Annotated in this window: 50 protein-coding genes (1 of these 50 running past the window's edge); 28 read left to right on the top strand and 22 right to left on the bottom strand. The window is 67.9% G+C overall.

Annotated elements, in window-relative coordinates; genetic code table 11:
- Nucleotides 1-512 carry the 3' portion of an asparagine synthase-related protein gene (locus ASC70_RS21150; protein ID WP_056054244.1) on the top strand. It extends 1,210 nt beyond the left edge of the window, so the window shows 512 of its 1,722 coding nt (coding positions 1,211-1,722); the start codon falls outside the window, past its left edge; it ends in the stop codon at nt 510-512.
- Here the strand turns inward: ASC70_RS21150 and ASC70_RS21145 are convergent.
- The 6 genes from ASC70_RS21145 to ASC70_RS21120 form a co-directional block, all read right to left on the bottom strand.
- Nucleotides 509-2,536 (bottom strand): Atxe2 family lasso peptide isopeptidase, encoded by a 2,028-nt coding sequence (locus ASC70_RS21145; protein WP_056054241.1) that lies wholly within the window; start codon nt 2,534-2,536, stop codon nt 509-511. The two genes, ASC70_RS21150 and ASC70_RS21145, sit on opposite strands and share 4 nt — an antisense overlap.
- The gene (locus ASC70_RS21140; RefSeq protein WP_056054239.1) at nt 2,530-5,496 is read right to left on the bottom strand and encodes a TonB-dependent receptor; all 2,967 of its coding nucleotides are present in this window, start codon (nt 5,494-5,496) and stop codon (nt 2,530-2,532) included. The genes ASC70_RS21145 and ASC70_RS21140 overlap by 7 nt, the downstream gene beginning before the upstream one ends.
- A 110-nt stretch (nt 5,497-5,606) precedes the next feature.
- Nucleotides 5,607-6,587, bottom strand: a complete 981-nt coding sequence (locus tag ASC70_RS21135; protein ID WP_056054234.1) for a FecR domain-containing protein — start codon at nt 6,585-6,587, stop codon at nt 5,607-5,609.
- A 9-nt stretch (nt 6,588-6,596) separates the two neighbouring features.
- On the bottom strand, nt 6,597-7,139 hold the full coding sequence (locus ASC70_RS21130) for an RNA polymerase sigma factor (protein ID WP_056054230.1): 543 nt from the start codon (nt 7,137-7,139) through the stop codon (nt 6,597-6,599).
- 203 nt (nt 7,140-7,342) lie between these two features.
- Nucleotides 7,343-8,470: a 3'-5' exonuclease gene (locus ASC70_RS21125; protein ID WP_235519482.1), complete on the bottom strand. Its 1,128-nt coding sequence runs from the start codon at nt 8,468-8,470 to the stop codon at nt 7,343-7,345.
- A gap of 65 nt (nt 8,471-8,535) precedes the next feature.
- Nucleotides 8,536-8,871 (bottom strand): hypothetical protein, encoded by a 336-nt coding sequence (locus ASC70_RS21120; protein ID WP_056054227.1) that lies wholly within the window; start codon nt 8,869-8,871, stop codon nt 8,536-8,538.
- A 455-nt stretch (nt 8,872-9,326) separates the two neighbouring features.
- On the opposite strand from ASC70_RS21120, the gene ASC70_RS21115 reads away from it, so the two are divergent.
- The 4 genes from ASC70_RS21115 (at nt 9,327) to ASC70_RS21100 (ending at nt 11,095) form a co-directional block, all read left to right on the top strand.
- The gene (locus tag ASC70_RS21115; protein WP_056054224.1) at nt 9,327-9,635 is read left to right on the top strand and encodes a hypothetical protein; all 309 of its coding nucleotides are present in this window, start codon (nt 9,327-9,329) and stop codon (nt 9,633-9,635) included.
- Nucleotides 9,628-10,014: a hypothetical protein gene (locus ASC70_RS21110; RefSeq protein ID WP_056054221.1), complete on the top strand. Its 387-nt coding sequence runs from the start codon at nt 9,628-9,630 to the stop codon at nt 10,012-10,014. The genes ASC70_RS21115 and ASC70_RS21110 overlap by 8 nt, the downstream gene beginning before the upstream one ends.
- A 12-nt stretch (nt 10,015-10,026) precedes the next feature.
- On the top strand, nt 10,027-10,221 hold the full coding sequence (locus ASC70_RS21105) for a hypothetical protein (protein WP_056054218.1): 195 nt from the start codon (nt 10,027-10,029) through the stop codon (nt 10,219-10,221).
- A gap of 100 nt (nt 10,222-10,321) precedes the next feature.
- Nucleotides 10,322-11,095 carry an SOS response-associated peptidase family protein gene (locus ASC70_RS21100; RefSeq protein WP_056054215.1) on the top strand — a complete coding sequence of 258 codons (774 nt, stop codon included), beginning with the start codon at nt 10,322-10,324 and terminating at the stop codon, nt 11,093-11,095.
- 56 nt (nt 11,096-11,151) lie between these two features.
- Here the strand turns inward: ASC70_RS21100 and ASC70_RS21095 are convergent, their stop codons facing one another.
- Nucleotides 11,152-11,388, bottom strand: a complete 237-nt coding sequence (locus tag ASC70_RS21095) for a hypothetical protein (protein WP_156396277.1) — start codon at nt 11,386-11,388, stop codon at nt 11,152-11,154.
- A 393-nt stretch (nt 11,389-11,781) separates the two neighbouring features.
- Nucleotides 11,782-12,720 carry a HEPN domain-containing protein gene (locus ASC70_RS21090; protein WP_056054209.1) on the bottom strand — a complete coding sequence of 313 codons (939 nt, stop codon included), beginning with the start codon at nt 12,718-12,720 and terminating at the stop codon, nt 11,782-11,784.
- A gap of 351 nt (nt 12,721-13,071) precedes the next feature.
- Here ASC70_RS21090 and ASC70_RS24655 point away from each other — a divergent pair, with 351 nt between their 5' ends.
- From ASC70_RS24655 to ASC70_RS21080, 3 genes are all read left to right on the top strand, one after another.
- On the top strand, nt 13,072-13,644 hold the full coding sequence (locus ASC70_RS24655) for a GcrA family cell cycle regulator (RefSeq protein ID WP_082539941.1): 573 nt from the start codon (nt 13,072-13,074) through the stop codon (nt 13,642-13,644).
- Between the two features lie 181 nt (nt 13,645-13,825).
- Nucleotides 13,826-14,755: a DUF2493 domain-containing protein gene (locus ASC70_RS21085; RefSeq protein WP_056054205.1), complete on the top strand. Its 930-nt coding sequence runs from the start codon at nt 13,826-13,828 to the stop codon at nt 14,753-14,755.
- 696 nt (nt 14,756-15,451) lie between these two features.
- On the top strand, nt 15,452-15,829 hold the full coding sequence (locus tag ASC70_RS21080) for a single-stranded DNA-binding protein (RefSeq protein ID WP_056054202.1): 378 nt from the start codon (nt 15,452-15,454) through the stop codon (nt 15,827-15,829).
- Between the two features lie 70 nt (nt 15,830-15,899).
- Here ASC70_RS21080 and ASC70_RS21075 read toward each other — a convergent pair whose 3' ends face one another.
- Nucleotides 15,900-16,496 carry a hypothetical protein gene (locus ASC70_RS21075; RefSeq protein ID WP_056054199.1) on the bottom strand — a complete coding sequence of 199 codons (597 nt, stop codon included), beginning with the start codon at nt 16,494-16,496 and terminating at the stop codon, nt 15,900-15,902.
- 271 nt (nt 16,497-16,767) lie between these two features.
- Between ASC70_RS21075 and ASC70_RS21070 the strand changes: the two genes are divergently transcribed.
- The 8 genes from ASC70_RS21070 to ASC70_RS21035 all read left to right on the top strand — a co-directional run bounded on the left by ASC70_RS21070 (nt 16,768) and on the right by ASC70_RS21035 (nt 24,038).
- Nucleotides 16,768-17,730 carry a replication initiator protein A gene (locus ASC70_RS21070; RefSeq protein ID WP_056054196.1) on the top strand — a complete coding sequence of 321 codons (963 nt, stop codon included), beginning with the start codon at nt 16,768-16,770 and terminating at the stop codon, nt 17,728-17,730.
- 314 nt (nt 17,731-18,044) lie between these two features.
- Complete coding sequence (locus tag ASC70_RS21065) at nt 18,045-19,250, top strand: AAA family ATPase (protein WP_056054193.1); 1,206 nt, start codon at nt 18,045-18,047, stop codon at nt 19,248-19,250.
- A gap of 17 nt (nt 19,251-19,267) precedes the next feature.
- A complete protein-coding gene (locus ASC70_RS21060) occupies nt 19,268-20,335 on the top strand; it encodes a ParB/RepB/Spo0J family partition protein (protein ID WP_056054190.1) in 1,068 nt (355 codons plus the stop codon).
- 326 nt (nt 20,336-20,661) lie between these two features.
- Nucleotides 20,662-21,165, top strand: coding sequence for a S26 family signal peptidase (locus ASC70_RS21055; protein WP_056054188.1), 504 nt, complete (start codon nt 20,662-20,664; stop codon nt 21,163-21,165).
- The gene (locus tag ASC70_RS24650; protein ID WP_235519479.1) at nt 21,162-21,857 is read left to right on the top strand and encodes a cell wall hydrolase; all 696 of its coding nucleotides are present in this window, start codon (nt 21,162-21,164) and stop codon (nt 21,855-21,857) included. Before ASC70_RS21055 ends, ASC70_RS24650 begins: the two co-directional genes overlap by 4 nt.
- A gap of 376 nt (nt 21,858-22,233) precedes the next feature.
- Nucleotides 22,234-22,575 carry a hypothetical protein gene (locus tag ASC70_RS21045; RefSeq protein ID WP_056054185.1) on the top strand — a complete coding sequence of 114 codons (342 nt, stop codon included), beginning with the start codon at nt 22,234-22,236 and terminating at the stop codon, nt 22,573-22,575.
- Between the two features lie 435 nt (nt 22,576-23,010).
- The gene (locus tag ASC70_RS21040; RefSeq protein ID WP_056054182.1) at nt 23,011-23,316 is read left to right on the top strand and encodes a DUF4326 domain-containing protein; all 306 of its coding nucleotides are present in this window, start codon (nt 23,011-23,013) and stop codon (nt 23,314-23,316) included.
- 377 nt (nt 23,317-23,693) lie between these two features.
- Entirely contained in the window at nt 23,694-24,038 is a 345-nt protein-coding gene (locus tag ASC70_RS21035; RefSeq protein WP_056054178.1) for a hypothetical protein, read from the top strand.
- On the opposite strand, the gene ASC70_RS21030 is transcribed toward ASC70_RS21035, so the two are convergent.
- Entirely contained in the window at nt 24,035-24,595 is a 561-nt protein-coding gene (locus tag ASC70_RS21030; protein WP_056054175.1) for a hypothetical protein, read from the bottom strand. The two genes, ASC70_RS21035 and ASC70_RS21030, sit on opposite strands and share 4 nt — an antisense overlap.
- A 211-nt stretch (nt 24,596-24,806) precedes the next feature.
- Here ASC70_RS21030 and mobQ point away from each other — a divergent pair, with 211 nt between their 5' ends.
- Complete coding sequence (mobQ, locus tag ASC70_RS21025) at nt 24,807-26,318, top strand: MobQ family relaxase (RefSeq protein ID WP_056054172.1); 1,512 nt, start codon at nt 24,807-24,809, stop codon at nt 26,316-26,318.
- A gap of 3 nt (nt 26,319-26,321) precedes the next feature.
- Here the strand turns inward: mobQ and ASC70_RS21020 are convergent, their stop codons facing one another.
- Nucleotides 26,322-26,516 carry an ATP-binding domain-containing protein gene (locus tag ASC70_RS21020; protein WP_056054169.1) on the bottom strand — a complete coding sequence of 65 codons (195 nt, stop codon included), beginning with the start codon at nt 26,514-26,516 and terminating at the stop codon, nt 26,322-26,324.
- 108 nt (nt 26,517-26,624) lie between these two features.
- Between ASC70_RS21020 and ASC70_RS21015 the strand changes: the two genes are divergently transcribed.
- Together ASC70_RS21015 and trbB are read left to right on the top strand one after the other, a co-directional pair.
- Complete coding sequence (locus ASC70_RS21015; RefSeq protein ID WP_056054164.1) at nt 26,625-28,556, top strand: type IV secretory system conjugative DNA transfer family protein; 1,932 nt, start codon at nt 26,625-26,627, stop codon at nt 28,554-28,556.
- Nucleotides 28,557-28,558: 2 nt separating this feature from the next.
- Complete coding sequence (gene trbB / locus ASC70_RS21010; RefSeq protein WP_056054160.1) at nt 28,559-29,512, top strand: P-type conjugative transfer ATPase TrbB; 954 nt, start codon at nt 28,559-28,561, stop codon at nt 29,510-29,512.
- Between the two features lie 3 nt (nt 29,513-29,515).
- Here the strand turns inward: trbB and ASC70_RS21005 are convergent, their stop codons facing one another.
- The 8 genes from ASC70_RS21005 to ASC70_RS20975 all read right to left on the bottom strand — a co-directional run bounded on the left by ASC70_RS21005 (nt 29,516) and on the right by ASC70_RS20975 (nt 36,348).
- The gene (locus ASC70_RS21005) at nt 29,516-30,151 is read right to left on the bottom strand and encodes a TetR/AcrR family transcriptional regulator (RefSeq protein ID WP_082547425.1); all 636 of its coding nucleotides are present in this window, start codon (nt 30,149-30,151) and stop codon (nt 29,516-29,518) included.
- Nucleotides 30,152-30,269: 118 nt separating this feature from the next.
- Entirely contained in the window at nt 30,270-30,431 is a 162-nt protein-coding gene (locus tag ASC70_RS21000) for a hypothetical protein (protein ID WP_156396276.1), read from the bottom strand.
- Between the two features lie 201 nt (nt 30,432-30,632).
- On the bottom strand, nt 30,633-30,773 hold the full coding sequence (locus tag ASC70_RS24645) for a nuclear transport factor 2 family protein (protein WP_082539945.1): 141 nt from the start codon (nt 30,771-30,773) through the stop codon (nt 30,633-30,635).
- 6 nt (nt 30,774-30,779) lie between these two features.
- Nucleotides 30,780-31,685 carry an NAD(P)-dependent oxidoreductase gene (locus ASC70_RS20995; RefSeq protein WP_056054155.1) on the bottom strand — a complete coding sequence of 302 codons (906 nt, stop codon included), beginning with the start codon at nt 31,683-31,685 and terminating at the stop codon, nt 30,780-30,782.
- A gap of 18 nt (nt 31,686-31,703) precedes the next feature.
- Complete coding sequence (locus tag ASC70_RS20990; RefSeq protein WP_056054151.1) at nt 31,704-33,137, bottom strand: aldehyde dehydrogenase family protein; 1,434 nt, start codon at nt 33,135-33,137, stop codon at nt 31,704-31,706.
- Entirely contained in the window at nt 33,134-34,372 is a 1,239-nt protein-coding gene (locus ASC70_RS20985; RefSeq protein WP_056054149.1) for a CaiB/BaiF CoA-transferase family protein, read from the bottom strand. The genes ASC70_RS20990 and ASC70_RS20985 overlap by 4 nt, the downstream gene beginning before the upstream one ends.
- Nucleotides 34,369-35,532, bottom strand: a complete 1,164-nt coding sequence (locus ASC70_RS20980; RefSeq protein ID WP_056054146.1) for an acyl-CoA dehydrogenase family protein — start codon at nt 35,530-35,532, stop codon at nt 34,369-34,371. Before ASC70_RS20980 ends, ASC70_RS20985 begins: the two co-directional genes overlap by 4 nt.
- Before the next feature lie 132 nt (nt 35,533-35,664).
- Entirely contained in the window at nt 35,665-36,348 is a 684-nt protein-coding gene (locus tag ASC70_RS20975; protein ID WP_056054144.1) for a TetR/AcrR family transcriptional regulator, read from the bottom strand.
- A 253-nt stretch (nt 36,349-36,601) separates the two neighbouring features.
- On the opposite strand from ASC70_RS20975, the gene ASC70_RS20970 reads away from it, so the two are divergent.
- On the top strand, nt 36,602-37,666 hold the full coding sequence (locus ASC70_RS20970; protein WP_200940391.1) for a hypothetical protein: 1,065 nt from the start codon (nt 36,602-36,604) through the stop codon (nt 37,664-37,666).
- Nucleotides 37,667-37,740: 74 nt separating this feature from the next.
- Here ASC70_RS20970 and ASC70_RS25125 read toward each other — a convergent pair whose 3' ends face one another.
- On the bottom strand, nt 37,741-37,905 hold the full coding sequence (locus ASC70_RS25125) for a hypothetical protein (protein ID WP_156396275.1): 165 nt from the start codon (nt 37,903-37,905) through the stop codon (nt 37,741-37,743).
- A gap of 239 nt (nt 37,906-38,144) precedes the next feature.
- Between ASC70_RS25125 and ASC70_RS20965 the strand changes: the two genes are divergently transcribed.
- Genes ASC70_RS20965 through ASC70_RS20950 form a run of 4 tightly spaced genes read left to right on the top strand, consistent with a single transcriptional unit; the run spans nt 38,145 to nt 43,445 of the window.
- Nucleotides 38,145-39,875, top strand: coding sequence for an FAD-binding protein (locus ASC70_RS20965; protein ID WP_082547424.1), 1,731 nt, complete (start codon nt 38,145-38,147; stop codon nt 39,873-39,875).
- A gap of 22 nt (nt 39,876-39,897) precedes the next feature.
- Nucleotides 39,898-40,836, top strand: a complete 939-nt coding sequence (locus ASC70_RS20960; protein WP_056054135.1) for an alpha/beta hydrolase — start codon at nt 39,898-39,900, stop codon at nt 40,834-40,836.
- The gene (locus ASC70_RS20955; RefSeq protein WP_200940390.1) at nt 40,821-41,711 is read left to right on the top strand and encodes an SDR family NAD(P)-dependent oxidoreductase; all 891 of its coding nucleotides are present in this window, start codon (nt 40,821-40,823) and stop codon (nt 41,709-41,711) included. Before ASC70_RS20960 ends, ASC70_RS20955 begins: the two co-directional genes overlap by 16 nt.
- Before the next feature lie 3 nt (nt 41,712-41,714).
- Nucleotides 41,715-43,445, top strand: coding sequence for an FAD-binding protein (locus ASC70_RS20950; RefSeq protein ID WP_056054133.1), 1,731 nt, complete (start codon nt 41,715-41,717; stop codon nt 43,443-43,445).
- Nucleotides 43,446-43,548: 103 nt separating this feature from the next.
- On the opposite strand, the gene ASC70_RS20945 is transcribed toward ASC70_RS20950, so the two are convergent.
- Both ASC70_RS20945 and ASC70_RS20940 read right to left on the bottom strand, forming a co-directional pair.
- Complete coding sequence (locus ASC70_RS20945; protein WP_082547423.1) at nt 43,549-46,404, bottom strand: glycosyl hydrolase; 2,856 nt, start codon at nt 46,402-46,404, stop codon at nt 43,549-43,551.
- Nucleotides 46,405-46,604: 200 nt separating this feature from the next.
- On the bottom strand, nt 46,605-48,107 hold the full coding sequence (locus ASC70_RS20940; protein ID WP_056054127.1) for a cellulase family glycosylhydrolase: 1,503 nt from the start codon (nt 48,105-48,107) through the stop codon (nt 46,605-46,607).
- 282 nt (nt 48,108-48,389) lie between these two features.
- On the opposite strand from ASC70_RS20940, the gene galA reads away from it, so the two are divergent.
- The 4 genes from galA to ASC70_RS20920 form a co-directional block, all read left to right on the top strand.
- Entirely contained in the window at nt 48,390-51,299 is a 2,910-nt protein-coding gene (galA, locus tag ASC70_RS20935) for a beta-galactosidase GalA (RefSeq protein ID WP_156396274.1), read from the top strand.
- A 133-nt stretch (nt 51,300-51,432) separates the two neighbouring features.
- Nucleotides 51,433-51,783 (top strand): hypothetical protein, encoded by a 351-nt coding sequence (locus tag ASC70_RS20930; protein ID WP_082539948.1) that lies wholly within the window; start codon nt 51,433-51,435, stop codon nt 51,781-51,783.
- Nucleotides 51,784-51,924: 141 nt separating this feature from the next.
- A complete protein-coding gene (locus tag ASC70_RS20925; RefSeq protein WP_235519473.1) occupies nt 51,925-54,216 on the top strand; it encodes a glycoside hydrolase family 3 N-terminal domain-containing protein in 2,292 nt (763 codons plus the stop codon).
- Between the two features lie 160 nt (nt 54,217-54,376).
- On the top strand, nt 54,377-56,111 hold a 1,735-nt coding region (locus ASC70_RS20920), incomplete at its 3' end, for a TonB-dependent receptor (RefSeq protein ID WP_200940389.1).

Genomic DNA, 56,111 nt, shown 5'->3' with positions numbered 1-56,111 from the left:
TGGCGGGACCGGCGACGGCGATCTTGCTTGAGGACCACCCGTGGCTGGATCCGCCAGCCGGGGTCCTTCCCGGGAAGATCGATCATGTCCGCGGGCTCATGGCGGTGCAGAACTATCTCGATGGCTTTCCGCGCGCGTCTCAGGCGCCGATCCTGACCCCGCTCCTCTCGCTGCCGATCGTCGAGCTTTGCCTATCGATCCCGAGTTGGACGTGGATTGGCGGCGGCCAGGATCGCGCGGTCGCGCGCCAAGCCTTCAAGGCGCGCCTCCCGGCCATCGTCATCGATCGACGAGCGAAGGGAAACCTGTCGGGCTTCGCGGGTCCAGCGTTCGAGGCCGCCAGGCCCAAGCTGGCCGAGCATCTTCTTGGCGGCCGGCTCGACCAAGCCGGGCTGATCGATACCGCGAGCATTCGGCGGGCGCTCGAGGAGACGGGCCCGCCGAAAGGGTCGGATTTCTTCCGTGTCCTCCAGATCGCGGACGTCGAGTCCTGGGCGCGCAGCTGGTCCTAGCGGGCAGTGTCCGCCCGCACGCGCATCGCTTCCCAGCGCGCGTATTGGTCCGTCTTGGCGGGATCGGGATCTTCTCGACCCTGCAACCAGAAGCGAAACCAATCGAGATTCCGCTGGTAGACGGCCAACTTGTGGCGCGGCTGGATCTTGATGTGCGGTTCGTGCGCGAAGACGTAGGCCTCGAAGGGGGTGGCGCTGTTGGAGAGCCGGGCCAGCAGCTCCGGGCCGATGCCATATTCCTGTTCCGACATCTGCATGAGCACGGCGGCGTGGATCCGATCGGTCTTCAGGGCTGGCGACACCAGCTTCCAACGTTCGGCTGTCTGCGCCGGATCGCCCAGCCCCCACGCGATCTTCAGGGGCTCGTGGTTGTGTCGCCCGGCGACACCGTGGATCCAGTAATAGGCCGGCTCAAGCTGTGGGGTGCTGATCGAGACCGCTCGGAGAAGATCGGACTCGGTGGCCACCCACATCGCCACCTCGCTCCCGAAGCTCAGTCCGCCCATGCCGATGCGCGTCCGATCCACACGGCCCGCGTCGGCGAGACGGCCAACGATCGTGCGAATGCCCGACAGCGCCACGTTGTAGTTGGCGACGGAGTCCTGCTTCTCGGCGGGCGCGCCCGTCTTGTTGACACAGAGACTCGCGATCCCAGACGCGGCCAAGGCGCGAAGCGGCCACTCGTCGCCTGTGCCGCCAAGCACGAACCCTTGGCAAAGATAGTAGGTTAAAAAGAGGGGCGGTCGATTGTCATGACCGTTGGCCTGGGCGGGAAAGAAGACGCCCGTGAACGCGTGGCCGTCGGCGTCGGTCCAGGCGAGCGGCTCGGGTGTGATGTCCTCGCCGAGCCGCAGCCCGGTGTTGGGAGCCGCGACGATCGTGCGACCCCCGGTGTCCAGATCGATCGACTCGAGACGCGGCGGCGTCGTCGGCGACGCCACGACGCAAAAGGCGCGTGAGCGGGTCAGGGCGCAGGGCGCGGTCTCGGTAAGTCCGCCGCCCAACAGACCCTGGCTTCCCGTGAGTTCGCGGAAGCGCCCATGTGCGACGTCCCATGTCAGCAGCGCTTGCCGATAACCGGGTTCCTGGCGCGTGAGCACCACGACATCGGATCCAGGCCGCCACATGCCCGCGACGATCTTTCCCGAACAGAGTCGATGCTGACAGGCGATCGGCTCCGCGCCGGAAGGGCGCAGGACCTCCACCGTCGCGTCGCCGTCCCTGGAGCGTCGTATGGAAAGCCGGCCCGTCGGAGAGGTCGCGCCGACGTCTGGCGGCCCCGAGAATAGCGCCGGCGGCACGTTGGCGGCGGGCAGCCCCTTGGCCTTGGCGTCAGGGGCCGCGAGCGGCTCGACCGATCGCCCGTCGAGCGCCGCATTGAAGAACCTTGGCGCGGGGCCGAGCACGCTCCGTCGCGCGAACCACTGGCCAGCCAGCCGTTGGGCGGCGAAACGGCCGTTGACGTCGACCGCGTCGAACAGGTTCTGGGACGGATCGACCGCGCCGTCGATCCGCACGCCACGATCGTACTCGTCGCGCTCGGCCTCCAGAATGGCCTGGCGGGTGGGACCAACACGCCAGGCGATATCGGTCTTGCCGACGATGAAGGCCTCGATGTCGGCGGCGTCGCGCGTGACCTGCTCGACCTGACCGTCGTCGGGGCTGGCGCGCCAGAGCTGGGCGCCGTTATCGGTGACGGCCCGGAAGTAGAACCAGCGCCCGTCCGACGTCCATTGCGGGATCTCGGGGGTCGCGGGACCCGCGTCGGTCCAGATCGGCGCGCCGCCGTCGGCGATCTTGCGCGCCGGTCGAGACCCATCCGTTGGCGCGGCCCACCACGACAGGCGCCGCCTGTTTTCGGCGACCGACCCGTCTTCCTGTCGATAGACGACCCAGCGCTCGTCCGACGAAACAGACACGCTCGACAACACACGCATCTCCACCATGTCGCGGAGCGAGGGCGAGGGCGAGGGCGAGGGCGGCGACGCCGCGATGGCCAGGCCTATAAGAAGGCCGGTCACCATGGCTTGATCACCGTCACCGCCACGACGCGACCTATGGCCGAGGCGTTGTCGGTGTCGAAGCCGATCGCGCTTGAGGGCGTCACGCTCTCGACGAAGGGCGGATCCTTGTCGAACAGGTTGCTGGCCGAAAGCGTCAGTCGCACGCCTGACCAGAGGCCGTCTTGCTCGGGAAGCCGGTAGCTGACGTTCAGGTCGACGGTCGTCCAGCTTGAGACCGATCGCGCGGGCGATACGGTCTGGTTCGTGTAGCCGCCAGCGACGTTGACGGCGGCGGCCAGGTCCCATGGACCGTGCGACCACGACCCGCGTCCCCGCACCCGTAGCTTCAAGGGATTGCCCACGGTGTCGACCTGGTCCGTGGATGGGGAGCCGGCCGTGAAGCGCTTGTCGACGCGGAAGGTGTAGCTGCCCGAGACACCGAGACCCACAGGATCGCCGCGCAGGCGGCCTTGCCACGCCAAATCGAGGTCGATGCCGTCCTGAACCAGCGAGGACAGGTTCTGGGTGCGGGCGTTGGCGATCGCCTTGATGTCGGCGGCGGCGATGCCCGAGGTGTTCGAAAGATAGGGTGAGGCGTAGTAGCCGGCGATCTCGCCGGCGCTGGGCGTCTCGTTCAACTGGCCGCGATATAGGTCGCGATTGATCAGCATGTTGAGGGCGCCGGCGTTGGGCGCGCCGATGCGATCGCTGTACTCCACGCGGAAATAGCCGGCGTTCAGTCGAAGGCCCTGCGCGGCGGGCGGTCGCCACTCCAAGCCCGCCGTCCAGGTCTTGGCGCGCTCGGGCTGGATCCCCGGCGTATTGCCGAGCAGGAAGAGGACGTTCGTCTTCCCCGTCGGCGACTTGGGGTCGATGACCGCGAACGGGAAGTATTGGATCAGGCCAGGACCGAGACGCTGATCCTGGAAGCTCGGCGCCCGGAATGAGGTCCCATAGGCTCCCTTCAGCGTGAGACCCGCGATGGTCTCAAGATTGACGCCGATCTTGGGGTTCGAGGTGCGCCCGAAGTCGCTGTAGTCCTCGATACGACCGGCCAGCGACAGATCCAGGCGATGGACGCCTGGTATGGCCTGGCCCTCGCCGATCAGGGGCGCGCGCAACTCGCCATAGACCGCCTCGATGCGCCGCACGCCCGGATAGTCCACCGGCGAGACCCGCTGGTCGGCGGTCGTCTGGTAGGTGATCGAGGTGTTCCGATAGCGCTCGCTGCGATGCTCGTACCCGACCGCGAGCTTCAAGGGGCCGGCCGGCAGGTCGAAGAGTTCGCCATCGCCTTTCAGGCCGGCCGTCCACACCGTGTAGAGGCCCCGGCCCTTGGTCCAGCCCCGGATCGCATCGATCGTGGAAGGATGGGTGGACCGTGGACCGCCGAAGAGATTGTAGGCGGTGGCGGGATTGGTGTCGGCGAGGGCCAGGTTCAGGCGATAGGTGTTGACGATGTTGCGGCCGCCGGTCACGTCCTCCTCGCGGCCGTAACCCGCGGACCCGGTCACCGACCAGGTCCCGATCCGCCGCGTCAGGTCCGCGCCGCCGTTGACCGCGCTGATGTGGCCTCGGCTGCGTTCGGCGCCGAGGTCGTCGGCGAAGCGGTACTGAACCCGCACCGGCTGTCGTGCGCCGAGCGGGTCGACGTAGAACGGGTTGCTGACAGGCACGGTGACCTGGCTGGCCCAGGTCGGCGTTCGGCGAAGATCGTAGCGGCGATCGGCGCCCAGGATACGCGCCGACAGCGTCGTCGAGGCGTCCAGATCGACACCGCCCGAGAGATAGATCGACTGCCGTGTCTGGCGCGGAAGGATGTCGGCGCCCAGCCGCGCGTCGGTGCGGTTGACCTGATCGGCGCCGAGCCGCGCGGCGGTCAGGCCGACGCCGTTTTGGCCGGCGGGAATCGCGAAGTTGCGGCCACCCGCCACGATCGTTCCGGGACTGGCGTAGCCCGTACGTCGATCAAGGCCTCCGAACGGGCGGAGGTCTTCGCGAGCGAACGCGCGATCATCGGCCGCCAGCCGGCCGCGGCGCAGATATTCATAGGCGAACGTCAGGTAGCCGCGCTCCCAGACCCTCCCGCGCATCACCGAGGCCTGCACTTCGCTGAAGTCGCCGTCCGCGGTGCCATATCGCATCCGGGCCTCTCCGCCGTCGAGGCGGTCGCGCAGGACGATGTTGACCACGCCGGCGACGGCGTCGGATCCGTAGAGAGCCGAGGCCCCATCGGCCAGCGCCTCGATGTGGTCGATCGCCGTCGAGGGGATCAGCGACAGATCGGCGAAGCTGCCGGCGACGCCCCCCATCGCCGGCCGATCGCCGTTGATCAGGACGAGGGTGGAGGTGTTGCCCAGGCCGCGAAGATTGACCCCGGTGCCGAAGCCGCCGTTGAACGCCGCGCCATTGCGCGAACTCAGGGACGCCGCGCCCTCGGAGGCCCCCCCGGCGTAGTTCTGCGGCAGGGCCTGCAGCAGTTCCTGGGTCGAGGCGTAACCGCTGGCGTCGATATCCTTGCGCGTGATCGAGATCAGCGTCGAACCGACGGGGGCCTCGCCCCGAATGCGGGTGCCGGTGACGACGAGTTCGGAAAGGACTTCAGCGTCGCCGGCCTGGGGCTCCCCCGTCGCGGGTGTGTCCCCGCGCAGCGGCTGGACGACCAGGGTCGCTCCGACCGGGGTGATCTTCAGGCCCGAGCCGGAAAGCAGGGCCGCATAGGCCTCGTCGGCGGTGTAGCGGCCCTGCAGCGCCGGCGCGGTCTTGCCGCGCACCAGGCTCGAGGAGACCACCACTTGGCGGCCGCTGACACGGGCCACTTCCGACAGGGCCTTGGCCAGGGGCTGGCTTTTGAGATCGTAGGCCCTGGAGGCCTCGGACGGGACGAGCGGCGCGGCGAGGGCCGGGACCGCCGCGGACAGGACGAGACAGGCGGCCGTGGCCATCAGGCCGCGGCGGAGACGATAGGTGTTGCGATGCATTTGGGGCCCCAAACCCGATGGGCCGCGCGGTTCGCGGCTTGTCGTGGGGCTCTGACGAGGTCCGCGGCGCCGACCTCACAAAAAACTTTCACAAGAGCGACGCCGAAGCGTCAGGCGGCGCTTCGGCTCAGAACCAGGTCGCCGCCGGGGCCGGTTTCGACATTGAGGCCGAGCGCCGCGGCCAGGGCTCGCGCCAGGCCGTCGGGATCGGTGACCTTGAGCCCGCCGCTGACCTGCAGGCGCCCAAGGCCCGTGTCCGCCAATCGGATCTTGCGGCCGCCGTAGCGATCGGCCTCGGCCAGGACCTGGGTGAGCGGCGTGTCGTCGAAGATCAGCATGCCGGTGGGCCACTGGCGGTCGCGCGACGGCGCCGGCATGGGCGCGCTTTTCCGTCCGCTCGTCAGGATCAGGCACTGGCCGGCGTCGATCCGGGTGCGACCGCGCTGGAGCAGTCCACCGACTTGGGCCTGGACCTCGCCCCGCAAGATCGAGACCTCGACGCTCTTGTCGCCCTTGTCGCCCTTGTCGCCCTGCCGGCGCAGGTCGAAGGCTGCGCGTTCGGCGACCACCTGCGCCCCGTCGGCCTCGATCTCCAGCGGGCGGCCGGACTCGACGCGGACCCGTCCGCGTTCCAGCACCAGATGCGGCCGGTCCCCTCTCGTGGAGGCGGCAAGAACCGTGTCGGTGTCGAGCACGACGGTCAGGTCGCGAGCCAGGACGATGGTTCGGATCTGGCCGGGCGCGGAGACGTAGCGCGCCTGCGGCTGGGCGCCGGCGCTCGGCGCCCAGGGCGCCTGCGAGATCGCGATGGCGCCGAGGACGAGGCCGGCGGCGAGCGCCGTCCACCACACCGCGGGTGGCGGGCCGCGGCGGTCGGCGCTGGTGCGCAGGCGCAGGTCCGAAAGCCGTGAATGGCCCAGGATCGCCGACTCCTCGAAGCGCTGGACCAGGCGGTCATAGGCGTCCTGGCGCCCGGGGCCGGCGCGCCAGGCGTCGAACTCGGCGCGCGCGGCGTCGGCGCCGGGCCCGCGCATGCGCGCGAACCAGGCGGCCGCCTCGCGGCGCAGGTGCTCTTCGTCCCCCGGGGTCATGTGGCGATCCTAGGGCCGGCCGAGGCTGCGGTCGACGGCGGCGATAGCCTTCATCATGTGCTTTTCCACAGCACTGACGCCAATCCCGAGGGCGGCGGCGATCTCGGCGTAGGTTTGACCGTCGAGGCGGTGGCGCAGATAGACCTCGCGGGTCTTGGGCTTGAGCTTGAGGACGGCGGCCTCGTGGCGTTCAAGCAACTGGCGCGCCTCCAGCATGAGATGCGGGTCGCCGTCATTGGCCGCGTGCAGTTCCGGCTCCAGGACCGCGTGAGTGCGCTCGCGATGGCCCGAGACGCTCTTGGCCCGGTCGCGCAGCAGGTTGCGGGCGATGCGGGCGAGATAGGCCTCGGGCTTTTGCAGCATCTTGCGCCCGGCCGCGTCGGTCAGGCGCAAGAAGGCCTCCTGGGCCAGGTCCTGGGCTTCCTCGCGGCTCGTGCGCCGGGACAGGAACCGCACAAGCGCGGGGGCCTGGCGACGGAAGAGCGCGTCGAGCTGGCGATGCGTGTCGCTCTCTGCTTCGGCCAGGACGGGGTCGACCGTGTCCATGGTCATCGGCGCGAGATCCCGCGCCGAGGGTCAGTGTTTCGAAGTCTGGTCTCTGCTCGCCTAGCCACGTCCGCCTCCAGGAGAGGCGTCGGCTCCGGCGGGGCCGGATCCTTGAGACCGAGCTTGAGTGTGGAGCGGCCGTCATCGACGGCGCCGCCGGCGCAGCACACCGGTCGCGCCGGGGCGGAGCCGAACGCGAAGCGGTTGGTTCAAGCGAGGTTCTCACGCCTCGACGCCGCGCTTTCAGCGGCGTGCGATGAGTCTAGAACGCGGTTCGGCCAAATGGCAAGCCGCTGCCACTGGGCGCGGGTGTCATTGCCGAACGGCGCGGCGCCGGCGGCATGTGGCGACCTCAGGCTAGGCGGGTGAAGGCGCTTTTGCTGTTGCGGGCCTTGGCGGCGGCCTGGGCCAGGACCGGCTTCAGGTGCTCGGCCTGGGCCAGCGCCAGCCGCACGCAGGTCACGCCTCGAGCCCCGGCCCCGCCTGCCTGGGGCGAGAACACGCCGGGCGCCGCGGCCAAGGCGGCCGCCTGATCCTCGGGCGAAAGGCGCAGCACAGCGAAGGCCGCCGGTGACGTCGTCGCCGTTCCAGCGGTAGCCGCGAGCCTTGAGTTTGTCCTTCTGCTCGAACGGCGAGCGGTCGGCGACGATGCGCCAGGAGGGTTGGCGGGCCGTTTCCAGCATGTGGGCCAGGGCGGGCCGGCCGTCCCGCAGAGGGCGGGTCAGGACCTCCAGTCCGGCCAGGCAGTCGTTCTCGGCCCGGTGGCCGTCGAAGAAGAAACCACACCAACTGGCCAGCACCGAGAGCTTGGTCCCTTCGGCCCCCTCCCCCTTCCAGTCGACCTGGCTCATCGAGCAGGCCCAGCCCTTGAGCTTGAAGGCTTCGGTGAGGCGCTCGGCGAAGGGGCGGTCGAAGGCGGCGTTGTGGGCCACGACGATCACCGCCGAGGCGACGAAGGCGGCGACCAGGGCCGGATCGATGTGATGGCCTTCGACCATGGCGTCGGTGATGCCGGTGATCTGGGTCACCTCGGCCGGGATCGGCTTGCTGGGCTGGTTCAGGGCCACGAACGGGTCGTGGACGGCGCAGAGGCGGCCGTCGGGGTCGTAGTCGAAGGGGATCATCGCCAGTTCGATGATCTCGTCGCGGAGGGTGTCGGTCCCCGTGGTCTCGGTGTCCAGGAAGATCCCGCGCTTGAGGGTGGCCGGGTCGGCGCCGGTATGCAAGGTGCAGCCCTCGAACCGACGCAGCAGACGATAGCGACCGCTGGCCTCCAGTTGGGCGGCCATGGCCTCCAGGGCGGCGAGATCGGGCGATGCGGAGGCGTCGTCGGGCATGTGGGCTCCGGGAATCGTCGAGGCCATCCTGCCATACAATGACGGGATGGCCTCTCGGACTGCGGTCAGCTTGCCCACCACACCGCGCAGGTCAGGCTGACATTGGCGCGCACCAGCCAGGTCCGACGGTCGAGGGTCAGGATTTCCCGGTTGCTCCAGTGGTTGCAGCCCTTGCAGAAGGGGGCGATGTACCAGCCGGTCAGGTCGACGGGCTTGACGTGGGCGCCGACCTCGGCCGGACCCGAGCAGCCGACGACCGCGCAGGTGAAGCGTCCGCCGCCCGAGCCGCACCGCCAATGCTCGATCCAGCTTCCACACCAGCACAGGTGACGGGAGGTGCCTTGAAGGTTCCGGACTTGGAGAGGGCCGCGGTCGTCCGCGCGCATCAGGAGGGGCTTCATATCGTTCTCCATCTTGCGGTGGAGAGGACATGCGCCACCGCTCGCTGTTGCGAAGCTGGTGGTCTGCCGCAGATCGGCAGTATCGGCTCGGGGGCGGATGTCTCCCGGCCCGGCGTCCACGTGGAGGGGCGTGCATAGCGCCCCGGGACCCATGACCGGATATGGGGCGAGCTTGGCCGTCGACAAGGGGGCGGCCTGCGGGGCCTTGGCGGAACTAAAGCACCCGCCCGCAGTTGATGCGGGGTCTTCTTCGGAAGACCGCGGCCCGGCCCATACGCCCCCCCGACGACAGGCGCCGGGCCGCCTCTCATCCCCCTACCCTCGCCCGAAGGATCGGATCGGCGGCTCGGCCAAAGCGGGTGCGATCGCCGACAGGATGCGACCAACTTGGGGTCGTGGGCTGTTGACTCTTCGGCGCTCTGGAATGAGAACATTTCAGGAACACGGAGATTGTCATGTCCACCCAACGCGCCGGCCAGCGCGCGAGCCCGCACGCGCCCACGGCCGAACGGATCCTCACCCGCACGACCGTCAAGCTGCGGCGCGTGCGCCAGTATGGCGGCGCCGACCATGACCGGACGCTGATGTTCACCTTCGAGGGCGGCACGCGGCGCGCCCAGCGCAGCCGGTGCAGTTTCATCGACAAGGAGCGCGTGCCCGCGTTCGAGGGCGAGGAGGCCTGGTTCGAGGTCGAGGAGGTCAGCGCCAAGCCCTGGCCCTTCTGGCGGGCCGTGCGCCAGGTGGCGGGGCCGGGCGATGCCTGAGCTTTCCGACCAGCAGCGGCGCAAGATGGCCGAGCTGGAGCCGCGGTTCGCCGCGCTGCGACTGGTCGACGCCCTGGAGCGGAAGATGGAGATCGTCTTTCGATGCACGGCCTGCGGGACCTCGCGCAGCTGGCGGCGCGACGTGATGCTGGGCCGGGCCCGGCGTCTGCTGGGGATGACCATGGCGGATATTCAGCGGCGCACCCCCTGTCCGCGCTGCGGCTACCGGATGCCGGCCATGGCGCCCAGCGGCGGGGTGCTGGATCCGGGGGACCTGGCCGAGCGGTTTCGGTGGGAGGTGATCACCGCCCTGTCCGAGGCGGGCCTCAATCCAGTCGACTACGGCTATGGCTGGCGGCCGCCGGCGACGGGACGGTGAGGCTTGGCCGACATGGACCCCAGGACCGGCAAGCTGGCCTGGCTGACCATCACCTGCGTCTGCGGCCATCGGGTTCACTGGACCCGGGCGGTGATCATCGCCCGGGCCGGCGAGTGGATGCGGCCGGCGCAATTGCGCGCGGCCCTGCGCTGCACGGTCTGCGGCGCCAGGGGCGCGGGGATCAGCCTGGACGGCCGCCGGGCTTGAGCCGGGGGCGTCCGCCGCGTCCGAACGGTCAAGCCCGGGCCCCTTTTCACACCCACACCCATCGCTTAGCGTTTCAGCGACCTCGGGATGGGGAGCGCCCATGTGCAACATCGAAGAGCTCTATTACGACATCTTCGGCTGGGCCCGGGCCCACGAGGACCTGCTGCGCCGCAGTCTCAGCCTGCCCGGCGGCGTGGCGTTCGACGCGGCCAATATCGACCTGGGCTACAGGCAGTTCACCTACCCCAACTACAGCAAGCCTACCGTGCGGCTGGGCCCTGAGGGCGGCCATGAGGTCGCCTTCGCCCGCTGGGGCATGCCCTCGTCGAAAAAGCGGATGACCGAGCTCGTCGACAAGCGGATCGCGCGGCTGACCGCCCAGGGCAAGCCGCACGACGATGTCGAGACGATGCTGAAGCGCGAGCCCGACCCCGGCGTCACCAACATCCGCGACCTGGACAACCCGCACTGGCGGCGCTGGCAGGCCGTGGAGAACCGCTGCCTGGTGCCCGTCACCGCCTTTTGCGAGCCCGACCAGGATTTCACGCGGTCGGGCAAGGAGGTGTGGTTCGCGCAGAACGACAACCGACCTCTGGGCTATTTCGCCGGGATCTGGACGCCGCACGCCTGCGTCAAGACCCTCAAGGCCGGCTGGGAGGAAATGGAGGTCTATGCCTTCCTGACCACGGACGCCAACGACGTGGTCGCTCCCTATCACAAGAAGGCCATGCCGGTGTTCCTGCGCACGCCCGACGAGGTGGAGACCTGGCTGAGGGCGCCGTGGGCCGAGGCGCGCCAACTTCAGCGTCCGCTGCCGAGCGATCAGCTCAAGCAGATCGAGCGACCGGCCAGGCGCGACGGGGATGCCGCCTGAGCGGTGCGCCGTAGTCTGGGCGCGGGTGAGACCATACCCGCGGGCTTTCGAGGCCGTCAGCTATGTGGGTCCAGGGGCGGAGGTGTAGTGGGCGGTTCGGCCAGCATCGCGTCGAGCAGACGTTGCGAGAGGGTGTCGTAGAGGGCGCGGGCGGCGGGCTTCCGGCGGCTCCAGTCGAAGAACCCGGTGATGTCGGCGTTGGAGACCGGGACCTTCCAGAGGATGCGCAGCCAGGCGACCGCCTCGTCCAGGTCGGTCTTGTCGGGTTGGGCGTCAGGCGAGAGGGTGGCCATCGGGACCTCCATCCGGGCGTTGAGATCACGCTTGAACCGTGCGCTGGCGCCTTTAGCGAAAGCCTGGACATCCGCGCCAGCCGCCCGGACGGCGGTGCGGGCCAAGGCTCGGCCGCGCCTGGACTTTAAGTCGCATGGGCGGGCTGTTCAATCAGTGGTGTTGGTGGTCGGTGATAGCGATTTTGGCGTAGGTGGCGTTAATTTAATTTAGTAATATCAATAAGTTGTATGGGTGTCCCAGGCTTTCGCAAGGCTGGCGAAGGATTTGGGCGTCGCCGCCTGTGGCGGCCGGGCTCTAGGCGGCCGGGCCGCCCCGAGCCCCCTCCCCTCCCCTTTTCGGGCCGGGTCGCGGTCTCGGCCCTGGCGGGTTGCGATCCCTGACGCGGGGCTGGGTCAGGCGCCCTGCCCGGCTTCATGGGCCAGTTGGGCGAGGCGCTCGTCGCAGACGGTGCGGACCTGGACGATCAACTGCTCAACCGTGGCCTTCAGGTGCGCCAGCTCGTCCAAGGTGATCTCATAGGTGTCCTGGTTGTAGCGGGCGTCGACATAGGCGCGCTTGAGCTTCTGGAAGGGCTTGCGCAGGGCCCGGGTCTCGCGCGGCCACACCGCCGCCAGGGACGGGGCCTTGCTCTCGGCCAGGGTGCGCAGGAACTTGATGTTGTGCGAGCGCGGCGCATAGAATCCGGTCAGCAGCAGCACGGCGATATAGGCCGCCTCGGTGGCCTGGTGCAGGTTGAAGGCGGCCTTGTGCAGCCAGTCGTTCGCTACGTTATCCAGGCTGTACTCCGCGATTTGGAGTTCAGCCGTCTTTATCGACGTCCGGATGGTGGCGAAGATCTTGGTGTAGTGCCGCTGGCCCAGCGCCAGGGCCGCCTGGGCGGTCAGGGGCTTGAGCGGACTGAAGGCGTGGCCGGGGATCTCGTAGAGCACGATCCCTTGGTCGATGACCTCGCGGAAGAAGTAGAGGCCGGCGTCCAGGCTCTGGTTGATGTCGTCGAGGTCGTTGACCATCAGGTTGACGATGCGGCCGATGGTCGGGTCGTGCTCGATGCGCTGCTCGGTCTCGAACCAGTAGTCGGCGATGTCGGTCAGCTTCTCGTCGCTGACCACCACCAGGATGTCGAAGTCCGACAGGTAGCCGGTCTCGGGGGCGTCGACGAAGTCGCCGCGCGCATAGCTGCCAAACAGGATGATCTTGTAGATCTTGGCGCCTCGGCGCCACGGCTGCGTGCCGCCGGCCAGGGCCGCGTCGAAGCCGCGCAGCAGGTGGCCGGTGATGGCCTCCAGCTCGGCTTGCTGGCGATCGGGCAGGTGGTCGAGATTCGATTTCATCACGTCCGAGTCTCGCCGAGCCGGCCTTGCGGAACAAGGCTTTTGACGGTGTCCGGTTGGGGCGTCGGCGTCAGGAAGCCGGGCGTTGAGAACGCGTGAACCACGCGCGTCGGCGCCTTTAGCCCGAAGGCTTGGACATAGCGCCGACCACCCGGCAGGGCCGTCTTGGGGCCGTCGCTTGGGCGACGGCGGGTTCTGGGGGCGCCGAACTGGCGTGGCGCGTCCTCGAACGGATGCGACGCTAGGTTGCGTTTGACGTTGGCGCAATACCCGAATTTTAGGGGGTTGGAAAAGGAGGAGCCAGGGACGCGGCGGGCGCGCCGATCGGGCGCGCTGAGGTGAGCGGCGACCATGTCCTCTTCTGTGATTCCGTCTGTGTACGAACAGGTTTCCGGCCGTGCTGGCGGCTGGTCCGAGGCGCGTGTGGAGCGCCTGAAAGCGCTCTTGGCCCAGGGGCAGAGCGCCAGCCAGATCGCCAAGGCCTTGGGATCGGTGAGCCGCAATGCGGTGATCGGCAAGATCCATCGCCTGGGCTTGGCCGGCCGCAAGCCGCCCTCGGGCCCGGGGCGACGGGCAGCCACACCGGTGCGGTCCGCGCCACGGCGCTTGGCGCCCTCCCCGCCCCCGACGCGGCCGGCCGGCGGTCCGCCGGCGATGTCGGCCGCGGCGCTGCGGCGGCCGCGGCCCGCGCCGGTCGATGCGATCGGGACGGTGCGGGATCTGGCCGCCCTGCCCCGCCATGCCTGCCGCTGGCCGATCGGCGATCCCAAGGACCCTGCCTTCAGCTGGTGCGGACGGTCCGCGCCCATGACCCCGACGGGAAGGTCGCCGTACTGCGAGGGCCACAGGGACCGCGCCTATCGGTCGACTGCGGGCCGAGGACCGTATCCCGGAGCGGGCGGACCGGACCGGCGGGCGGCCTGACGGGCCTGGTCAGGGGCTGGGCGGAGACGGCCCTGCGGCTCGGGCGACCTCGCCACCGTCCGCGGGACCGCCGCAAGGGACGCTGCGCTCAAAGCCCCTGCGGCGGCCCGGGGCCGGCGGCGCGGAGGGCGGTCGCGAGCCGAAGGGCTCGTTCCGTCCTCAACCCCTCGGGAGTCTTCCCATGACCTTTCATCCCCCTCCCCTCACCGGTCCGCTCAGCCCGCTCGAGGCCCAGGCGCTCGACCTGGACGATCCGCGGCCCCATCCGCCCGAGGACGCCTTGGTCCAACTGGGTCAGGTGCTGATGACCGAGTTGCTCGACCTGATCGGCGAGACCGCCCTGGAGGACTTCCAGGGCGTGTTCTGCGAGGCGCTGATCGGAGCCTTCCACTCGGCCTCCCTGCGCATCGACCGCGAGGCCGATCGCGGCCGTGACGAGATCAACCGCCTGCTGCGCGACTTCGACGCTTCCGAAGTGGCCGACACCGACCTGCAAGCGGCCACGGCCCGGACCCGCGCGGCCGACGTGGCGGTGCTGGCCGCCGACCTGGTGCGCGACGCCGCCGCCGAGGCCTACCGGGTGGCGACCGGGGAGGTCTGGACGCCCTGGCGCGGCAGCGTGCGCGGCTCGCGCGTCACCGCCGCTCAGGTCGAGGCCCGCGAGGCCGTGCGGGCGATGAAGGCCCGTCGCCAGCAGGCCGTCGATCCGGGCTGCGCGGTGATCGCGTTCCGGGCCGCGCCGGGCGCCGACACGGCGCTGGACGGCGGTCGGATCTTCGACGCCCTCAACTGGGCCCACCAGACCTGGCCGGACATGGCCCTGGCCACCTGCGGCGCCCGGGGCGGCGAGACGCTGGCCATCAGCTGGGCCAAGCAGAAGCGGGTCAAGCTCGTCCTGGCCAAGCCCGACTTCGACGGCGTGGGCCGGGCCGCGCCGTTCAAGGCCAATGACGCCATGCTCGACCTGGAGCCGGTTTGCGTCCTGACCCTGGCGGCCAGCCTGCAACCACACCTTGGGGAGGCGGCTCGGCCCTTCGGTCCGGCCCTGAACCTGGCGCAGAAGGCGGCCGAGCGCGGTATCCGCTGCGTGCCGATCCGCCCCGCCAAATAGGGCTTCGGCGGCGCGGTGTTCATCGCCGCGCCGTCTTTGCTGTCTGGCCCGTTGGAATGAACCCGGAACGGCGACCCAGATCTAGCGGTCGCCGGCCTTAGCGCCACGACGCCTTGGGGTTGGCGATTCGTTCGCCGTGAACGCTTGGGCGAGGCCGACGACGGCCTGGGAGAGGGGCTCCGGCCGCCTTGGCCGCGCGCGTGCGGATTGACCTCGACAGGACCTTCGCCTGGCCAAGGCCCCTGCCCGGCAACTTCGGCCCGGGCCCGCTGGAGACCCGGTCACGGCGGCGCGGGGCCTGCCCTCGTCCGGCCTTGGCGCGGTGGCGGCGACCCGGACTGAGCGTCCGTCCGGCCCCTTGGGCGGAACTTGCTGGCCGGCGTCGGCGGCGCCGGCCGCGCCTTGGGATCAGCAGGTCTTTGGCGTCTCCCCGGTGCGGGGCCTGGAGGTCGCGCGAGCCCTCGCCGCGATCGATCACGTCGTCCCTAGGGCGGGGCGGGCCGGGTCCAAGCCGACCTGGCGGGGCCAGGCGCTCTGGCCGGAGCCTCCGGCCTTCCTGCGCTGCGCTCCGTGCAGGCCGGCGTCCAGCCGCCGCGGGCTTGGGCCCGACCCTCTTCCCCGCCCTGGCAGGGCCCGTGATCGCGGCGAGGGCCGCGGACCGCCGGGACTTCTCCCGGCGGGAGACGGAGAAAGACCATGCTGAACAAGGCGCAACTGATCGGCTTCACCGGCGCGGACAGCGAGATCCGCACCACCCTCAAGGGCAAGAAGTACGCGGTGCTGCGGGTGGCCACCAGCCGCTACACCAAGAAGGACAACGAGCGTCAGGACTTCACCACCTGGCACCAGGTCGAGGTCTGGAGCCCGGGCACGGTGAAGTGGCTGGAGGGCCGGGGTCTGGCCAAGGGCTCGAAGGTCTATGTCGAGGGCGAGATCCGCAACGAGCGCTACACCGACAAGGACGGCAAGGAGCACTACTTCACCAAGATCGTCGTGGCCGGCCCTGGCCATGAGCTCAAGTCGCTCGACCGTCCCGAGGCCAATGCCGAGTCCGAGCCGGGCGAAGAAGGCTGATCCGGCCGGCCCGCCCCGATCCGCGGGGCGGGCCGCTGCGGTCACTGATCCCCCGTGGATTGCCGGCACGTCAGGCGGTCGGCGGCGACAGCGCGCCGCTCTCGTCCTGGGCGTCTTGGGCGTCGTCGGGATCATCGGCCAGGTGCTCGGCGCAGAGCTTGCGGACGAGCGCGGTGGCGGCCGCGGCCTCGAGGCGTCGCTTGTCCTGGAGCTCCGCGGCGAAGGCGGCGACGACGTCCCAGATCTTGCCTTCGAGCGTGAGGGCGATGTCGGCCTCGTATTCGGCGAGCTGACGATCGTCGACCTCGGCGCTGATCTCCGCCAGCACCTGGCGGGCGAGCTGGTAGTCGACCTGGGTCGCGGCCCGAGTTTCGCGCGGCGTGAGGGGGATGTTCCAGAGCTTGGCGGCGTGGGTCTCGGCCACGCCGCCGGCGACGAAGGACCAGATCAGCGTCTGACGGGCCTGGACACGGCCGGGATCGGTCAGGGTTCCGAGACGGACCGTGTCGAGCCCGATGGCCGCCGCGCCGAAGCCGCGGCCGGCGAGGGTGACCGCGCCCGCCAGGATGATCGGCTGGTCCTCGTCGCCGAGCGCGAACACCGCGTGAGCGGCCTCGTGGACGGCGGCGAGGCGGTCGTCTTCGTCTGGGGTGCGTGGACGCGGCATATCGGCTCCTGGCGTGGCGGGCCGGCCTCTAGCGGCCGCTCGCGCGCCAGGCAAGAGCGCGCCTTGGTCACTGATCCACCGACAAAAGATGGAAGTTGCCACATGGCAACTTTCCGGTCGGCGGCCGCGCCGTCGTCAGAGGCAGGGCGTTCGGCCCGGAGTTGCCACGTGGCAACTCGGGCGCGTCCCGCTTCGGCCAGGCCAAGAACAGGGGCTAGGGCAGGGCGGGCTTTTGCCTCGGCCGGGCCGGGGGCGCACAATGGGGCCAGCCATGTCCAAGCGCGCGATTCGTAATCAAGAGTTCGATCTCTTCATCCCCCAGGTCGCCGATCTCGCCTGGAAGGACCAGCGCGAGCTGATGGAGCGGCCGTTCTTCTCGCTGGGCAAGCGCAAGCGCCTCAAGCCCATCGAGTACGTCTCGCCCGACGGCGACGTCCACGTGCGGGTTAGCGCCAATCCCCAGTTCGGCATCGCCACCATCTGGGACGCCGACATCCTGATCTGGGCGACCTCGCACCTGAACAAGCTGCGCGACCGGGGCGACAACGACATCCCGCGCACCATCCACACGACCTCTTACGACCTCTTGAAGGCCATCCACCGCGACACTGGCGGCACGGCCTATCGCGAACTGCAGGCGGCTCTGGAGCGGCTGCAGTCGACGACCATCGAGACCAGCCTGCGCGCGCCCAAGCGCAACAAGCGCGCCCAGTTTGGCTGGCTCGACGAGTGGACGCTGGACTCCGACCCGGTCACCGGCGCGCCGCGCGGCCTGACCCTGACCCTCTCCAACTGGGTCTATGAAGGGCTGATGCGCGACCGGGCCCTGCTGACCCTGCACCCCGACTACTTCCTGCTGACCGGCGGCCTGGAGCGGGCCATCTACCGCATCGCCCGCAAGCACGCCGGCGACCAGGCCGACGGCTGGACCTGCCGGGTCAGCGTCCTCTACGACAAGTCCGGCAGCGAGGGGCCGCTCAAGCAGTTCACCTACCTGCTCAAGAAGATCATCGCCGCCGACAGCCTACCCGACTACGCGCTCACCCACGCCACGACGCGCGACGGCGCCGCGGCCATCCACTTCATCCGCCGCGACGCGGCCGAGCGCGCCCGAATCAAGGCCGAGCTCGAGGCGATGGCGGCGGCCGATTCGCGCCGGGCCCTTGAGGACGCCCGCGCCGCGACGCTGGACGCGCGGATGGAGGGCCGGCGACGGCCGTCGGGGGATCAGTGACCTTTTCCTCGGGGGATCGGTGACCGGTCCATCGGGGGATCAGTGACCCCGGTGACGGGGGATCGGTGACCGGTCGGTTTGGCGACCCCTTGTGGGGCTTGGCTTTGAGGGCCGTCGCACGCTGCTTAACCCTTCTAACTTTCGTCAATAACGATCTCTTCTAACGGGGCGAGGGGAGTCGTTGCGAGCGCGACGCGCCTCGAGCCTTTGGGGGCTCGACGCGACGCTTGGCGTTAAGGTTTTGTTCACGCTCTCGAACGACAACTTTGCAAAGATCGTCTAGTCTCGTCGAAATTTGCAAAGTGGAGGGGGTGATGACCGCGACCGCCTTGGCGCCCGAGCAAGCCACCGGACCGGTGCTGCTCGACGCCCTGAACAATCTGACCAACCGCGCCGACGACGTCATCGCCCGGCTGCGCGCCACGGTGTTCGCGCCCGGCGTCGAGAAGATCGTCGACACGCGCTTTCCGATCAGCAAGGCCGCCGAAATGGTCGGTAGGACCCCCGAAGCCATTCGCCAGGCGGAGGCTGACGGAAAACTACCGACGCCGCGTATGACCGAAGCGGGCCGTCGGGAAGGGTATAGCCTGGCCGAGGTCAACGCCATGCGCGACCACTTCGGCACCCGGCCGCGGCGGGCCGAGGGCGACCCGCCGATCGTCCTGGCCGTGCAGAACTTCAAGGGCGGCGTGGGCAAGTCGACCCTGACCTGCCACATCGCTCAGTTTCTGGCCCTAAAGGGTTATCGCGTCGCGATTATCGACTGCGACAGCCAGGCGTCCTCGACCACGGTGTTCGGGTTCAATCCCGACATCGACATCAACGACGACGACACCCTGCTGCCGTTCTTCCGGCACGGCGACGAGCCCAATCTCGACTATGCGGTCCGGCCGACCGGCTGGGCGGGCATCGACCTGATCCCGGCCAATCTCGGGCTCTACCAGGCCGAATACGAGGCCGCCGCGCGCATGCGCGGTAATCCCGCCGTGCTCGACCGCCTGCGGGCCGGTATCGCCGGTATGGCCGATCGGTATGACGTGGTCCTGCTCGATCCGCCGCCGGCGCTGGGCATGATCTCGCTGGCGGTGCTGCGGGCGGCCAACGCCCTCCTGATCCCCACGCCGCCCTCGACGGTCGATTTCGCGTCCACGGCCCACTTCCTGCGGATGATCGTCGACACCCTTGGAGTCCTTGACCAGTACGGCCTGGGCAAGAGCGGCTACGAGTTCCTGCGGGTGGTCGCCACCAAGGTCGATGAGGGCAAGAGCGCCCACATTTCGATCCGCGAGATGATGGCCGCCGTGTTCGGCGCGGACATGCTGACCAACTCGCTGCTCGACTCGGCCGAGATCGACAACGCCAACGTCCAACTGCGCACGGTCTACGAGGTCTCCAGCGGGGGCCGCGTCCACGAGCGCTGCCGCAACAATCTCGACCGTCTCAACGGCGAGATCGAGATCCTGATCCGCAAGGCCTGGCCGAGCCATCGCGCCGACCTGCGGCGTCTGGGCGTCGCCTAGGAAGAGGGGAGGGGACCATGGCGTCCACCACGGGCAAGAACCGCAGCATCCTGGCTGGCCTGGTCGGCGAGGCGCCGTCGCCGGCGGTCACCAATCCCCCGACCACGCCCGCCTCGGCGGGCGGCGCGGAAGGCGCGCCCGCGTCGGCCTCCATACCGCCGCGAGTCAGCGACCGCATGCTGGGCCTGGCCCGGGTGACCTCGGGCGACTACCAGGAAAAGACCCTCAAGCTCGTCGACCCGGCCCGCTGCCGGATGTGGGCGCGGCATAACCGCAAATACGACCTGCTGACGCCGGAGAACACCGCCGAGTTGCTGGAAGGCCTGCGGGCCCAGGGCAAGCAGGAGTTCCCGGCCATCGTGCGCCGGGTCACCGATGATCCCAACTTCGACTATGAGGTCATCGCCGGCGCCCGCCGCCACTGGGCGGTGAGCTATCTTCGCGCGGTCGAGCACCGCGAGATCAAGTATCTGATCGAGGAGCGCGAGCTCTCCGACGAGCAGGCGTTCCGCCTGGCCGACATCGAAAACCGCGCCCGCAAGGATCTCTCCGACTACGAGCGGGCGGTCGACTATCTGAGCGCCATCGACCTCTACTACGGCGGCGTGGCCTCGCGTATGGCCGAGCGCCTGGACCGGCCCAAGGCCTGGCTGTCGCGGTTCCTGGACCTGGGCCGACTGCCGACCGAGGTGGTCGACGCCTTCGGCGATCACCTGCAGGTCCTGGAAAAGCACGCCCGCGACCTGAAGCCCGTCCTGGCCCAGAACCCCGAGCGCGGCCGGGTGATCGCCGCGGCCAAGAAGCTCGCCGAGCAGCAGGCCCGGCGGCGCGAGACCGGCGAGGCCTATGTCGAGCCGGCCAAGGTCATCGCGGCCTTGCGCAATGCGGGGCTGGGCAAGGCCGAGGCTCCGGCGGCGGCCGGGGAGATCCGAGTGATCAAGGCCGGCGCGGTGACCCTGTTCACCGTCAAGCCCAAGGGACCGACCAAGGCGGTCCTGGAGTTGGCCCTGGACGCGGGCGTCTCCAACGCCGACTTCATCGCCGCTCTCGAGGCCGAACTGGCCCGGCTGCGGCCGAGCGCCTGAAGCGCGGTCCATCACCGATCATGAGAACCCCGCCGCTCCGCCGGCGGGGTTTTTCGTTGATCGCGTCCGGAGTTGCCACGTGGCAACTTTCACGGTGGATCGGTGACCGCACGCGTACACGCGGCTCGGCCAGGCCTCCACGCCCGTCGCCGCCGTGGCGCGACGGCCGCGCCCCGCCCGACCCCTGACCTGGTCCCAGTTTCCCCCGGGCGCCTTTTTGGCGACTTTCACGGTGGATCAGTGACCGGCCTCGACGCCTACCGCCCCTGGGACCCCCGAATTCTGAGGGATTGCGCCTGCGGCGCGCGGTGGAGGAGGCTCACGCCATGCGCGTCTCCGGTGCTCTCGTCCTGGCCGCCCTGATCCCCGCGGCCCTGGCGCTGGGGGCGGCCCTGCTCGACGCGCCGCTCGTCCTGCTCAACACCACGCCCAGCGAACCGGTCGGGCTCTATCGGCGCGTCGCCGCCGAGCCGCGGCCGGGCGCCCTGATCGCCTTTCGGCCGCCGCCGGCCGCCCAGCCCTACCTGCGCGTCGCCCAGCCGGGGCGGGCGCGCGGCAGCATCCTGAAGAGCGTGGCGGCGGGGCAGGGGGCGCGGGTCTGCGCGGACGCATTCCTTTCGGTCGACGGACACCGCCTTGGACCGATCGCCGTTCGCGATCGAGGCGGGCGGGCCCTGCCGCGCTGGCGCGGGTGCAAGCGCCTGGAGGCGGGCGAATATCTGGTCTTCTCGGGCCGCATCCCCAACAGTTTTGACAGCCGATACTACGGGGCTGTCCGAAGGTCGGAAATTCTCGGCGTCTACGCCCCCCTTTGGACCTGGGGCGCGTGAGGGCGCGCCCGGCGCTTTGCGGCCTCCTGGGCCTCCTCCTGAGCCTCCAGGGCGGTTTCGCACGCGGTGAGGACCTGCCGGGCGTCGCCCGCGCCGATCTCGTGGCCGCCCTGACCGCGCCAGGGGCGCGCGAAGCCATCGCCCGGGTCGCAGTGGCCGAGGCGGCCAGTCAGGGTGACAGCGGGCTCCTGGCGGTCGTCTACACGATCTTCAACCGGCTTTCCGACGGGCGCTGGGGAACGAGCCTGGATCAGGTGCTCAACGCCCGCGCCCAGTTCGAACCGGTGCTGCGCGCCGGCGGCGACTGGCGCGCCTTGCCGGCGGCCAGTCCGGTCCAGCGGGCGCGGGTCAACACCCTGATCAATCTGGCGCTGGAGGGGCGCGCCCCCGATCCCACCGGTGGAGCGCTGTGGTTCCAGAACCCGCGTATTGTCGCCGCGCGCGCCGCCGCCGGCCAGGTCTCGGCGCGCCTGGTCCATTTTGGCGGTCGCACGCCCAGCGCGGTGATCGGCGACCACGCGTTCTATCCGGCTGCCCCCGTCGCCGGGACCCGTCCGACGATCCCGCTCCCGGCCCAGGCCCCGGCCGAGCCAGAGCCGATCTTCGTGCCCAGGACCGCCTTGGAGCCGCCGGCGCCGCCGGCGTCAGGGGCGCGCGGCCTTTTCGTATCGCGGGATGGCTCCTTGCGCTGATCGGGGACCGGGCGAGCGCGCGGTCGCCGAGGCGACAGCCGGCGCGCTGACCCTACGGCCGACGCCTTGTTCGCCGTCCTCCCGGCCGCTGCCGGCTTGCGCCGGGCGCGTCCGTCGGCCGGGCGTCCATGGGATGGGACCGGCCGGGCTGACGCGATCGCCACGCGATCCCGCCGCCGTCGTCTGGCGACGGCGTAGCCCGTCCTACTGACCCTGGGGGCGACGTTATCCCATCGTGTCACGGACGACCCGAAGTCAACGGCTGCGCCGTTCCCCTGCGCGCCCGCCGGGCGGGCGCTGCGGTGACTGCGGGACCCCGTCCGTGGCCCTCGGGGCCAACGTCGCTCACGAGGAGCGGCGGCTTGGAGGTTTCACGATGTTCAACCTGTTCACCGCTTTCAATGCCCGCATCGCGCGGCTCGCTCCGCTGGCGTCGTGCGCGGCCGAACCTGTCCTTGGCCAGGACGACTTCGACGAGCATGTCTGGACGCGGCAAGCGCACCTGTCGGAGCTCGAACGCGCCGAGCACTTGGCCGAGGCGGCCAAGCGTCAGAGCGAGCAGGCCCGCATCCAGGCGATCTGGGACGCCCTGGAGGACGAGGGGCGCTGGACCATCCTCGAGACCCTGGACAGGTTGAACGCGCGCGGCGGGCTCGAGGACCACATGTTCTTCGACCAGTGGCTGGCCAGCCGCATGGACGGCTACGTCGGCGACTGACCCGGGGGGCCTTGGCCCCCCTTTTGTCGCCGACGGCGATCAGCGCCGTGCTCGCTCCCGGCGCCCGGCGGTCGGGGCCTATCGGCTCCCCCGACCCGCTGGGCGCGGTCGCGTCGTCCTCGGCTTGAGCGACGCTGTCGCTGGGCCTGGTCGAGGCCAGGCCGCCGCCGGTCCGGGCGGACCGGCGCTCGGTGCGCCGGCGTGGCCGGCGCGGGCGGTTCTTGGCGGCGCCCGATGGGACGCGCGCTGACGGAGCCGGCGAAGACGCAAAGAGGAGCGTCTGCGGCGTTGTCCCATCCTGCCACGGTGACCCTGCCGTCAACGGCTGCGCCGTTCCCCGCCGCGGCCTGACGGCCGCTCTGGTGACCGCAGGGACCCCACCGGGACCGGTTCGGTCGGCGCCGCTCGCTGGGAGCGGCGATGCGGAGATCAGGCATGGCGAAGGTGTTCAATATGCGGTTCGGCGCGCCCGTCGGCGCGGTGTACTGCGGTCGCGGGAGCAAATGGGGCAACCCGTTCAGGATCGGCGTGGACGGCGACCGCGACGCGGTCATCGCCAAACACGAGCGGTGGCTGGCCAGCCAGCCTGGGCTGCTGGGTTCGTTGGACGACCTGCGCGGCAAGGATCTGCTGTGCTACTGCGCGCCGCAGCGATGTCATGCGGACCTGCTGCTGGAACTGGCCAACGACTCACGTCGGGCGCGCATTGCCTGGTGGCGCCGGGCGCGAGGCCAGACCTGATCCGGGCCGGGCGGCTTCGCGGTCGAGCGGGCCGGGGGCGGCCTTCGGCGCGCCCCTACCGCCAAGCCTGGGGCTCGCTTGCCTCCCGGGGACCGCCGCTGCGCGCACGATCCCCGTCGGCGCGCGTCCGACCGTAGGCCCGCCTCGCTGGCGAGCGCCTTTAAGGGCGCTCGTCGCCGTCGACTTGCGACGGCGCGGCTTCGGCTACTGAGCCTGGGGGCGCCTCTTCCAAGGATATCCTGTCACCCAGCCCGTCAACCCGCTGGCGCGGGTTCCCCTCCGGACGCGCTGCGCGCGCCTGCGGTGACGGGCCGGGGCCCGACAGGAGGGGAGGGACAAGGCGCTCAAGGGAGCGTCGATCCAGCCGGAGTTGTCCCATGTCCTCGACCGAAATCAGCCACGATGTCCGTGAGATCATCGCCGACCACATCGCCAGCGGCCAGCCGCGCTACAGCAACACGTTCTACTTCCCCGGCGGGTTCATCCGCCGCTGGACCGATGACGAAGCCGTCGCCAAGGCCCAACTGGAGATCGACGCGGCCGACCCGAACCTGAAGTGGACCATCGCGTTCGACCACATGACGGTGCGGGACCTGGGCGTCGTCTTTCCGCCGCACGGCAAGACGGCCGAGCAGCTGAAGGCCGAGTGCGACGAAGCCCTCGATCAGATGTGGGCGCGTTGGGAAGCGGCTGAACGCTACCGTCATGGAGGGGGGCGCTAGGCCTCCTTTTTGCGCCGTCGGGGCTTCGCGGCGGCGCCCGTCTTGGCGTCCTCGTCCAGCCTTGTGGCGGCCATGGCGTCGAAGTCGGGCAGGGCGGGGACCGCCCGCGCCTTCACCGGGGCGATGGCCAGGCCCAGGGTCTCGGCGATCGCCAGCCGATCGCGGGGGCGATGGACGCGGGCGTCGACGATGGCCAGGAGCCGCGCCAGCAGCGGGTCGTCGGGGTCCTCGGCGGCCTCGGCCAGCAGGGTGGTCCCCAGCACGATCTTGGCCCGGGTCTCGCGCTTGCGCTCGGTCTGGTCGAGCAGGGCCTCCAGGCGTTCGACCCGCGCGCGCCAGACCGCCAGGCGCTGCTCGTCGTCCTCGATCCTGGCCAGCGGCGTCACATGACCTCGGTTGCGGGGCAGCGAGCCGCGCACGCCCGACAAGGCCTCGCGGGCCCGATGCTCGCGGTCTGCCAGAGCGACTTCCAGGGCTTGCAGGCGGCGCTGGCGAGCGGCCGGACTCTCGGGGCGGCGAGGGGGACGCGGCGCGGGAACGGCGGGGTCGGTGGACATGGCGGCGAGCCGGTTGAAGGGGAGGGGCGATGGTCGGCGACTTGATTTCGGACGAGGGGGAGCGTACCCCTAACCCGTCGTTGGTGACAAGGGCGCAGTTATGCATTGCGAGCAATGCCTGCGGCCGACGTCATCAGGATGACGCCGACAGCCAAGGGGCCAGCCCCTTAGCGATCCCCGCGCCGAGGCGCGATCAAGACCAGGAGAGGCGGTGGCGCAGTTCCGGCTCGAGGTGCAGGCGATCAAGCGCGCGGACGGCCGATCGGCCGTGGCCGCCGCGGCCTATCGCGCCGCGACCAGCCTGCACGACAAGCGCCTGGAGATGACCTTCGACTACACCGCCAAGGGCGGGGTGGCGTTCTGCGGGATCGTGGCGCCCGAGACCGCGCCGGCGGCCTTCGGCGACCGCGAAACCTTGTGGAACGCCGCCGAGGCGGCGGACAAGCGGGCGGACTCGCGCACCGCCCGCGAAGTATTGATCTCCCTGCCGCACGAGCTTTCCGACGACCAGCGCCATGCCCTGGTTCGCGCCTTCGTCCAGGACAGCCTGGTGGCGCGCGGCATGATCGCCGATTACGCCATTCACGACCCCGACGCCCATGGCGACAAGCGCAATCACCACGCCCACATCCTGATCACCACCCGGCGCGTGACCCCCGAGGGATTCGCGCTGAAGGGCCGCGAGTGGGACAATCCCGACGCGGTCAAGGCGCTGCGGCTGGAATGGTGCGAAATCCAGAACCAGCATCTTCGCCAGCACCTGGGTCCCGAGGCACCTCAACTCACGCACCACAGCCTGGCCGACCAGGGCGAAGAGCGCGAGCCGACCATCCATCTGGGGCCCTCGGCCTCGGGCATGGAGCGACGCGGCGAGGCCTCCGACCGCGGCGACATCAACCGCCGGGTCCGCGAGCGCAACCAGGCCCGCAAGGACGGGCCGGTCAAGCTGCGCGACCTGGAGGATCGCATGGCCGCGGGCCTGGAACGGGGCCCCTATCCGATCGGCGCGGTGATCCGCGAATTCGAGACGATCCACGCCACCATGGTCGCAGAGCGCGACGGCTGGGCGCGTGATCTGGTCCGCCTGCAGCGACCGGCCGCTCCCCGGGCCAGCGACATCGTCCGCGAAGTCCTGGCCGAATCCGGCGCGGCGCGGGCGCTGGCCAAGGGACGCCTGCTGGCCACCGAACGGCGCGTCGCCCGCGGACGGGCCAAGCGCGCCGGCCTGGTGTGCTGGGTGCGCAACCCGGCCCGGATGATCTGGGCGGCCCATGCCGAACTCAACGCCCTGGCCCGCGCGAAGCAGGCCGCGCGCCTGGCGGAGATCCGCTATGCGGTGCGGCGCGACTGGCTGCGCGGTCCCGAGGGGAGGGCCTTCCTGGCCGCCCGGCTGGATCCGGAAAAGCAGGCTGTCGAAGCCGCTCGCCGCGAAGGACGGATCCTGGAGCGCAAGATCAAGCGAGCCGACAAGCGCATCGAGGCGGTGGCCCGCACCCGCACGCGGTTGATGGTCGCCCGGGGGCTGGGCGAGGAGACCCTGGTGGCGCCCTCGCAGATGGGTCTCGGTGTCGGCCAGGCCGTTCGCGAGGTCGACCGGCGCGTGGTCGAAGCGATCTCGCGCCACCCCGCGGCCGCCCAGCAAAAGAGCCTGGACAAGGTGCTGGGCCTGGTCAGCGGCAAGGGCCTGCTGCCCGGGCGCGAGCGCTCTGGCCCCGACCGCTAGGCCTCACCCCCAGTCTTCGCCGAAATCGTCTTTCAGGGCCTCCAGGGCGGGGGGCAGACTCTGGCCGCTGCTGGTCAGGCCCAGATAGGTCGCCGCGCGGGTCGCGCCGACATAGAGGTATTTGTCGAAGAGGTCCGGGTGGGCGCGGGCCAGGTCGTCGACGCCGACGAAGAACACCGCCTCGAACTCCAGGCCCACGAGGATCGCGCGATGGGGCGCTGATCACGCGGGCGCCCCCTAGAATTGACGGATTGAAACCCTCGTCCGCGCTTGCTCGACTACCGTCCCGGGGGCTTGGAGGCGGTGATGGCCAAGGGGCCCAAGGCGCTGGCGATCCTGATCCTCGGCCTGGCCGGCATGGTGGTGGGAACCTGGGCGGCCGGGCAGTCGGCTGCACAGCAGTTCGGCTATCCCGCCGCGTTCGGCAGGGGCTTGGCGGAGGTCGGCGCCGTCCGGCTCTACGCACCCTGGGCCTTCCTGGCCTGGTACGGCCGCTGGGCCGGGACCTATCCGCAGATCTTCGACCAGGCCGTCCTGACCGGGTTGGCGGTGTTCCTGTGGCCGCTGTTGGTGGTCATCGGGTTGACGCGGCGGTTCGTGGCGAGACCGCGTCCGTTCGGCAAGGCCGCCTGGGGTGATCTTTCGGACGCGCGGCGGGCGGGCCTGGTCGCCGGATCCAGGCTGCGGGGTCGGGTGCTGGGCCGGCTAAAGGGCCATCTGCTGACGATCACGATGCTGGTCCATTGCGTGATTGTGGGCGCCTCGCGCTCGGGCAAGGGCGCGGGGCACGTGGTGCCATCGTTGACCGCCTGGGGTGAGAGCAGCTTCACCTACGACCGCAAGGGCGAGCTGTGGCACATCACCGCCGACCATCGCCGCACCTTCTCTCATACCTTCTATTTCGCCCCGACCGATCCCAACACCGCGCGGTGGAACCCGTTGTTCGAGGTGCGCATGGGGGCCATGGAGATCGCCGACATCCAGAACATCGTCGGCATCCTGGTCGATCCGATCGGGTTGAAGGGCGGCAATCTGGACTTCTTCGACCAGAGCGCGGCCAACTTCTTCACCGGGGTGATCCTGCACTGCCTCTACGCCGAGCCCGACGAGCAGAAGACCCTGGCCCATGTTCGCCGGCTTTTGATCGACATCGAGGCCACGCTCGACGCGATGCTGGCCACCCAGCACCGCTGGCGGCCCGATCCGGCGACCCCCGACGGCTTGGCGCGTGGCGACGACGGCGAGCCCATCGCCGAGATCCATCCGGAGGTCTGGCTTGGCGCGACGGCCTTCCGGTCGATGGAGCCGCGCGTCCGCTCTAGTGTCCTGGCCACGGCCCAGAAGTCCTTGGCCCTGTGGGCGGACCCGTTGGTCTGCCACGCCACCAGCGCCTCGGACTTCTGCATCGGCGACCTGGTATGCTCGCCGTCGCCGGTCAGCCTCTATCTGATCACCCCACAAGCCCACGCCGACCGGCTGGCCTTCATGGTCCGGGTGATGCTGCGCCAGAGTCTCAACAGCCTGATGGAGACGGTGGACGCCGACAGTCGCGGGCGGGCCAAGCGTCACAAGCTGCTTATGATGCTGGACGAGTTCCCCAAGCTTGGCCCGCTGCCGTTCTTGGAGAACGCCCTGGGGGAGATGGCGGGCTACGGCATCGTCGCCCACCTGATCTGCCAGTCCTTCAACGACGTTTTCAAGTACTACGGCGTCCACACCTCGATCTTCGACAACTGCCATGTCACCGCCGCTTTCGCGACGTCCGAGCCGACCAGCATCGAGCGGGTGGTCAGGCGGGCGGGGCGGGCCCTAGAGATGCGCGAGAGCTTCAGCGACCCGCGGCTGGCGTTCGGCAAGGGCCACCGCAGCCGAAACCAGGCCGAGGTCGAGCGCTACATCCTGGCCGAACAGGACGTCCGGGGTTTGCCGGCGGACCAACAGTTCCTGTTCGTCAACAACGCCAAGCCGTTCGTGACCGAGAAGATCCGCTATTACGAAGTTCCGGCGATCGCGGCGGTGACCCGCAACTTCTTCGTCGGGGAACGGGCGCTCTTCGTCCAGACCCCCGAGACGCTCGACACCCCCGGCCCGCCGCCCAACGACTGGCTGGGCGTGCGCGCGGCAAGGCCGTCGGGCCCGCCCCTCCAGGCCGCCCCGTCGCGGACGGCGACGACGCCTGCCGGCCCGCCGCCGGCGATCCTCAGCGTCGCCGACCTGACCTTCGATTTCGAGGACTGACCATGAGTGCTCACTCTCCCGAGACCCAGGCGCGCAAGGCCGAGGCGCTGGCCCACGCCCTGGGCGCGACGATCGCCCAGGCCCTGGCCGCGGCCGACGTCGTGGACGTAATGGTCAATGCCGACGGCGCGATCTGGATTGAGCGGGTCGGTTCGGGGCGGGCGCGGAGCGCGCAGACGCTGTCGCGGGCCGACGCTGAACGGGTGCTGCGGCTGGTCGCCGACCTCGCCGGCGAGGTGGTCAATCACGACAACCCCCTGCCCAGCGCCACCTTGCCGGGCGGTGAGCGCATCCAGGGCGTCTATTCGCCGGTCTCCACCGGTCCCGGCTTCGTTATCCGCAAGCGACCCGACAAGATCTTCACGCTGGACGACTATGTGACCCAGGGGGTGATGAGTGTTCAGCAGGCGCGGGTCCTGGAAGTGGCGGCCGAGGCCCGCGAGAACATCCTGATCGCGGGCGGCACGGGCACGGGCAAGACGACCCTGGCCAACGCCATCCTGGCCCTGCCCGCCTTCGCCCAGGACCGTGTCATCCTGATCGAGGACACCGGCGAGCTGCAATGCGCCGCGCCTGACCAGTTGGCCCTCCAGACGCGTCGGGCCGAGCCGGTGATCAGCATGGCTGATCTGGTGCGCACCTCGCTACGGCTGCGCCCGGACCGGATCATCATCGGCGAGGTGCGCGACGGCAGTGCGCTGGACCTGCTCAAGGCCTGGAACACCGGCCATCCGGGCGGCCTGGCCACCCTGCACGCCAACAGCGCCGCCGAGGCCCTCGACCGCCTGGAGGACCTGATCGGCGAAGTCAGTCACACGGTGCCCCACCGGGCGATCGGTCAGGCCATTGGGCTGATCGCCTATCTGCGGCGCGCGCCGGGCGGCCGGCGGCTGGAGAGCCTGATGCGGGTGGAGGGCTGGAGCGCGGGCGAAGGCTACCGACTGCGAGAGGCCTGAGGCTCAGTCCTGGGCGAACAGCAGTCCGATCATCGCCTCGAGCCGGCCGGTGAGCGCCTGGCCATCGACCTCGGGACGCCGCACGGCCAGGGTCTGCAGACCGTCGAACATCAGGCCGACCATTTCCAGGCGCGCCTGGAACGCCTCGTCGCTCCACTCGGGACGCCGCAGGCGGGCCATCAGTTGCGCCGATAGGGCCGTCTCCCGGGCGTCGGCCTCGCGCACGGTCTCGGCGACGGCGGGGTTGCGGGCCGCCTCGGCAAGGATCTCCAGGCGCAGGGCCGTGCGTCCAGGCTCCAGGCAGCGGTCGATCTCCTCGGGGAGGTGGGCGGTGATCGTGTCCAGCAGTGGGCCGGGTGAGCGATCGATCCGTGACAGCGCCTCACGAGTCGAGGCCGCCTCGCGGGCGACCAAGGCGGCGATGATCTCTTCCTTGTTCTCGAAGTAGCGGTAGATCTGGCCCACGCTCAGGCCTGCGGCCTTTGCAATCTGCGCCATGCTGGCGGCGTGGAAGCCGGCGGTGCGGGCGCACTCGACGGCGGCGGTAAGGACTTGGTCGCGCCGCGCCTGGACCTTGCTCGCCCGCTCGTCAGGAACGCCGTTTGCTGGATCGGGACGCCGGAGCGGCGAGGCGTTCATGGGCGGACCTGATGGCGAAAGCGAAAGGCCTGAGGCGGGGCCACGGCACGCGTCAACCTAAAAGAACGGTACTGTACGATTGTCGTGGATCCATGGATGGCCGTACGACGCCGACAGTTCAGTGGTGCGAGACAGCCCAGAGCCGGACTAGGACGAGAGCCGGGGCGAGCAGGGCGGCGGCCACGGTGGCGGCGGCGCAGAAGCACTCGCTCCAATGCGGCCAGGCCTTGCAACTGGACAGCCAGCCTTGCGCCGGCCGGTTCGGCAGAACCTGCGTCATGATCTGGGCCTCCCTGGGCGCATACTTCGACATGCTTGCCCGTGAAGCTGTTAGATGCGTAGCAAATCGTCAAGAAAAATCCGCAAAAGAGGCGTTCGGGCTCTAGTGTTTCTCCGAGTTCGTGACGTTGCGCCCGCTCCAATAGGCGCGCATTCGGGCGCCCGGGTCGGTGGCTTGGCGGTAGAAATCCAGGATCGCCGACTAGCCGACGATCGGCGACGCCCCGACCGGGTCCTCGATGACGGCGTCCACTGCGAACAGGGCCGCGATCGCCGCTACGTCGCCGCCCGCGAAGGCGGCGAGATAGGCTTCGACGGCGACGACCTTGGCCTCGTCGGCCACGCGCGGTCAGGTCGCCGGCAGGCGCGGGGTCCGCACCCCGGCCAGGTCGCAGGCGTGCTCGAGCAAGGCCGAATAGTCTTTGCCCGCTAGGGCTCCGGCGCGGGCCGCCCCGAAGACGGCGTGGGCGGCCGCGCCGACCGGTAGGCCGATGCGCTGGTCGGCCGCGGCGTTCATCGCCAGGCTCATGTCCTTGAAGGCCAGATCGATGGTGAAGCCCGGCGCGGTGTCGCCCGTCAGGACCTTGGTGGCGAAGGCGATCTGGAATTGACCGTTGTTGGCCGTGGTGGCGCCGGTAACGGCCTTCATGATCTCAATGTCCAGGCCAAGCTTGGTTCCCAGGGCCACGGACTCGGCGACGATCTGGGCGGTCGATAGCAGCATGAAGTTGTTGATCAGCTTCATGCGCGATCCAGACCCGGGAGGACCGCAACGATGGATCGCCGTTCCCATGGCGTTGAGCAGCGGCTCGACACGCGCGAAGACGGCGTCGTCGGCTCCGACCATGAACAGAGATTCCCCGCGCTCGGCATGGGAGACCAGCCGGCCGACCGGGCAGTCGGTGAAGCCGTTGCCGCGCTCGGCGCAGGCGACGGCCACCTTGTCGGTGGCCTTGGCGTCGATCGTGCTCATGTCCATTAGCACCGCGCCGGCCTCGATGTGGGCCAGGACGCCGTCGGGGCCCAGAACCACGCTCTCGACGTGGGCGGTGGCCGGAAGCATGGTCACCACCAGGGTGGCGCCGGCGACGGCTTGGGCGATGGAGTCGACGGCGACGGCGCCCAGGGCGGCGAGCTTGGCGGCCTTGGCCGGGTCGATGTCGTACGCGCGCAGTGAAAAGCCCTTGCGGGCGAGGTTGGAGGCCATGGGCAGACCCATGGCCCCCAGGCCGATGAAGGCGATCACTTCGGACATGTTCCCTCTCCCAGAGTCTTAGGCCACGCCGTGTCGGACGTAGGTGGTTTTCATTTCAGTGAAGAAGTCGGCCGCGGCCGAGCCCTGCTCGCGGCCGCCATATCCGGACGGGGCGCGACCGCCGAACGGGACGTGGTATTCCACGCCTGCGGTCGGCGTGTTGACCATCACCATCCCGGCCGGCGAGGCGCGGCGGAAACGTTCGACCGCCGACAGGTTTTGGGTGCAGATCCCGGACGACAGCGCCAACTCGCAGTCGCGCGCGACGGCGATGGCCTCGTCCAAGTCCTCGACGGCGATCACCCCGGCGACCGGCCCGAAGACCTCGTGGCGGTTGAGCGGCTGGTCGTTGCGCGAGCCGACGAAGAGCGCGGGAGACAGATAGCGACCCCGGTGGGCCAGGTGGAGAACCTCGCCGCCCGCGACCAACTCGGCGCCGTCGGCCTTGGCGCCGGCGATGAAGTCGAGGTTCTTGGCCATCTGGGCGTCTGTGGCCACGGGGCCGATCTCAGTCGCCGCGTCCAGGGCGTGGCCGACGCGCAAGGCCGCGGTCTTGCGCGCCAGGGCCTGGACGAACGCATCGTGGATCTTGCGGGTGACGATCAGTCGACTGCTGCCGGTGCAGCGCTGGCCGGTCTGACCGAATGTGCCGTGCAGAGCGACCTCAACCGCCAGGTCCAGGTCGGCGTCGTCAAGCACGACCAGCGGATTCTTGCCGCCGAGCTCCAACTGCACCTTGGTCATGGTCGCGGCGGCCTGGACGAGTATGGCCTGGCCGGTCGGTGTCGCGCCGGTGAAGCTGACGGCGTCGGCGCCGCCGATCAGGGCCGGACCCAACTGGCGGCCATCGCCGTGGACAAGATTGAGCACGCCTGCCGGCAGGCCGGCGTTGCTGAGGATCTCGACCAGGCGCACCGCGCAGCCTGGCGCGAATTCTGATGGCTTGAGCACGCAGGTGTTGCCATAGGCCAGGGCCGCGGCGACCTTCCAGGCCGGGATGGCGATGGGGAAGTTCCACGGCGTGATCAGAGCGCAGACGCCGACCGGCTCGTGATCGACGCGGACGTCATGGCCATCGCGCAGGCTGGGCAGAACCTGGCCGGGATGGCGCACCACCTCGCCGGCGAAATAGTGAAACACCTGGGCGGCGCGCACCGTCTCGCCGATCGCCTCGCGCAGGACCTTGCCTTCCTCGCGCGCCAGCAGCGCGCCGATCTCCTCGGCCTGGGCGAGCAGGGCGTCGCCGGCCTTACGCAGGATGTCGAAGCGAGCCTGGGTGTTGAAGCCGCGCCAGGCGGGCAGGGCGGCGCGAGCCGCGCCGATGGCGGCCTCGGCGTCCCGCGCCGACGCCGCGCCATAGACCGCGACCGTTTCGTCCAGGTCGGAAGGATTGCGGGTTTCGAAGGTCTCGCTCGCGCTGATCCAGCGCCCGTCGATAAAGGCTGCGTTCATGGCCGATGTTCCTCCGCGATGACCCCGGCGACGATCAGGTCGTCAAGCGCCTGGGCTGACAGGCCAAGCTGGTCCTCCAGCACCGAGCGGGTGTCCTCGCCGACCCGCGGCGGCGCCAGGCGATAGGTGGCCGGGCTCTTGGAAAGCTTGGCAGGGAAACCGATGACGTCGACGGCCTGGCCGTCGCTGCGCTGCAGGCGCTGGACGACCTGTCGCGCGCGCGCCTGCGGGTCGGCGAGGGCCTGGGGCACGCTGTTGACCGGCCCGCCGGGCAGGCCGGCCGCGTCCATGACAGCCAAGAGGTCGGCAGAGCGCCAGGTGACGAAGGCGGGACGCAAACGCGCCTGCAGATCGGCGCGATGGACGCTGCGGCCGGCGTTGTCCACGAAGCGTGGATCGGCCGCCAGGTCCTCCAGGCCGACGAGCGCACAGAGGGCGCGGAACTGTCGGTCGTTGCCCAGGGCCACCAGCACGCGGCCGTCGGCGGTCTGGAAGTCCTGGTAGGGCACGACGTTGGGATGCTCGTTGCCCAGGCGGCGCGGTTCGACCCCGCCATTGAGATAGTTGGAGGCCTGATTGACCAGGACGGCCAACTGGCTGTCGAACAGGGCGCAGTCGATGTGCTGGCCCTGGCCGGTGCGGTGGCGATGATTGAGGGCGGCGAGGATCGAGATGGCGGCGTACAGGCCGGTGAAGAGATCTGATACCGGCACGCCCACCTTGGTCGGGGCGCCGCCCTCTTGGTCGGGGAAGCCGGTCAGGCTCATCAGCCCGCTCAGGCCCTGGATCAGGAAGTCGTAGCCGCCGCGATCGCGGTAGGGGCCGTCCTGGCCAAAGCCGGTGATCGAGCAGTAGATCAGGCCGGGGTTTTCCGCGCTCAGGCTGGCGTAGTCCAGGCCGTAGCGGGCCAGGGCCCCGACCTTGAAGTTCTCCACGACGATGTCGCTCTGGGCGGCCAGCCGCCGGATCAGGTCCGCGCCCTCGGGCTTGGCTAGATCCACCGCGATCGAGCGCTTGTTGCGGTTGCAGGCCAGGTAGTAGGCCGAGTCCTTTGAGCCGTCGGGCAGGAAGGGCGGGCCCCAGCGACGGGTGTCGTCGCCCTGGCCCGGTTGTTCGACCTTGATGATGTCCGCGCCCAGGTCCCCCAGCGCCTGGGAGGCCCATGGGCCGGCCAGGACCCGCGACAGGTCCAGAACCTTGAGGCCGGCGAGGGGACCGGAGGGCGCGGGGCTCATTTGGCGCGCTGGTTGAAGCGCCGGCCGACCAGGGCCGAGGCGATGTTGACCTTCTGGATGTCGATGGAGCCGCCAGCGATGCCCCAGCCCCAGGCGTCGCGGAAGCGCTGCTCGGCCGGGTACTCCTTGGAGTAGCCGTAGCCGCCCATCAGCTGCATGGCCTTGCCAGTGACGTCGCGCACCATCTCGTTGGCGAAGCACTTGGCCATGGAACTGTCGAGGACGGTGGGGAAGCCGCCGCCGATGCCGGCCACGGCGCGGTGGATCAGCAGGCGCGAGGCCTCCACCTGCATGGCCATCTCGGCCAGCTTGATCTGCACGGCCTGGAAATCGACCAGGGGCTTTCCGAAGGCCTGGCGTTCCTGGACGTAGTCGACGGTGTCCTCGACGGCCGCCGCGGCGATGGCCATCGACATGGTGGCGTTGCCGCAGCGCTCCAGGCAGAAGGCGCCCATCAGGTCGCCGAAACCGCCGGCCGGGGCGACCAGGTGCTCGATCGGCGCCTCGACGTCCTCCAGGATGATGTCGGCGCTATAGACGCCGCGGAAGCCCATCAGCATCTCGCGCGAACCGAACGAGAGACCCGGGGTGTCCTTGTCGATGTAGACGGCGCCGATGCCCTTGGCGCCGGGCGCGTCGCTCAGCTTGCAGTAGACGAGGTAGCCGTCCGAGTATCCGCCGCCGCTCGACCAGCGTTTGACGCCGTTGAGCACGATCTTGTCGCCGCGGATCTCGCCCCGGGTGGTCAGATCGGTCAGGGCCGTGCCGGCGTCAGGTTCGGACATGGCGATGGCGATCACGTGTTCGCCGCGACAGACGGCCGGCAGAATGCGCGCCTTCAGGGTCTCGTGCCCCAGGTGCTCGATCGCCTTGACCGGACCAACGCAGCTTTCAAAGATCGGGAAGGCCATGCCCGAATGGATCTTGGCGAACTCTTCCAGGACCAGCAGGGCTTCGAGGGCGCCCAGACCCATGCCGCCGTACTCGGCGGAGATGTTGACGCCCATGAAGCCCAGTTCGCCGAGGCGCTTTTTCCAGTCCTTGGACAAGGGCTCGTTGCTGGCTTCGATCTGGCGGCCCACGGCCGTCATTTCATTGCGGGCAAACTCGCGCGCGGCGTCGCGCAATGCAGCCTGATCGGCCGTCAGGTGAAAATCCATGCGGCGCCCTCCCTGGGGGTTCGTAAGTTTGTGACTTGGTACTCACAAACTTACGGGCGCGCTATGGCAAATCGACGATTCGCGTTTCTGACTGCGTAATCGAGTCCGCAAAACCGAAATGAACGGGCGTATCTAGGCTGACTTTGCGGCCTTTTCGGCCTGTGGTGGGGGCGCATAGCAGCGCTCCAGGGCCGCTTCGGTCAGGCCCAAGCCGCGACCGGCGAACCAGACAAGTTGGCGCAGGAGATCGGCGTCCTCGCCGGCATAGGCGATGATCGGCTTGTCGGGGCCGCGCGACAACACCAGCATCGAACCGATATGTTCCAGAAAAGCGATGAGGTTCTCGGGCGCGATCGACTGACCTTGCAGATCGCCGCGCTCGCGCGCGCGCTCCAGCGCCGTCTTCAGGGTCTTGAGGCTCAGGCGGATGGCGCGTTTGTAGGTCAGGCGGGCGTGATCGCCATCGCCGGCCAGGCTGGTGAACAGAATCCGGATGCCCTGGGCGTTGGGCGCGCTGGAACCCAGCAGGCAAGTCTGAAAGTAGGCCGTCAGCATGGCCACCAGGCCCTCGGTATCGGGCGTAGCCAGGCCGATCGCCTTGAACGAGGCGTCTTGCTCTTCGATCAGGGTGCGCAGCACCGCCTTGTAGAGTCCGCGCTTTGAGCTGAAGTGGGCGAAGATCAGGGCGTCGGAGACCTTGGCCGCGGCGGCCACCAACTGAGTGGGCGCGCTTGGGCCATGCTCGGCGAACACCTTGATCGCCGCCTGGAGGATTAGCGCGCGGCGGTCCGCGCCCTTGAGGCGTTTGACGGTCATGGCCTGCACTTAGCGGGTTTCTGAGCCGTCACAAAGCGGTTCGGCGTCGCCGGGGCCGTCACACCGCTGGCCAAGCACCGTCCGGATCCAGGGATCGTTGTGACTTTACGTTGCGCGTGCGCGCAACGTCTACGCAAGCAGCCGACCATGACCTTGATCTCCAACCCGATTGCGCATGGCGAGCGCCTTGATCGTCGGGCCTCTTCGGGTGTAAGTGACTTCTCACAAATAAATCAATACGGAGGAAACCAGGATGTCTAACGACCTGGCGAATACGCTGCGGCCGGTGTCCGAGCCCGTCGTGCTGGATGGCGTCTACAGTGACGATCAACATCGTCGTCTCCTGGAGACGGTGCGCCGCGAGGGGCCCTGGCCGCTGATCCTGGCCCAGACCTTCAAGTCGCCCGAAGAGGTCATCGCCACGATGTCGGGCATGCTGCCCCCGGGCGTCACCCCGACCATGGACATGTTCCTGACGCCGTGCTTCCGGGGCTTTCTGGCCCAGGGCGGAGCCTGCCTCTACGACGGGCTCGAGGACACCTTCCACAATGTCGGCTTCCTGCAGAAGGCCAAGGCCTACTGGAACGCGCAGTACGCGACCCCGACCATGATGCTGTTCAACATCCAGGGGCCGTGCGGCAGCCAGGACCCAGGTCATCTGGACGGGGTCTCGTTCCGGGGTCTGACCTATCAGAACACGCCGGTCTGGCTGCTCAACATGATGGGCAAGTCTGGCCTGTTCAAACCCTGGCTCAAGAAGATGGCCCAAGTCATCACCTGGTATTACGACAATCCCCAGGGCGGCGGCTTCACCTACTGGCCGGACGGTCCGTTGGGACAGCCCAAGCGCCTGGCCACGCCGATGTGGAACCGCGGCGTCGTGGTCCAGAACGAGATGATGTATCACCGCGGCGAGCCCAACGGCCCGGCCGAGCAACGGCACCCCCAGGGTCTGGCGCTGCACTCGCTATTCGGCGCGGACCCGGAGGTCGAGGACGGCTGGCGGATCACGACCGACGGCGCGGAGATCCAGAAGGTGGCCGCCTCGGAGATGCGCTTCCTGGTGCATTGGAACGCCGAGGTCTTCGCCGACATGGCCGAGCTGAAGGCGGTGATGGATCACACCGATGATCTGACGGTCGAGCGGGTGGTCGACACCTTCCTGAAGGATCTGCGGAGCCGGGGCGTCGAAGTCGCCACCCCAAGCGATCCACTGCGCGACCTGACGTTCATCCAGACCCTGACGGCGAACTATGACATCGGCACGCCGCGGATTTATCCGGCCGAGGCGCCGGGCCCGCACCAACTGGCGGCCTGAAAAAAGGCGGCGCGGTCATCGTCGACCGCGCCGCCTGTTTTTAAGAGCCGGCGCTGCGCGCCGACTTTAGGGGTCTAATGGAACAGGCCCGGGCCAAATTGGGTCAGGCAGCGGATGGCCAGATAGCCCAGCGCGCCCCAGGCGACCGCACCGGTGGCGAAGATCAGGATCATGCTGGCTAGGCTCGTATCGTCGCCCTTGAGGGCCCGCCGCACGCCTTGTTGATTGACGATTTGCATGTTGTTTCCTCCGTTATGTTGCGCAATCTGGCGAGCGCTAACCGGTTGATGGTCCCACTTGCGCACTCAAAGTCAAATTAAATTGCGCGAACTGGCGAAAGGGTCGCGACGGGGCGGAGTTGCTGGGGTTGTCTCGCGGCAATGGTTCGCACTGACCCAGGATTTCCGCTTGTGAGTTATGAAATGCGTAGAATAGGCTTACAAAAAAAGCGCAAAGCGCTAAACGGGGAGTGAGGCGTATGGAATCCCGTGCAGTTGAAGACTGTGATGTGCTGGTCGTCGGCAGTGGCGCGGGCGCGCTGACCGCCGCCGCGCGCGCGCACGATCAAGGCTTTTCGGTCTCGATCATCGAAAAGGCGCCCCTTTGGGGCGGCACCTCGGCCATTTCCGGCGGCGCATTGTGGGTCGCCAACAGTGGCCGGCTCGGTGATTGCGACAGCCGTGAAAAGGCGCTGGCCTATCTTCGAGCCTGCACCGAGGGGGAGGTGCCCGAGGCGCGGTTGGAGGCCTATGTCGACCAGGCGCCCCTGGCCTTGGACTATCTCGAGAAGATCGGCGTGCGGCTGGAAGCCAATCCGGAATATCCGGACTACCGCCAGGACCTGCCCGGGGCGCTGCCGGCCGGCCGGACCATAGATCCTCAGCCCTATGACGGGGCCAAGCTGGGCGAGCACTTCTTCACGCTGCGCGACCAACTGTCCTTCATGAAGGTGCTGGGCCGTATCTCGCTTTCCAACACCGAGGGGCGGGCGTTGTCCAAGCGCCGCAAGGGCTGGATGACGCTGCTGATGCGGATGATGGCGGAGTACTGGCTCGACTTTGGCTGGCGCGCCAAGACCACGCGCGGCCGTCGCCTGACCATGGGCCTGTCGCTGGTCGCCCCGCTGGGCCAGGCGGTGTTCGATCGCAAGATCCCACTGCATCTAGGCGTGCGTCTGCTATCGCTGACCAAGCACCCCGACGGCGGCTTCGTGGCCACGGTGAGCCGCGGTGACATCCAGGTCGAAGTGCGCGCGCGCAAAGGCGTGGTCCTGGGCGCTGGCGGTTTCGAGCACAACGCCGAGCTTCGGGCGCTTCATCTGGCGCCCGGCGCGACAACAGATCACAGCCCCACCCCTAAAGGTCAAAATGTCGGCGACGGGCTGAAGGCCGGCGAGGCGATTGGCGCGGCGACCGAGGCGATGGGCAACGCCTGGTGGGCGCCGGCGATGTATGGTCCGATGGGCGACGACCCCGACGCGGTCTATGTCCTGTTCATGGAGAGGGCCTTCCCTGGCGGCGTCGTGCTCAACGCCCATGGCCGCCGGTTCGGCAACGAGGCCCAGTCCTACAACGACTTCGGCGCGCTGATGATCGACCAAGCCAAGGTCACCGGCACGTCGGACTGCTGGCTCTTCTTCGACGCGGGCTTCCGCAAGCGCTACATGGTCGGACCGATGATGGCCGGGGCGCTGACCCCCGATCACAAGCTGCCCGCCGACTGGCTGGGAAAGGTCTATCACCGCGCCGACAGCCTGGCGGCCCTGGCCTCGCAGATCGGTCTGGATCCAGGCGCGGTGGAGAGCTCGATCGCCCGGTTCAACGAGCAGGCGGACAAGGGCGTGGATGCCGACTTTGGTCGCGGCGGCGACACCTATGACCACTATTTTGGCGACGAGACCTTCCCCAATCCCAATCTCGCGCCGCTTCGCCAAAGCCCGTTTTACGCCGTGCGCATCGTGCTGGGGGATCTTGGCACCAAGGGCGGCCTCAAGGTCGATGTCAACGCCAACGTCCTGGACGTGAACGGCGCGCCCATCGACGGTCTCTACGCGATCGGCAACACGGCCAGCTCGATGATGGGCCGCTCCTATCCTGGCGCCGGCGGCACGCTGGGCCCGGCCGTCACCTTCGGTTTCGCTGCGGCCAATCATCTGGCCCGCGGCCGCAATACCCCGGCCCTGCCGGCCGCCCAGACCCTTGACGCCTAGGCGCGACCAGGAGAACGACATCATGACGATGGATCCGCAGATCGCCGCGCTTCTGGCCCATGCGCCGCCCTACCCAGGCGCGCGGGTCATCCCCTTGGATGTCCTGCGCGGCGTGGTGCGCGACTTCGCCGCCGCTTCGCCCAAGTCTGGAGAAGGGCTAGCCGAGGTGAAGGATCTAAGCGTCGCCCGATGCGACGGCTCGACGCTCGCGCTGCGCCTCTATCGACCTGACGGCGTAACGGCGCCAGCGCCCGTGCTGATGTTCTTCCACGGCGGTGGCTTCCTGCTGGGCGACCTAGACAGCGATGATGGCGTCGCGCGCGCCTTCTGCCGCTCGACCCGCAGCCTGGTGGTCTCGGTCGATTATCGGCTCGCGCCTGAGCATCCGTATCCGGCTGCCTTGGACGATGCGGTGCTCGCGCTCGCGTGGGCGGCCAAACACGCTAGCGACCATGGCGGCGATCCCGAGCGTCTGGCGCTCGCGGGCACGAGCGCCGGGGCCGTGCTGGCCGCGACCCTAGCGCTGAAGACGCGCGATGCGGGCGGGCCGGCGTTGCGTGCGCAATTGCTGTTCTACGGCTCGGGCGGCGCCCCGGGTCCGTTGACGGAGTCGTTGGCGGCGTTCGGCGACGGACCGATCCTGACGTCAGACGACATGGATTACTTCTGGAGCCTCTATCTGGCCGGCGCCGACGCGGGCCAGCCCTATGCCTCGCCGCGCGCGGCCGCTTCACACGCGGGTTTGCCGCCCGCCTTCGTGGCCACTGCGGAACTGGACCCCAGCCGCGATGATGGAGAGGACTACGCCCATCGCCTGGAAGCCGCCGGCGTTGCGGTGCGACTGACGCGCCGCAAGGGCATGGTGCATGGCTTCCTGTCCTGGATGGGGATGGTCGATGAGGCAAAGGCCGCCCTGGACGAGGCAGCCGCCTGGCTGGACCGCCAATGGACCCGAGCCTGATGTTTACCGAAGAGGACAAGACGATGTGCCAGGACCGTTCGGTCTTTGAGGGTGGCGTGGCGGTGATCACCGGCGCGGGCGCTGGACTGGGAGAGGGCTTGGCCCGCCGGGCGGCGGAACTGGGCATGGCGCTGGTGCTGGCCGATATCGACCAAGGTCGCGTCGATAGGCTCGCCGAGGCGCTCCGGGCCGGCGGAACCGAGGTGCTTGCGCTTGCCGTTGACGTTTCCCGGCCCGAAGCGCTCGACGGCCTGGCCGCGGCGACGCACGAACGCTTCGGCGACGTGAGGCTGCTAATCAACAACGCCGGTATCGAGACGATCGGCAATAGCTGGGAACTGAGCGCGGCGCAGTGGGACCGCACTCTGGACATCAACATCCACGGCGTGGTGCACGGCGTCCGAGCGTTCGCGCCTCGCATGCTGGCGGCCGGGAAGCCGGCCTATATCGCCAACCTCGCCTCCGTGGGCGCCTTCGGGCAGATGCCCCTGCAGACGGCGTACATGGTGACCAAGCACGCGGTGCAGGCCTTCAGCGAGTGCCTCTATCTGGAGATGGAACTGCAAGGGAAACCGATCCACGTCAGTTCGGTGATCCCCGGTATGGTCAAGACACAGATCTTCGCCGACGCCACCCCGTCGGGCGAGGACCTTGCTTCCAAGCATCGTGAGGTCATGCGCCAGACCATGGCCGCGTACGGCATGGAGTTGGACGCGGCCTGCAAGGTGATCCTCGAGCAGATCGCCGCTGGGGAGTTCTGGGTCTCCACGCAGCCGGAGATGACCCAAAACCTGGCCCAAAACCGCGCTGTCTTCCTTCGAGACCAATCCAGGCCCGCCCTGACGCCCGAAACCCGCGCCCTGCTGGAAGCCTGACCTATGCCTGAACAGACCAAGACGGGTTGGCCCGCGCGTATCGAACCCCCGGTTCGTCTCAACACCCACCAGGCTGCAACTTGGGACGAGACCTTCGATGTGGTGGTCGTCGGCTATGGCGGGGCCGGGGTCTGCGCCGCGTTGGAGGCGCGATCCGAGGGGGCCTCGGTTCTCGCCCTCGACCGCTTTGGCGGTGGCGGAGCAACCCGAGTCAACGGCGGCGTCGTTTATGCCGGCGGCGGCACCCATATTCAGCAATCGGCGGGCGTCGACGATTCCGTCGAAGCGATGATCGCCTACTTGCGCCTCGAAACCCAAGGGATCGTATCGGACGCCACGCTGGCGCGGTTCTGTGCCGGGAGCGCGGAGGATCTACGCTGGCTGGAAGGTCATGGCGTGCCGTTCAACGCCCGGCTCTATGCGGGCAAAACATCCTATCCTCCTTCGGACTACTACCTTTACCATTCCGACAGCTCTCTCAGCGCTCGCTATGCATCAGCCGCCAAGCCTGCCGCGCGCGGGCATCGGGTGTTCATGCCCGCGGCGCCGCGCGCCGACGGTTACGGCGCGGGAATCTACGATCCGTTGCGCGACAGCGCCCGCCGCGCCGGCGTGGTCGATTGGGACCACGCTGATGTTCGCGCGCTTGTGGTCGACGCCAAGAACACGGTCGTCGGCGTCAAGGTCGTGCGGGTTCCGCCTGAACATCCCCTTGCGGGACGCCATCGCGCGCTGCTGGCCGCCAGCCAGAAGTGGCTTGCTTTCCTGCCGGGCACTTTTCCGGGCGCGGGTCTGGCTGCGGCCCATGGCGCGCGCCTGGCCAAGCGCGCGGCGGCGATCGAGGGGCGGCACGGCGAGACCCTGTTGATCCGTGCGCGCCGGGGTGTGGTGCTGAGCGCGGGGGGCTTTATCTTCAATCGCGAACTGATCGCACGCCATGCGCCGGGTTATCTAAAGGGCATGCCGCTGGGCGCGCCTGGCGACGATGGGGCCGGGGTGGCCTTGGGCGTCGGCGCCGGTGGAGCGACCCGTGGTCTGGACCGGGTCAGCGCCTGGCGGTTCATCAATCCGCCGTCGGCCTGGTCGCGTGGCGCGCTCGTCAACGCAGCCGGCGAGCGGTTCATCGACGAAACGCTTTACGGCGCGGCCATCGGGGCGGCGATGTGCGACGGCCAGAACGGCAAGGCTTGGCTGATCCTCGACCAGAACTTGATGGACCAAGCCCGCCGAGATCTGTCCGTTGCCGGGGTCCTGCCATTCCAGAAGTATCCAGCCCTGTTGGCCATGGCCCTGGGGCGGCGAAAAGCTGCGTCTCTTGATGATCTTGCCGCCCGTTGCGGTTTCGCGCCTGAGGTTCTGCGCAAGACGCTGGAGGCCTACCAGGCCGTCGCACGTGGCGAGCGCGCCGATCCTTTCGGTAAGCGCGGGGCGGATGCAGCACCGCTGGAGCGGGGGCCATACTACGCATTGGACATGTCGATCGACGCGCCTTTGGCGCCGCTGCCGACGCTGACGCTTGGCGGACTGGCGGTCGATGAAACCAGCGGTCAGGTCCTAGCGCCGAGCGGCGCGCCGGTGGCGGGGCTCTTCGCCGCTGGGCGGACTGCGGTCGGTGTTTGCTCGAACCTGTACGTCAGCGGGCTGGCCATGGCCGACTGTGTTTTCTCCGGCCGTCGGGCCGGGCGCGCGGCGGCCAAGTTCGCCACGCGAGCGGTTCGCGACCCTGTGGCTTAACCCGCTAGTCAAGCGTGGCGGAATCAGGGGTGTGGCTCACCCGCGGCGTCGGCAGCGGGCGCTTCCACGATTGGGAGCGCCCCGCCAAAACCAGCACCCGGGGTCATCGACCCAACAGGCGCACGGGTCCGATCAGCCCGGCAGGTTGAGGGCGCACATGCTTGCGAGCTGGATTGGCAGGCTCGACCATGGCGTTGTTGGGCGTATTGCGGACCGTGATCTCGATCAGATTGTCGCCAGCCTTGAGGGCCTTGCCAATCTTCACGCGGTACGGGCCGATCAGGGGTGCGAACGACATTCCGTTGATACGAACCGTGGCCATGTCATGCACCTGGCCCAGGTCAAGCCAATGCTCGCCCTTGGGCTTGGTGTCCAATCTCAGGGTGCGCGTATAGGTCGCTTGGCCAGAAAAGCGGGAGAGAGCCTCCACGCCGCTCCAGTCGCCAAGCGCGATGTCCTGGCTGCTCCAAGAGACGGCGGCGCCCTTTAGGCCGTAGCCGTCTGCCGTGAGCTTCCAACCTTGACCGGGAAGTTCGAGCTTCACCTGATCGGTTCGCTGCGACGCGGCCTTTGCCGCCGGCTTGGACGGGTCGAACACCACCAAGGCGGAGCCGCCGGCGGGAAGGTCAAGCTTGACCCGCGATCCATTTGGGATCGCCAGGCTGTTGATTGGCATGCGCGCGCCTGTCCATGCATCCCAAATTTCCGCTCGGCCCTTGGCCGAGGTGGTGAAGGTGATCGAACGCGCCATGGCCTCGGTGTTGTGCAGGAAGTAGCTGCGCCGCTTCCCCGTCGCACGTTCGACAAACAGTGCGCCCGGCCCCTCAAAGTTGAGATTGGGCGCTATATTGCGGGCCAAGAGCGCCGACGGAAGATCGGTGGTCGAGACGCGTTGAGCCCCATGTGATTGAGCCATGGCGACGGCTTCGACGACCTGTCGGTCCTTCTTCTCGGCATCCTCGAGCCCGTCGTGCCGGCTCGGAAGGACATCCACGAACACGACCTTGAGACCTTGAGAAGAGAGTCGCGCGATCGTTTGCGCGGTCGCCGCATCGAGCGCATTTCGCGGCGGCATGACCAAGACCTGGTATCGGCCGCCTCCGCGGGTGACCAAGTCACCATCGATGACGCGAGCATCGGACAACGCGTCAGGATTGATCCGATCGTTGTCAAAGCCAGCCGCCAGCAAGCGGGTCTCTAGACCTTCCTTGTTTCGGCTTTGGGGCTCCAGCCCGTGGAAGTAACCAACGTCGCCGAGATAGAGCGCCACTGGAACGACATTGCGGCCTTGCTGCAGGACCGCCTGCGTTCGCGCGATGTAGGCATTCAGTTGTGGCGCTGCGGCGAAGATCGGGTTGAGCTCGTTGAAGGGTAAGCTGAACCCCGGGCCAAAGCCGCTGGGAGCGAAGGGGTGCCATCCGGGGCGCTGATTGGCCCGAACGACATATGGATAGCCGTGATAGACGATCCGGTTGACGCCGCTGGCAAAGAGCTTGTCGGCCCGTTGGCGGATCCGCTCCGGGGTCACATCGTAGGGTTCGGCCGGGAAGACGAAGCTCTCGGCGCTCACTAGGTTGCGTCCATAGAGGTCGGCCGCCGAGCGCGCCATGCGTAGGAACACAGGGTTGCCGTCGCCGTCCAGATCCTCTGTCTCGGGGATGTCGGCCAGGCCATATGCCTTCAGCACATCGACGCCCGCGCCGTGCGCCTGGATGCGCGCGCGCAATCCTCGAGCATGGTTCCAAGCGACGAACGGCTGCCAGAAGTTCTCCAACTGCAGATCAGAGAGCGTTCGGCGATAGTCAGCGCGAACGCGCTCACCAAGCGCGTCGTCGTTGAAATAGGGAGGCGAGTAATGCTGATCCCAGGCCTGAACCCAGCCAGGTTGCAGCACCAGGGGCAGATACGGGGTTAGATCGTAACCACGCCGTTGCTTGAATTCAGCCAGGAACGCGTCCGTCCAGGGCAGATCCTGCATGAGTTCGAGACTATCGACGAAGGTGGCATTCAGGTTCGGGCCCGCCGCCAGCGGGCCTTCCACCAGAGGCGCGCCAACGCGACTGGCATGAGCCTCGAAGGCGGCCTTGCGATAGTGGTCGAGCACCAACTGCGGCCCCTCGCCGACGCCCGCCATCACCCCGCTATCAACCGCGTATTGCTTGAACACGAAGATCTGCCACCGTCCCGCAGGCGGCGTCCAATCGAGGACACCGTCGGCCGAGAGCTTGTCGGTCAACACGACGGCGCGCGCCATGTCGAGCGTGCCGGAGGCCTTGACGTCCTGCCACGGGAAGAGCCTGAAACCGCCTTGCGGCGCGGCGACTAGATCGGGACCGTCGCCAGGCACGGCGATGACCGCGACGAGCTTTTCCCGCGCATCCAGCCGCTCGCGCCAGCCGGCCGCACGAGGGTCTTTGGTGCGCGCATCGAGGGACCCCAGCACTCCGAGCTTCCGGCTGCGCTTGGGAACCTTCACTTGCAACGGGCCTTTCGGCGGGCCGTCAATCTGTGTCGTCGCCATGGTGAGTTCGACGAGCGCGAGTTCAGGCGTCACGGCGAACCCGCCGCCAGAGGGCCAGGCTGAGCCAAAGGTGTAGTCGAGTTTCAGGCCTTCGCGGGCGGCGGCTTGTGACGCTGCCCGAACGTGACCGAAAAAGGCGGGGTTGGCATAGTCATTGACGCGCTTGCGCTCGTCAGCGGTCTGGTCGGGAATGCCTGGATTGAAGGCCTGGATTTCGACGCCGCCAAATCCCGCTTTCGCCATGATGGCGATTTCGCGCGCCAGCTCGGGGTCGGAGACGGCTCCACCCGGCCACCACCAACGTGCGAACGGTCGCGCCTGGGCCGGCGGTGAAGCAAAGACCTTTTCCAGGGTTTCACTCGCGGCCGCCGGTGCTGTCGCGCCAAGTAGGGCCACGCCAGCGGCGCCAAGTAACCAGATCGAACGTCCGCTCGTCATCGCGACTGTCCTTGCGAGCGCGCCAATACGGAGCGCGCGTCTAAGATATGACTAGAGAGCCGCACGAAAAATGCGGTGTGGGTAAGCGCTCGTGTTGGCGGGCGCGCGATCGATCGTCTTCCTGTGAACCGAACAAGGACCTGGAAGGGGTCCCTGTTCGGGAAGTTCGGCCAAACGGCGCCCGCTTTAACTCGCGCCAATCAGGCGAGCTCGATCAGCGCCACGCCTTCGGCGGGCAGTTGGAGGGTCAGTTGGCCCGAGGTGTCGAGGGCATGCACCTCCGGCGGGGCGAGTTCCGCCGCTTTCTTGATCAGCGCCATCTGTTCGCGGGTGGGATACTGCGGCGAGCCGAGCGAGCGCCATTCGGGATAGGGAGAGCCCCGCTCCTGGTCGACATAGCTGACGCGGACCCTCTGTCCCTTCTTTGCGCCCAGGAAGCGGACCGAGATGGCCTTGGGCTCGCCGACGACCCTGCGCTCGCTGCTCGCGCCGGGGATGCCGGGCGCCTGTTGGACGTCCGCCAGGTTCCAGACGAGCGCGGAAACGGCCTTGCCCTTGGTCGATGCAAGGGCGGGGCCTTTGGCGGCCAGCCGTCGGTCGCCGAGCCGGTGGAGCAGTTTGTAGGTGTTGAACTCGGGCTTGGCGATGTTGCCCTTCGCGAGGATGCCCCAGCCGTTCTGCCCCTTCTTGAAGATCCAGGCTTCGACCAGGTTTTCCTCGTAGGTCCCGCTGAGCTGCCATTGGCTCATGCCCTGGCAGTAGGGCAGGCTGTTCATGATCGTGTGAGCGATCATGGCCGGGCTATCGGAGGACCATTCGTCCAACCAGAGCTCGGCGCCCTTGAACGGGGTCGCGTCGATCTGGGCCCGAGCCAGTGCAACAGCCTGGAATACGACATCGTGCTGCTTGAATTTGTTGGCTTGACCAAAGACGACCGCCTGATCGTCTCCAGGATAGATGTGGGTCGAGACGAAATCGACCGGCGCGTTGTTCTGGGCGCAATAGCCGAGGAATTGGGGAAGCCACTGCACTGCGGAGGTGGCGGGGCCGCCAACCTTGATCAGTGGATCAACGTCTTTTACGGCCTTAGCCGTGGCCTTGTAGAGCGCAAAATACTCTTCCTGGGTGCCGCTCCAGAACCAATCCTGCAGGTTGGGCTCGTTCCAGACCTCGAAATACCACTGGCGCACCTCGGCTGCGCCATAGCGTGCGACGAGGTGGCGAACGAACTTGCTGATGTACTCCGCCCACGCATCCAGGGATTTAGGAGGCGAGACGTTTGCGCGGTAGAAACCGAACTCCTTGGTTCCGCTCGCAAACCGCTTGGGCATGAAGCCTAGTTCGACGAACGGTTGCACGCCCCGTTCCAGAAGACCGTCATAGACCGCGTTGACGTTCTGAAAATTCGTCCCGCTCCCAAGCTCGTCGGCGAAAATGCCGTGGAAACGTACACGCTCCACGCCCATTTCGGCCTTGGCCCGATCCAAATCCTTGCGCCAGGACTCGCGGAGCGTGATCGCCGCGCGGTCTGACCCGACGCTGCGCGACCAAACGTGCGTTAGAGGACCGACATCTTTCCTCAGGTCGATCTCGACCTGCTCGGTCGCGAGGCGGGCAAGGGCCGGTGTGGCCAGCGCTCCCGCGCCGAGCGCCGCGCCGGTCGCGGTGAATCGGCGGCGCGTCATAAAGGTCTTGTCGTCCATCAAAGCCCTTCCTCCCGTACAAAGCCATGCCCCCCGGCTCGATAGCCGTCGCGAGGGCAAAGATCGTTATTAGGACGATTTTGTACTATTATTATCCTGGGTCAAGGTCCCTTGCACAGTTTGCCCGCGGCGAGCCCGGTCGGCCGCAGGCAAGCCGACCAAAAGCCGCTTTCGCGGCCCGTCATCAAAAATGATACGATATTGAACTATTTAGCCGCTTGGCCTAGATGCATCTGAACGCCGTCGGATCGCGAACGGCAGTGTCTTCCAGGGAGAGCGCGGATGTCAGACCACGACCAAGGCTTGGGCGACATTCAGCGTCGACGTGTCCTGCAACTCTTCGCCACGGCCATGGCCAGCACAGCGCTGCCGTCCGGCGTCCAGGGCGCCGTCGCAGGGAGCGTCTTTGCGTCCGGCGGCGAGTTGAGCGAGGCGGTTATCGTGCCTCCAGAAAGAGGCGCCCTGTCTCTGAACGCGGGCTGGAGGTTTCATCTGGGCGATATTGTCCCGCCCAAACTGCTCGACCATGCCGGTTCATATAGCAGCGCCAAGGCGGGCGGCGCGCGTGGCGCCGCCGCCATTAGCTATGACGACAGTCAGTGGCGCGAGCTCGATCTGCCGCATGATTGGGCGATCGAGACACCTCCAGATCCGGCCGAGAACATGGCTCAAGGCTACCGCAAGCGGGGGTATGGCTGGTACCGACGATCCATCGTTCTGGATGCAGACAAGCGCGGACGGTATTTCGAACTTCAGTTTGGCGCGGTCGCTACGAACGCCACGATCTGGTTCAACGGAAACGTCGTGGCGCACAATTGGTCCGGCTACAATTCAGTTCTCATCGACGTGACGGCCATGGCGCGGTTCGGCGCGGCCGCCAATATTTTGGTCGTAAGGGTCGATGCCGACGCGCTTGAGGGGTGGTGGTACGAGGGCGCGGGGATCTACCGCGATGTCTGGCTCATAGAACGTGGCCCGGTCAGCATCGTTACAGACGGTGTCCACGCCAATCCTCGCCTCGTCGACGGCCGCTGGCGCCTGCCGGTGGAGGTGTCGCTCTACTCGGTTGAGGCCGCGCCCGTGAAGGTCGAGGTCCATACGGAATTGCTCGATCGCGAGGGCAGGGTCGTGGTCGCCGGCGTCGGGGCCGCGCGGATCGCCGCCTTCGAAAGACCGACCGTTTCGGTTCCACTTGAGATCGCCGCGCCGCGGCTTTGGTCTGTTGAGGACCCCTATCTTTACGCGACCCGTACGCGAGTGCTTCGCGACGGCGTCGTGATCGACGAGCGGCTGACGCCGTGTGGGTTTCGGTCTATCGCCTTCGACGCCACACGAGGGTTCTTCCTGAACGGCCAGCACGTCAAACTCAAAGGGATGTGTATCCATCAAGACCACGCCGGCGTCGGCGTGGCGGTGCCCCCGGCGCTCGTCGAATGGCGGGTGAAGCAGTTGAAGGCGATGGGGTGCAATGCGATCCGCTGTTCGCACGGAGCGCCGGACGTCGCTTTGCTCGACGCCTGCGACCGGCTGGGCATGCTCGTCATGGACGAGAACCGAAACTTCAGCGTCTCCCCCGACTATACCGAACAACTCGATTGGCTGATCCGGCGCGACCGCAATCGGCCTTGTGTGATCCTTTGGTCGATCTTCAACGAAGAGCCGACCCAGTCCACACCGATCGGCTTCGAGATGGCCCGCCGCGTTGTCGATGCCGTTAAGCGGTTGGACGACACGCGTCCGGTCACCGCCGCGATGAGCGCTGGCCAAATGGCTCCCGTCAACGTCGCCCAGGCCGTCGATGTGGTTGGTTTCAATTACCAGCACAGGGAATACGATCGCTATCACCGGGCCAATCCGGACAAGCCCATGCTGAGTTCGGAGGATACGAGCGCGTTCATCACGCGGGGCGCCTGGATCAGTGATCGCAAGGCGATGGTGGCCTCAAGCGATGACACCCAGCGCGCAGGTTGGGGCGCCACCCATCGCGAAGCGTGGAAAATGATCGAAACGCGTCCCTTCATGGCTGGCGGTTTCGGGTGGACCGGCTTTGACTATCACGGCGAGCCGACCCCCCATCGCTGGCCGGCCAATTCGAGCTATTTTGGCGCGATGGACCTTTGCGGCTTCCCCAAGTCCGCCTTCTACCTGCGCCGCGCCATGTGGGTGAAGGATCGCCCGCTCCTCGACATTCTGCCGCACTGGACCTGGCCGGGGCAGGAAGGGGAGCCGATCAAGGTCATGATCGCCACCAATGTCGAACGGGTTCAGCTCTTCTTGAACGGAAAGAGCGTCGGCGACGCGAAGGCGGATCCCTTCGACATGGTGACGTTCGAAGTCCCATACGCCCCTGGCCGGCTGGAGGCTCGGGGGTGGTCCAATGGGCGGATCGTGGCGCGTGACCAGGTCGAAACCACGGGACCCGCCGTGCGTTTGCGGCTCACGCCGGACCGTTCGCGAATGTACGCCGATGGCGTTGACTGCCAGCCGGTCACGATCGAGGCCCTGGACGCCAAGGGCCGGCCTGCGCCCAGCGCCAATGACCTGGTGTCATTAGGCGTCGTCAGCGGCCGGATCATCGGGCTCGGCAACGGGGACCCAACGTCACTTGCCCCGTCGAAGGGGGGAGAAGTGCGTCTGTTCAATGGGCGGGCGCAAGTGATCGTGCAGACCCGGGCTCGCGACCAGGGGGCTCTGCGCCTGTCGGCGCAGAGCTCAACCTTGGCGCCTGCGCGGCCATTGACGCTGGTGCTGGTCGCAAGATCGATCCCCGCATCGCCGCCGGCGTCCCGCCGCTTCACGGTTCAGGCGTGGAGACGATCTCCAGTCTTTGCCGAGCGCCCCGGCGGCGACGAAGAGGTCGCCGCGAACGACATGAACAGTTGGGGGCTCGTGACCGCGGGAGAGGCGCCCGAACCCTCGCCCTCTTCTGGGTTTGTGATGGTCACGGCGCACGTCGTTCTCAGTCCGGCTATGAAGGCGTCAGGCGTGCGCCTGATCTTCACTGGCGTCGCGGGGCGGTGTGACTTGCTCGCCGACAAGCGGCTTGTCGCCTCCAAGGCTCAACCCGCCACTGGCGCGGTCACGGTCGAGTTGCCCGCGGGTAGGGATGATGTTCGCATCGCTCTGATCTTCACGGTGTCATCAGGTGAGGTTGTGGGTCTACCTCAGCCCGTTTTCGTTGAGGCCAACTAGGGTGGGGCGGCCAAGCAAGCTGTCGGAGATCGCCGGAAACGAAAGTGCGTGACAAGAGGTCGCGAAGGCGCGAATGAGATTGCAATAGAACGATATTGTACTATTGTTGGCTAAGGCATTTTGGAGGAAACGAATGCGTATTGTTGTGCTTGCGGCCGCTGCGATGGTCCTGGCTTCGGCCGCTCATGCTCAATCGGCCGCGCCCGCGGCCAAGCCCGCCGCGGCGGCCGCCGTTGCGCCGACGGCGGCGCAGATCGCTGCCCTGAAGTCGATGAGCTCGGAAGACACGCCGATCGGCGACATTCTGGACAACCCGGCGGCAAAGGCGATCCTGGCCAAGCATCTGCCCGACGTCGTGGCGAGCGACCAGGTGGACATGGCGCGGGGCATGACCCTGGTGGCCATTCAGAGCTATTCGCCCGACGTCATCACGGACGCCAAGCTCGCGGCCATCAACGCGGACTTCAAGGCCCAAGGCAAGTAAGTCTTTCTGGGGCGCCCGCATGCGGGCGCCCCTGTCGCCGCTATCGAGACCAAGCGGTCTAGAACCCTCGTCTAACGTCAGGCTTTCATGCGACGGCCAGCGCCGTTGCTTGGCCGACAGCTTTTAGAAAGACGCCCGGTCGTGAGCCAGTCGCTGCGAAGCCAAATCAATCCGGCGCGCCGGCGCTTTCTGAAAAGCGGGGCCTGTCTGGCCGCCTTGGCCGCCGCGCAGCCGGCCCTCGCCGCGCGTGTTCGCTGGGCGCCCGATCCCTTTATCGAAGCCCTCATCGGCAAGATGACGGTGGAGGAGAAGGCTGGGCAACTGACCATGTCCGGCGCTCAGGGCATGGGTCGACTCGTCAATCCGCAGACGGGTCCGGAACCTGCGCTGCAAGTAGTGCTCGAGGACATACGCAAGGGTCGCCTGACAGGGCTCTTTAACGGCGACGATGTCCGCTTGGGTAGGACCATGCAGACGATCGCGGTGGAAAAGTCGCGATTGGGCATTCCCCTCGTCTTTGCCGCCGACATCATTCACGGCCTCAAAACCGCGTTCCCGGTGCCTCTGGGCGAGGCTGCGAGTTTCGACGCAGACCTCTGCGCGCGCACGGCGCGCGCGACGGCGCTCGAGGCCACGGCCTTCGGGCTTCACTGGACGTTCGCGCCGTCTGTCGACGTGGCTCGCGACCAGAGGTGGGGACGCGTGGTGGAGGCGGCGGGAGAAGATCCTTGGCTTGGCGCTCACATCGCCCAAGCTCGCGTGAAAGGGTTCCAGGGCGAAGATCTGCGCCGACCCGATGTGCTCTTGGCCTGTCCCAAGCACTTCGCCGGCTATGGCGCGGTGCAGGCGGGCTTGGACTATGCCTCGGCCGATATTCCAGAGACCACGCTACGCGAAACCCATTTGCCGCCGTTCCGCGCCGCGTTCGCCGCCGGCGCGCTTTCGACCATGGCCAGTTTCAATGACGTGGCGGGCGTGCCGTCCACCGGCAACCATCATCTCCTGACGGACATCCTGCGCGGTGAGTGGGATTTCAAGGGTGTCGTGGTGACCGACTTCGGGTCGGAGAAGGAATTGGTCGCGCACGGCTTTGCGGTGGACGAAGCCGACGCGGTGCTCAAGGCCATTACGGCGGGTTGCGATCTATCGATCCATGGTGGGCTGTACCTGAAGCATATTCCCGGCCTCGTCCAAGGCGGCCGACTTTCGATGCGCGTACTCGACGAGGCCGTCAGGCGAGTGCTGCGGGTCAAGAAGGCGTTGGGTCTGTTTGAAAACCCCTACCGATCGCTGGATCCGGAGCGCTTGACCACGGATATTCGCAAGCCTGATAGCGTGGCGTTGGCGCGCGAGAGCGCGCGCAAATCGCTCGTTCTGCTCAAGAACGACAATGGTCTTCTGCCGCTCCCAAAGACCGGCACGTCGATTGCTCTACTGGGGCCGTTCGTCACCGACCGGTCCAACGCGCTCGGACCGTGGATGGTCTTCCCCGATTTCAAGTCCGCTGTGACGTTGGAGGAGGGGTTCCGGGCCGCGCTCGATGCGTCCGCCTCCTTGTCGGTCGTTCAAGGTTGCGGCGTGGAGAAGGCCATACCGGGTGGCATCGAGGCCGCCGTCGCCGCGGCCAAGGCTTCGGACGTCGCCGTCCTCTATATTGGCGAGACCGCGATCATGTCGGGGGAGGGGGCCTCGCGCGTCGATCTCTCCATTCCGCGGGCCCAGCAAGATCTGGTCGAGGCGATCGCAGCGCTTGGCAAGCCGATGGTCGTCCTGCTCAAACATGGTCGCGCGCTGGAGCTCTCCGGAGCCGTGGCGAACGCGCAGGCCATCATGTGCACCTGGTTCCTGGGTTCGGAATCTGGCAACGCCATCGCCGATGTTGTTTTCGGCGACCACGCGCCGCAAGGCCGGCTGCCGATCAGTTTCCCGCAACGCTCCGGTCAGCAGCCCTTCTTCTACAATCACCGTTCCAGTGGGCGGCCGGAAGGTTCCGGCCCGGCGGGTTCCCGGACGCGCTATCGCGAAGTCTCCAATCGGGCGCTCTACCCGTTTGGCCACGGCCTTGGCTATTCCAACGTCAGTTATGGATCGACCGAACTCAGTGCTCCTCGACTCTCGAAGCGTGGGTCGGTGAAGGTGCGCGCCCAGATCACCAATCAGGGCGCGCGCGCGCAGCGAGAGGTTGCGCAGCTCTACGTGCATGCCCGGGCCGCCAATCCGGTGCAGCCTGTCCGCGTCCTCAAGAACATTCGACTATTGGATCTTGCGCCTGGGGAAAGCGCGATCGTGGAGTTCGAGGTGACGTCGACGGATCTGGCCTTCATCCACCAGGACCTGGTCAATAAGGCCGATAGCGGCGTCTACGACGTTTGGATAGCGCCCTCGGCCTATGCCGGCGCGGGGGCCAGCCTGGAGCTAGAAGCCGGGGCCTAACAAGCGCCATCCGGCTGCGACGCGCCCAGCGTGGCGCGACGGCAACATACACGATGAAGGTCGCGCCAAGCTCGCTGTTCGCGACTTGACTCAGCCTTGCCACGGCAAGATATAGTACAGTGACGTACTAATAATATAATTGGGGTAGGGAGGGACTTTCATGACCCGGATTCTGCGTGGTGCGCTCCTGACGAGCGCCGCATTCATGTCGTTGGCGCCTCTGACGCCGGCTCTGGCGCAACAGGCTGCGGGCAGCAACGCGCCAGCGGCCAACCAAGATGTGGTGGCCGAAGTGATCGTCACTGCGACGCGCAGCGCGCGGCGATTGCAGGACGTGCCGATGTCGGTGGATGTCGCGAGCGGTGAGACGCTCCAGAAGCTCAACCTCACCGACGTCAAGGATGTGCAGCAACTGTCGCCCGGTCTGGCCTTGACCAACACCGGCGGCCGCAACAATACCGCCACCTTGCGCGGCATCGCTTTCGACCCTGATCAGGGCACCTCGCCGGCCGTCGACTTCTATTTCAACGAGGTCCCGAGCGACGCCCAGTCGATGTTCACGGCCATGTATGACCTGGAACAGATCGAGGTCCTGCGTGGTCCTCAAGGCGCTCTGCGTGGGCGCACGGCCCCTGCCGGCGCGATCACGCTGCGCACGCGTCGCGCCGACCTTGACCGTGTCACCGGCTATGTCCAGGCGATGGGCACCGATCGCGACGCCGTCAACCTGCAAGGTGCGGTGTCTGTTCCGCTGATCCCTGGCAAGCTGGCGCTCCGCGCGTCTCTGCTCAGCGATCGCAATGAACTTAACCAGGTGACCAACGTCACGCGCGGTGATCACTCCTACAGCAAGACCAAGAGTGGCCGGATCTCGCTGGCGTTCGCGCCCACCGACAATTTCCGCGCCGACCTGACCTACCAGGACCTGAACGCGAGAAACCTGCAATACATGCAGGTGATCGGCGCCGGCGCGCAGCCAAGCCTGTTTGAACCGGCCCGCAGCGGACCCGCCGCCGATCGCTACGATCGTATCGCCGTGACCGACGGCCAAAGACTCTACAAGAACCGCACCAAGATCCTGACGCTGTCCGCCGAATGGGATCTTGGCGAGCACACGCTATCTTTCGTTGGCGGCCACCAGAACACGAAGCTGGACCAACGGGGCGACAACGACACGGCCAATACGGTTCCTGGACTGGTTTTGGGGCAGATCGCCATCTCGCCCGTGAAGAACGACACCGGTGAACTGCGCCTGGCCTCCAAGGGCCGGCAATTCTGGAACTACAGTGTCACCGTCTTCGCCAACAAGGGCAGCGGCGACACCCGCGTGCTCCAGGGCTCGCCGGTCTTCTTCGCCAACGCCGCGCCGGCCACGCCCTTCCCGTACAGCTATGGACTCTACTTGCCGATCGACCTGGATCTCACGGTCGGCGGCAAGACCAAGACCTTGGCGGTGGCGGCCAGCAGCAGCTTCCAGTTCACCGAAAAACTGCGCCTGGAAGTTGCCGCCCGCTATGCCAAGATCGATAGCGAGCAGTACAGCACTCAGACTGTCACCTCCGCAGGCTTGCCAGCCTTCTTCATCCCGGGCTTCAAGGACGGTCCGACCAACACCATCGATCCCAAGCTGGGCAATCGCACGCGCAAGCCTCTGACCGGGGGGGCGAGCCTCACCTACGAGTTCAACTCGGACGTGACGGCCTATGCTTCGTATGGCCGTTCCTACCGCGATGGAACGGCCGCGGTCGGGGCACCGCCTGTCACCAGCCTGATCCTTACCCGTCCGGAGCGCTCGGACGCGATCGAGCTTGGCATCAAAACCCAAATGTTCGACCGCCGGCTGACCTTCAACGCCGACGTGTTCCATCAGAAGTTCGATGGGTTCCTTGGGCGCA

It is taken from the genome of Caulobacter sp. Root343 (assembly GCF_001425745.1).
In the GTDB taxonomy this organism is placed as follows: Bacteria; Pseudomonadota; Alphaproteobacteria; order Caulobacterales; family Caulobacteraceae; genus Caulobacter.
Note: the sequence above shows the minus strand (reverse complement) of the source record. Positions and strands in the feature narration are given on the sequence as shown.

What these genes read in the sequence shown, in the direction of transcription:
- ASC70_RS20990 (WP_056054151.1), bottom strand. Translation starts at nt 33,137, where the DNA reads ATGAACGCAGCCTTTATCGACGGGCGCTGGATCAGCGCGAGCGAGACC.
- ASC70_RS24655 (WP_082539941.1), top strand. Translation starts at nt 13,072, where the DNA reads ATGTCCTCTTCTGTGATTCCGTCTGTGTACGAACAGGTTTCCGGCCGT.
- ASC70_RS21115 (WP_056054224.1), top strand. Translation starts at nt 9,327, where the DNA reads ATGTCCACCCAACGCGCCGGCCAGCGCGCGAGCCCGCACGCGCCCACG.
- ASC70_RS20950 (WP_056054133.1), top strand. Translation starts at nt 41,715, where the DNA reads ATGCCTGAACAGACCAAGACGGGTTGGCCCGCGCGTATCGAACCCCCG.
- ASC70_RS21135 (WP_056054234.1), bottom strand. Translation starts at nt 6,587, where the DNA reads ATGACCCCGGGGGACGAAGAGCACCTGCGCCGCGAGGCGGCCGCCTGG.
- ASC70_RS21005 (WP_082547425.1), bottom strand. Translation starts at nt 30,151, where the DNA reads ATGAACGCCTCGCCGCTCCGGCGTCCCGATCCAGCAAACGGCGTTCCT.
- ASC70_RS21120 (WP_056054227.1), bottom strand. Translation starts at nt 8,871, where the DNA reads ATGAAGCCCCTCCTGATGCGCGCGGACGACCGCGGCCCTCTCCAAGTC.
- ASC70_RS20955 (WP_200940390.1), top strand. Translation starts at nt 40,821, where the DNA reads ATGGACCCGAGCCTGATGTTTACCGAAGAGGACAAGACGATGTGCCAG.
- ASC70_RS20940 (WP_056054127.1), bottom strand. Translation starts at nt 48,107, where the DNA reads ATGGACGACAAGACCTTTATGACGCGCCGCCGATTCACCGCGACCGGC.
- ASC70_RS21075 (WP_056054199.1), bottom strand. Translation starts at nt 16,496, where the DNA reads ATGCCGCGTCCACGCACCCCAGACGAAGACGACCGCCTCGCCGCCGTC.
- ASC70_RS21060 (WP_056054190.1), top strand. Translation starts at nt 19,268, where the DNA reads ATGGCGTCCACCACGGGCAAGAACCGCAGCATCCTGGCTGGCCTGGTC.
- ASC70_RS21090 (WP_056054209.1), bottom strand. Translation starts at nt 12,720, where the DNA reads ATGAAATCGAATCTCGACCACCTGCCCGATCGCCAGCAAGCCGAGCTG.
- ASC70_RS20960 (WP_056054135.1), top strand. Translation starts at nt 39,898, where the DNA reads ATGACGATGGATCCGCAGATCGCCGCGCTTCTGGCCCATGCGCCGCCC.
- ASC70_RS21130 (WP_056054230.1), bottom strand. Translation starts at nt 7,139, where the DNA reads ATGACCATGGACACGGTCGACCCCGTCCTGGCCGAAGCAGAGAGCGAC.
- ASC70_RS21110 (WP_056054221.1), top strand. Translation starts at nt 9,628, where the DNA reads ATGCCTGAGCTTTCCGACCAGCAGCGGCGCAAGATGGCCGAGCTGGAG.
- ASC70_RS21145 (WP_056054241.1), bottom strand. Translation starts at nt 2,536, where the DNA reads ATGGTGACCGGCCTTCTTATAGGCCTGGCCATCGCGGCGTCGCCGCCC.
- ASC70_RS21030 (WP_056054175.1), bottom strand. Translation starts at nt 24,595, where the DNA reads ATGTCCACCGACCCCGCCGTTCCCGCGCCGCGTCCCCCTCGCCGCCCC.
- ASC70_RS21125 (WP_235519482.1), bottom strand. Translation starts at nt 8,470, where the DNA reads ATGCCCGACGACGCCTCCGCATCGCCCGATCTCGCCGCCCTGGAGGCC.
- ASC70_RS21085 (WP_056054205.1), top strand. Translation starts at nt 13,826, where the DNA reads ATGACCTTTCATCCCCCTCCCCTCACCGGTCCGCTCAGCCCGCTCGAG.
- ASC70_RS20965 (WP_082547424.1), top strand. Translation starts at nt 38,145, where the DNA reads ATGGAATCCCGTGCAGTTGAAGACTGTGATGTGCTGGTCGTCGGCAGT.
- galA (WP_156396274.1), top strand. Translation starts at nt 48,390, where the DNA reads ATGTCAGACCACGACCAAGGCTTGGGCGACATTCAGCGTCGACGTGTC.
- ASC70_RS21035 (WP_056054178.1), top strand. Translation starts at nt 23,694, where the DNA reads ATGTCCTCGACCGAAATCAGCCACGATGTCCGTGAGATCATCGCCGAC.
- ASC70_RS21070 (WP_056054196.1), top strand. Translation starts at nt 16,768, where the DNA reads ATGTCCAAGCGCGCGATTCGTAATCAAGAGTTCGATCTCTTCATCCCC.
- ASC70_RS25125 (WP_156396275.1), bottom strand. Translation starts at nt 37,905, where the DNA reads ATGCAAATCGTCAATCAACAAGGCGTGCGGCGGGCCCTCAAGGGCGAC.
- ASC70_RS20975 (WP_056054144.1), bottom strand. Translation starts at nt 36,348, where the DNA reads ATGACCGTCAAACGCCTCAAGGGCGCGGACCGCCGCGCGCTAATCCTC.
- ASC70_RS20945 (WP_082547423.1), bottom strand. Translation starts at nt 46,404, where the DNA reads ATGACGAGCGGACGTTCGATCTGGTTACTTGGCGCCGCTGGCGTGGCC.
- ASC70_RS21080 (WP_056054202.1), top strand. Translation starts at nt 15,452, where the DNA reads ATGCTGAACAAGGCGCAACTGATCGGCTTCACCGGCGCGGACAGCGAG.
- ASC70_RS21100 (WP_056054215.1), top strand. Translation starts at nt 10,322, where the DNA reads ATGTGCAACATCGAAGAGCTCTATTACGACATCTTCGGCTGGGCCCGG.
- ASC70_RS20985 (WP_056054149.1), bottom strand. Translation starts at nt 34,372, where the DNA reads ATGAGCCCCGCGCCCTCCGGTCCCCTCGCCGGCCTCAAGGTTCTGGAC.
- trbB (WP_056054160.1), top strand. Translation starts at nt 28,559, where the DNA reads ATGAGTGCTCACTCTCCCGAGACCCAGGCGCGCAAGGCCGAGGCGCTG.
- ASC70_RS21140 (WP_056054239.1), bottom strand. Translation starts at nt 5,496, where the DNA reads ATGCATCGCAACACCTATCGTCTCCGCCGCGGCCTGATGGCCACGGCC.
- ASC70_RS21045 (WP_056054185.1), top strand. Translation starts at nt 22,234, where the DNA reads ATGTTCAACCTGTTCACCGCTTTCAATGCCCGCATCGCGCGGCTCGCT.
- ASC70_RS20995 (WP_056054155.1), bottom strand. Translation starts at nt 31,685, where the DNA reads ATGTCCGAAGTGATCGCCTTCATCGGCCTGGGGGCCATGGGTCTGCCC.
- ASC70_RS21055 (WP_056054188.1), top strand. Translation starts at nt 20,662, where the DNA reads ATGCGCGTCTCCGGTGCTCTCGTCCTGGCCGCCCTGATCCCCGCGGCC.
- ASC70_RS21095 (WP_156396277.1), bottom strand. Translation starts at nt 11,388, where the DNA reads ATGGCCACCCTCTCGCCTGACGCCCAACCCGACAAGACCGACCTGGAC.
- ASC70_RS21105 (WP_056054218.1), top strand. Translation starts at nt 10,027, where the DNA reads ATGGACCCCAGGACCGGCAAGCTGGCCTGGCTGACCATCACCTGCGTC.
- ASC70_RS21000 (WP_156396276.1), bottom strand. Translation starts at nt 30,431, where the DNA reads ATGACGCAGGTTCTGCCGAACCGGCCGGCGCAAGGCTGGCTGTCCAGT.
- ASC70_RS20970 (WP_200940391.1), top strand. Translation starts at nt 36,602, where the DNA reads ATGTCTAACGACCTGGCGAATACGCTGCGGCCGGTGTCCGAGCCCGTC.
- ASC70_RS21065 (WP_056054193.1), top strand. Translation starts at nt 18,045, where the DNA reads ATGACCGCGACCGCCTTGGCGCCCGAGCAAGCCACCGGACCGGTGCTG.
- ASC70_RS21040 (WP_056054182.1), top strand. Translation starts at nt 23,011, where the DNA reads ATGGCGAAGGTGTTCAATATGCGGTTCGGCGCGCCCGTCGGCGCGGTG.
- ASC70_RS20930 (WP_082539948.1), top strand. Translation starts at nt 51,433, where the DNA reads ATGCGTATTGTTGTGCTTGCGGCCGCTGCGATGGTCCTGGCTTCGGCC.
- ASC70_RS20980 (WP_056054146.1), bottom strand. Translation starts at nt 35,532, where the DNA reads ATGGATTTTCACCTGACGGCCGATCAGGCTGCATTGCGCGACGCCGCG.
- ASC70_RS21015 (WP_056054164.1), top strand. Translation starts at nt 26,625, where the DNA reads ATGGCCAAGGGGCCCAAGGCGCTGGCGATCCTGATCCTCGGCCTGGCC.